Source organism: Pseudomonas sp. PS02303, from assembly GCF_029959925.1.
Classification (GTDB): Bacteria; Pseudomonadota; Gammaproteobacteria; order Pseudomonadales; family Pseudomonadaceae; genus Aquipseudomonas; species Aquipseudomonas mandelii.
The window spans coordinates 1-53,003 of record NZ_JASCOM010000026.1; the positions used below are offsets into that span (position 1 = coordinate 1).

54 protein-coding genes and 1 pseudogene are annotated in these 53,003 nt (G+C 56.4%); 27 read left to right on the forward strand and 28 right to left on the reverse strand.

The window, feature by feature from the left end; genetic code table 11:
* Window positions 1-173: BrnT family toxin (locus QMX98_RS09490; RefSeq protein WP_282410655.1), on the forward strand; the 173-nt coding region annotated here is incomplete at its 5' end.
* A 3-nt stretch (window positions 174-176) separates the two neighbouring features.
* Window positions 177-509, forward strand: a complete 333-nt coding sequence (locus tag QMX98_RS09495; protein ID WP_010456079.1) for a BrnA antitoxin family protein — start codon at window positions 177-179, stop codon at window positions 507-509.
* A 92-nt stretch (window positions 510-601) separates the two neighbouring features.
* Here QMX98_RS09495 and QMX98_RS09500 read toward each other — a convergent pair whose 3' ends face one another.
* The 3 genes from QMX98_RS09500 to QMX98_RS09510 form a co-directional block, all read right to left on the reverse strand.
* A complete protein-coding gene (locus QMX98_RS09500) occupies window positions 602-1,429 on the reverse strand; it encodes an arylamine N-acetyltransferase (protein WP_282410636.1) in 828 nt (275 codons plus the stop codon).
* Between the two features lie 111 nt (window positions 1,430-1,540).
* A complete protein-coding gene (locus QMX98_RS09505; protein WP_010456084.1) occupies window positions 1,541-2,335 on the reverse strand; it encodes an exodeoxyribonuclease III in 795 nt (264 codons plus the stop codon).
* Between the two features lie 97 nt (window positions 2,336-2,432).
* Window positions 2,433-5,003: an EAL domain-containing protein gene (locus tag QMX98_RS09510; protein ID WP_282410637.1), complete on the reverse strand. Its 2,571-nt coding sequence runs from the start codon at window positions 5,001-5,003 to the stop codon at window positions 2,433-2,435.
* A gap of 126 nt (window positions 5,004-5,129) precedes the next feature.
* Here QMX98_RS09510 and QMX98_RS09515 point away from each other — a divergent pair.
* Together QMX98_RS09515 and QMX98_RS09520 are read left to right on the forward strand one after the other, a co-directional pair.
* Window positions 5,130-5,224: pseudogene (locus QMX98_RS09515) on the forward strand (GNAT family N-acetyltransferase); the annotation flags it as partial.
* 196 nt (window positions 5,225-5,420) lie between these two features.
* Window positions 5,421-5,726: a hypothetical protein gene (locus QMX98_RS09520; protein WP_042933049.1), complete on the forward strand. Its 306-nt coding sequence runs from the start codon at window positions 5,421-5,423 to the stop codon at window positions 5,724-5,726.
* Between the two features lie 53 nt (window positions 5,727-5,779).
* Here the strand turns inward: QMX98_RS09520 and QMX98_RS09525 are convergent, their stop codons facing one another.
* From QMX98_RS09525 to QMX98_RS09540, 4 genes are all read right to left on the reverse strand, one after another.
* Window positions 5,780-7,186, reverse strand: a complete 1,407-nt coding sequence (locus QMX98_RS09525; RefSeq protein ID WP_145306016.1) for a DUF1254 domain-containing protein — start codon at window positions 7,184-7,186, stop codon at window positions 5,780-5,782.
* A gap of 141 nt (window positions 7,187-7,327) precedes the next feature.
* Window positions 7,328-8,899, reverse strand: a complete 1,572-nt coding sequence (locus QMX98_RS09530; RefSeq protein ID WP_010456092.1) for a GGDEF domain-containing protein — start codon at window positions 8,897-8,899, stop codon at window positions 7,328-7,330.
* Between the two features lie 65 nt (window positions 8,900-8,964).
* Window positions 8,965-9,756: an aldolase gene (locus QMX98_RS09535; RefSeq protein WP_282410638.1), complete on the reverse strand. Its 792-nt coding sequence runs from the start codon at window positions 9,754-9,756 to the stop codon at window positions 8,965-8,967.
* Between the two features lie 20 nt (window positions 9,757-9,776).
* Window positions 9,777-10,481 (reverse strand): haloacid dehalogenase type II, encoded by a 705-nt coding sequence (locus QMX98_RS09540; protein ID WP_282410639.1) that lies wholly within the window; start codon window positions 10,479-10,481, stop codon window positions 9,777-9,779.
* A gap of 108 nt (window positions 10,482-10,589) precedes the next feature.
* Here QMX98_RS09540 and QMX98_RS09545 point away from each other — a divergent pair, with 108 nt between their 5' ends.
* Together QMX98_RS09545 and QMX98_RS09550 are read left to right on the forward strand one after the other, a co-directional pair.
* Window positions 10,590-11,438 carry a LysR substrate-binding domain-containing protein gene (locus QMX98_RS09545; RefSeq protein WP_282410640.1) on the forward strand — a complete coding sequence of 283 codons (849 nt, stop codon included), beginning with the start codon at window positions 10,590-10,592 and terminating at the stop codon, window positions 11,436-11,438.
* Between the two features lie 110 nt (window positions 11,439-11,548).
* On the forward strand, window positions 11,549-12,016 hold the full coding sequence (locus QMX98_RS09550; protein WP_077750256.1) for a hypothetical protein: 468 nt from the start codon (window positions 11,549-11,551) through the stop codon (window positions 12,014-12,016).
* Window positions 12,017-12,087: 71 nt separating this feature from the next.
* Here QMX98_RS09550 and QMX98_RS09555 read toward each other — a convergent pair whose 3' ends face one another.
* A complete protein-coding gene (locus tag QMX98_RS09555; RefSeq protein ID WP_282410641.1) occupies window positions 12,088-13,839 on the reverse strand; it encodes a L,D-transpeptidase family protein in 1,752 nt (583 codons plus the stop codon).
* Window positions 13,840-13,920: 81 nt separating this feature from the next.
* Between QMX98_RS09555 and QMX98_RS09560 the strand changes: the two genes are divergently transcribed.
* From QMX98_RS09560 to QMX98_RS09600, 9 genes are all read left to right on the forward strand, one after another.
* Window positions 13,921-14,625: a murein L,D-transpeptidase catalytic domain family protein gene (locus tag QMX98_RS09560; protein ID WP_282410642.1), complete on the forward strand. Its 705-nt coding sequence runs from the start codon at window positions 13,921-13,923 to the stop codon at window positions 14,623-14,625.
* A 159-nt stretch (window positions 14,626-14,784) separates the two neighbouring features.
* The gene (locus QMX98_RS09565; protein WP_282410643.1) at window positions 14,785-16,482 is read left to right on the forward strand and encodes a copper resistance system multicopper oxidase; all 1,698 of its coding nucleotides are present in this window, start codon (window positions 14,785-14,787) and stop codon (window positions 16,480-16,482) included.
* Window positions 16,483-16,492: 10 nt separating this feature from the next.
* Window positions 16,493-17,380: a copper resistance protein B gene (locus tag QMX98_RS09570; RefSeq protein ID WP_042932716.1), complete on the forward strand. Its 888-nt coding sequence runs from the start codon at window positions 16,493-16,495 to the stop codon at window positions 17,378-17,380.
* 56 nt (window positions 17,381-17,436) lie between these two features.
* Complete coding sequence (gene copC / locus QMX98_RS09575; protein WP_010456110.1) at window positions 17,437-17,808, forward strand: copper homeostasis periplasmic binding protein CopC; 372 nt, start codon at window positions 17,437-17,439, stop codon at window positions 17,806-17,808.
* Window positions 17,809-17,811: 3 nt separating this feature from the next.
* Window positions 17,812-18,747 (forward strand): copper homeostasis membrane protein CopD, encoded by a 936-nt coding sequence (copD, locus tag QMX98_RS09580; RefSeq protein ID WP_102594042.1) that lies wholly within the window; start codon window positions 17,812-17,814, stop codon window positions 18,745-18,747.
* An 85-nt stretch (window positions 18,748-18,832) separates the two neighbouring features.
* Window positions 18,833-19,225 (forward strand): hypothetical protein, encoded by a 393-nt coding sequence (locus tag QMX98_RS09585; RefSeq protein WP_102594041.1) that lies wholly within the window; start codon window positions 18,833-18,835, stop codon window positions 19,223-19,225.
* 104 nt (window positions 19,226-19,329) lie between these two features.
* Window positions 19,330-19,752 carry a hypothetical protein gene (locus tag QMX98_RS09590; protein WP_282410644.1) on the forward strand — a complete coding sequence of 141 codons (423 nt, stop codon included), beginning with the start codon at window positions 19,330-19,332 and terminating at the stop codon, window positions 19,750-19,752.
* Between the two features lie 98 nt (window positions 19,753-19,850).
* A complete protein-coding gene (locus tag QMX98_RS09595) occupies window positions 19,851-20,120 on the forward strand; it encodes a heavy metal-associated domain-containing protein (protein ID WP_010456118.1) in 270 nt (89 codons plus the stop codon).
* 160 nt (window positions 20,121-20,280) lie between these two features.
* Window positions 20,281-21,072 (forward strand): transporter substrate-binding domain-containing protein, encoded by a 792-nt coding sequence (locus QMX98_RS09600; protein WP_042932713.1) that lies wholly within the window; start codon window positions 20,281-20,283, stop codon window positions 21,070-21,072.
* 133 nt (window positions 21,073-21,205) lie between these two features.
* On the opposite strand, the gene QMX98_RS09605 is transcribed toward QMX98_RS09600, so the two are convergent.
* Entirely contained in the window at window positions 21,206-21,406 is a 201-nt protein-coding gene (locus tag QMX98_RS09605) for a hypothetical protein (protein ID WP_282410645.1), read from the reverse strand.
* A gap of 243 nt (window positions 21,407-21,649) precedes the next feature.
* Here QMX98_RS09605 and dusA point away from each other — a divergent pair, with 243 nt between their 5' ends.
* Window positions 21,650-22,645, forward strand: a complete 996-nt coding sequence (gene dusA, locus QMX98_RS09610; RefSeq protein ID WP_282410646.1) for a tRNA dihydrouridine(20/20a) synthase DusA — start codon at window positions 21,650-21,652, stop codon at window positions 22,643-22,645.
* A 53-nt stretch (window positions 22,646-22,698) separates the two neighbouring features.
* On the opposite strand, the gene QMX98_RS09615 is transcribed toward dusA, so the two are convergent.
* Window positions 22,699-23,532, reverse strand: a complete 834-nt coding sequence (locus tag QMX98_RS09615; protein ID WP_077748253.1) for an undecaprenyl-diphosphate phosphatase — start codon at window positions 23,530-23,532, stop codon at window positions 22,699-22,701.
* Window positions 23,533-24,031: 499 nt separating this feature from the next.
* On the opposite strand from QMX98_RS09615, the gene QMX98_RS09620 reads away from it, so the two are divergent.
* The 4 genes from QMX98_RS09620 to QMX98_RS09635 all read left to right on the forward strand — a co-directional run bounded on the left by QMX98_RS09620 (window position 24,032) and on the right by QMX98_RS09635 (window position 28,036).
* The gene (locus tag QMX98_RS09620; protein WP_221106816.1) at window positions 24,032-24,772 is read left to right on the forward strand and encodes a winged helix-turn-helix domain-containing protein; all 741 of its coding nucleotides are present in this window, start codon (window positions 24,032-24,034) and stop codon (window positions 24,770-24,772) included.
* A 28-nt stretch (window positions 24,773-24,800) separates the two neighbouring features.
* On the forward strand, window positions 24,801-25,562 hold the full coding sequence (locus tag QMX98_RS09625) for an EAL domain-containing protein (RefSeq protein WP_010456245.1): 762 nt from the start codon (window positions 24,801-24,803) through the stop codon (window positions 25,560-25,562).
* A 29-nt stretch (window positions 25,563-25,591) separates the two neighbouring features.
* Window positions 25,592-26,281: a helix-turn-helix domain-containing protein gene (locus QMX98_RS09630; RefSeq protein WP_077748251.1), complete on the forward strand. Its 690-nt coding sequence runs from the start codon at window positions 25,592-25,594 to the stop codon at window positions 26,279-26,281.
* A 360-nt stretch (window positions 26,282-26,641) separates the two neighbouring features.
* Window positions 26,642-28,036, forward strand: coding sequence for an undecaprenyl-phosphate glucose phosphotransferase (locus tag QMX98_RS09635; RefSeq protein WP_042932702.1), 1,395 nt, complete (start codon window positions 26,642-26,644; stop codon window positions 28,034-28,036).
* Between the two features lie 298 nt (window positions 28,037-28,334).
* Here the strand turns inward: QMX98_RS09635 and QMX98_RS09640 are convergent, their stop codons facing one another.
* The 6 genes from QMX98_RS09640 to galE form a co-directional block, all read right to left on the reverse strand.
* Complete coding sequence (locus tag QMX98_RS09640; RefSeq protein ID WP_102594399.1) at window positions 28,335-30,413, reverse strand: YjbH domain-containing protein; 2,079 nt, start codon at window positions 30,411-30,413, stop codon at window positions 28,335-28,337.
* Complete coding sequence (locus tag QMX98_RS09645) at window positions 30,410-31,171, reverse strand: capsule biosynthesis GfcC family protein (protein WP_010456254.1); 762 nt, start codon at window positions 31,169-31,171, stop codon at window positions 30,410-30,412. Before QMX98_RS09645 ends, QMX98_RS09640 begins: the two co-directional genes overlap by 4 nt.
* The gene (locus tag QMX98_RS09650) at window positions 31,168-31,833 is read right to left on the reverse strand and encodes a YjbF family lipoprotein (protein ID WP_282410647.1); all 666 of its coding nucleotides are present in this window, start codon (window positions 31,831-31,833) and stop codon (window positions 31,168-31,170) included. The genes QMX98_RS09645 and QMX98_RS09650 overlap by 4 nt, the downstream gene beginning before the upstream one ends.
* Window positions 31,834-31,847: 14 nt before the next feature.
* Window positions 31,848-32,903, reverse strand: a complete 1,056-nt coding sequence (locus tag QMX98_RS09655; protein ID WP_081853998.1) for a polysaccharide biosynthesis/export family protein — start codon at window positions 32,901-32,903, stop codon at window positions 31,848-31,850.
* A gap of 140 nt (window positions 32,904-33,043) precedes the next feature.
* A complete protein-coding gene (locus QMX98_RS09660; protein ID WP_083376201.1) occupies window positions 33,044-33,286 on the reverse strand; it encodes a hypothetical protein in 243 nt (80 codons plus the stop codon).
* Window positions 33,287-33,427: 141 nt separating this feature from the next.
* The gene (gene galE, locus QMX98_RS09665) at window positions 33,428-34,444 is read right to left on the reverse strand and encodes a UDP-glucose 4-epimerase GalE (RefSeq protein WP_282410648.1); all 1,017 of its coding nucleotides are present in this window, start codon (window positions 34,442-34,444) and stop codon (window positions 33,428-33,430) included.
* 310 nt (window positions 34,445-34,754) lie between these two features.
* Between galE and galU the strand changes: the two genes are divergently transcribed.
* The gene (gene galU / locus QMX98_RS09670) at window positions 34,755-35,588 is read left to right on the forward strand and encodes a UTP--glucose-1-phosphate uridylyltransferase GalU (RefSeq protein ID WP_010456264.1); all 834 of its coding nucleotides are present in this window, start codon (window positions 34,755-34,757) and stop codon (window positions 35,586-35,588) included.
* A 27-nt stretch (window positions 35,589-35,615) separates the two neighbouring features.
* On the forward strand, window positions 35,616-36,023 hold the full coding sequence (locus QMX98_RS09675) for a mannose-1-phosphate guanylyltransferase (RefSeq protein ID WP_010456266.1): 408 nt from the start codon (window positions 35,616-35,618) through the stop codon (window positions 36,021-36,023).
* Window positions 36,024-36,027: 4 nt separating this feature from the next.
* Here the strand turns inward: QMX98_RS09675 and QMX98_RS09680 are convergent, their stop codons facing one another.
* The 8 genes from QMX98_RS09680 to QMX98_RS09715 form a co-directional block, all read right to left on the reverse strand.
* Entirely contained in the window at window positions 36,028-37,179 is a 1,152-nt protein-coding gene (locus QMX98_RS09680) for an SGNH/GDSL hydrolase family protein (protein ID WP_282410649.1), read from the reverse strand.
* Between the two features lie 39 nt (window positions 37,180-37,218).
* Window positions 37,219-38,256: an acyltransferase gene (locus tag QMX98_RS09685; protein ID WP_282410650.1), complete on the reverse strand. Its 1,038-nt coding sequence runs from the start codon at window positions 38,254-38,256 to the stop codon at window positions 37,219-37,221.
* 12 nt (window positions 38,257-38,268) lie between these two features.
* Window positions 38,269-39,372 (reverse strand): hypothetical protein, encoded by a 1,104-nt coding sequence (locus QMX98_RS09690; protein WP_010456273.1) that lies wholly within the window; start codon window positions 39,370-39,372, stop codon window positions 38,269-38,271.
* Window positions 39,372-40,592, reverse strand: a complete 1,221-nt coding sequence (locus tag QMX98_RS09695; RefSeq protein ID WP_282410651.1) for a polysaccharide biosynthesis C-terminal domain-containing protein — start codon at window positions 40,590-40,592, stop codon at window positions 39,372-39,374. Before QMX98_RS09695 ends, QMX98_RS09690 begins: the two co-directional genes overlap by 1 nt.
* Entirely contained in the window at window positions 40,589-41,701 is a 1,113-nt protein-coding gene (locus QMX98_RS09700) for a polysaccharide pyruvyl transferase family protein (RefSeq protein WP_042932696.1), read from the reverse strand. Before QMX98_RS09700 ends, QMX98_RS09695 begins: the two co-directional genes overlap by 4 nt.
* A gap of 14 nt (window positions 41,702-41,715) precedes the next feature.
* Window positions 41,716-42,798 carry a glycosyltransferase gene (locus QMX98_RS09705; protein WP_010456278.1) on the reverse strand — a complete coding sequence of 361 codons (1,083 nt, stop codon included), beginning with the start codon at window positions 42,796-42,798 and terminating at the stop codon, window positions 41,716-41,718.
* A 96-nt stretch (window positions 42,799-42,894) separates the two neighbouring features.
* Window positions 42,895-45,123 (reverse strand): polysaccharide biosynthesis tyrosine autokinase, encoded by a 2,229-nt coding sequence (locus QMX98_RS09710; RefSeq protein ID WP_282410652.1) that lies wholly within the window; start codon window positions 45,121-45,123, stop codon window positions 42,895-42,897.
* Between the two features lie 44 nt (window positions 45,124-45,167).
* Window positions 45,168-45,608: a low molecular weight protein-tyrosine-phosphatase gene (locus QMX98_RS09715; protein ID WP_282410653.1), complete on the reverse strand. Its 441-nt coding sequence runs from the start codon at window positions 45,606-45,608 to the stop codon at window positions 45,168-45,170.
* 306 nt (window positions 45,609-45,914) lie between these two features.
* Here QMX98_RS09715 and QMX98_RS09720 point away from each other — a divergent pair, with 306 nt between their 5' ends.
* Window positions 45,915-46,880 carry a glycosyl hydrolase family 5 gene (locus QMX98_RS09720; protein ID WP_282410654.1) on the forward strand — a complete coding sequence of 322 codons (966 nt, stop codon included), beginning with the start codon at window positions 45,915-45,917 and terminating at the stop codon, window positions 46,878-46,880.
* 25 nt (window positions 46,881-46,905) lie between these two features.
* Here QMX98_RS09720 and QMX98_RS09725 read toward each other — a convergent pair whose 3' ends face one another.
* Window positions 46,906-47,289, reverse strand: a complete 384-nt coding sequence (locus QMX98_RS09725) for a hypothetical protein (RefSeq protein ID WP_077748237.1) — start codon at window positions 47,287-47,289, stop codon at window positions 46,906-46,908.
* A 340-nt stretch (window positions 47,290-47,629) separates the two neighbouring features.
* Here QMX98_RS09725 and tal point away from each other — a divergent pair, with 340 nt between their 5' ends.
* Window positions 47,630-48,556 carry a transaldolase gene (gene tal / locus QMX98_RS09730; protein ID WP_010456288.1) on the forward strand — a complete coding sequence of 309 codons (927 nt, stop codon included), beginning with the start codon at window positions 47,630-47,632 and terminating at the stop codon, window positions 48,554-48,556.
* Between the two features lie 112 nt (window positions 48,557-48,668).
* On the opposite strand, the gene rssC is transcribed toward tal, so the two are convergent.
* Window positions 48,669-49,151 carry an anti-sigma factor antagonist RssC gene (gene rssC / locus QMX98_RS09735; protein WP_007935262.1) on the reverse strand — a complete coding sequence of 161 codons (483 nt, stop codon included), beginning with the start codon at window positions 49,149-49,151 and terminating at the stop codon, window positions 48,669-48,671.
* A complete protein-coding gene (gene rssB, locus QMX98_RS09740) occupies window positions 49,151-50,332 on the reverse strand; it encodes a two-component system response regulator RssB (protein ID WP_010456296.1) in 1,182 nt (393 codons plus the stop codon). The genes rssC and rssB overlap by 1 nt, the downstream gene beginning before the upstream one ends.
* A 277-nt stretch (window positions 50,333-50,609) precedes the next feature.
* Here rssB and QMX98_RS09745 point away from each other — a divergent pair, with 277 nt between their 5' ends.
* Window positions 50,610-50,909: a PilZ domain-containing protein gene (locus tag QMX98_RS09745; RefSeq protein ID WP_077748235.1), complete on the forward strand. Its 300-nt coding sequence runs from the start codon at window positions 50,610-50,612 to the stop codon at window positions 50,907-50,909.
* A 61-nt stretch (window positions 50,910-50,970) separates the two neighbouring features.
* On the opposite strand, the gene QMX98_RS09750 is transcribed toward QMX98_RS09745, so the two are convergent.
* Complete coding sequence (locus tag QMX98_RS09750; RefSeq protein WP_010456300.1) at window positions 50,971-51,660, reverse strand: VacJ family lipoprotein; 690 nt, start codon at window positions 51,658-51,660, stop codon at window positions 50,971-50,973.
* Between the two features lie 200 nt (window positions 51,661-51,860).
* On the opposite strand from QMX98_RS09750, the gene QMX98_RS09755 reads away from it, so the two are divergent.
* Together QMX98_RS09755 and QMX98_RS09760 are read left to right on the forward strand one after the other, a co-directional pair.
* On the forward strand, window positions 51,861-52,481 hold the full coding sequence (locus tag QMX98_RS09755) for a phosphatase (protein ID WP_077748234.1): 621 nt from the start codon (window positions 51,861-51,863) through the stop codon (window positions 52,479-52,481).
* Window positions 52,482-52,590: 109 nt separating this feature from the next.
* The gene (locus QMX98_RS09760; RefSeq protein ID WP_145305969.1) at window positions 52,591-52,854 is read left to right on the forward strand and encodes a DUF4404 family protein; all 264 of its coding nucleotides are present in this window, start codon (window positions 52,591-52,593) and stop codon (window positions 52,852-52,854) included.
* Window positions 52,855-53,003: the final 149 nt, after the last annotated feature.

Sequence of the window (53,003 nt, forward strand, 5' to 3'; positions counted from 1 at the left end):
CACTGACGATTCGGGACAACCATCACGATGAACAACGGTGGATCGTCATGGGCATGGATGCCAAAGCTCGCTTGCTGGTCGTTGCGTACACCTATCGCGATCCGAATTTCGTACGAATCATTTCCGCGCGCCTCGCCAGCAAAAACGAGCGCCGTCGTTATTTGGAGAATTGAACGATGAAAGACGAATACGACTTCAGCAACGCCAAGCGTGGAGCAGTTGCCTCCAGCAAAGGCAAAACCCGAATTACCATCATGCTCGATGATGTCGTCATCGAAGCAGCACGCGCCATGGCGGAGAGCGAGGGGTATGGCTACCAAACAGTGATCAACAACACGCTGCGCCAGGCGCTGCTCAACACCAAGGAAAAAACCACCGCGCACGATCAGTACGCCACGGTGGCGAATGGCGGGCATTTCAGAGAAGGCGTTACTGCATCTGAACTGAAGAGCCTGGAGAAAAAACTCTCAGAGGTCTTGAGCGAGATCCATCGTGTGATTGAGCCTTGAGGGTGTGCCGTTTCAATACCCAAGGGGGGTACGGAGCCTGCCCCACGCAAAGAAAAAGGGCAGATGTTTTGAATCTGCCCTCGGGACGATGGCTATGTCACCTGAATCAACCGCCCAAGCACCTGCCGCAGCCCCGCATGCTCCGGCACGCGAATCCCGAACTCCCCCTCCAGTAACCCGATCAACTCCTCCACATCTGCAACCTGCCGCCGTTCGCTCTCGGCGCCCACCCGATGAATCGCAAAACTGCCGTTGTTCAACGTGCGCCTCCAGCCATCCCCGGTGCGCGCGACCAACAGTTGCTTGGTAAACGACGATTCCGGATGGGTCGAGACGTACCAGTTGCCGAGGACGTAGTCGATGTCTTCCTGGCGTTGCAGATCGAAAATGTACATCGGCCGCCACTCGCCGCCGACGTTGGCGCGAAGGGTGTAGCCGTCTGCATGGCGCTCGATGCGATATGGATCGTGGGGCGTGAGTTGTGCCTCATCGTTGTCGAGCAGGAGCGGTGCGGTCGGCACCATGCCGCCGAAGCCGACGTCGGTGATGTAGCGCACGCCGTCCAGCGTGACCAGGCTCAAGCGGTGCGTGCGGGCAGTCCAGGCGCCTTCGGGCTGACCCATGACGACTCGGCCGGTAATGCCGCATGCGTCAAAACCCAACTCCTGAAGCAAGGCTAGAAACGCGTAGTTGAGCTCGTAGCAGTAACCGCCGCGCCCCTCATGCAGGATTTTCCGCTCGATGGATGGCAGGTCGATGCGTACCGGCTCGCCGGACAGCGTGGTGAGGTTTTCAAACGGGAAGGCCCCGGTGTGACGCAACTGGAGTTGGCGCAAGGTGTCCAGGGTCGGCGCCGGGGGCGCGTCGAAACCCAGGCGCTGCAGGTATGCCGCACGGTTCGTCAGGCGTGGTTCGCTCATTGCTCGGTCCTTATGCAGGGGCCGCGGATCTCTCCGCCGATGGGCGCCATGTATAAGGGAAAAAGCGGTTCGACTGACAATTGATTTAGCCAATCGCCCACCCTCTGAACATCAACGCTGTTTGCGCGAACTCAAGCGAATCCACGTCGGCGCATGGTCGCTGGCGTGCGGTTCGTTGCGCACCCAGGCATCGACCCCGGCCTCGTGCAGATAGGGGCTCAGCGCCGGGTTAAGTAGCAAGTGATCGATGCGCAACCCCGAGTTCTTCTGCCAGTGCTGGCGGAAATAATCCCAGAAGGTGTAGAGCCGATCCTCCGGGTACAGATGACGCAGGGAATCGGTCCAGCCCTGATCCAGCAAACGCTGGTAACACTCGCGACTTTCCGGTTGCAGCAACGCGTCCTTGAGCCACGAGCGCGGGTTGTAGATGTCCAGGTCGGTGGGCACCACGTTGTAGTCGCCGGCCAGCACCACCGGATGCTCGCTGCTTTGCAGGTCCTTGGCATAGGCGATCAGCCGTTCGAACCACGCCAGTTTGTAGTCGAACTTCGGCCCGGGTTGCGGATTGCCGTTGGGCAAATACAGGCAGCCCACCAGAATCCCGTGCACCGCAGCTTCCAGGTAGCGACTGTGCGTGTCGGTGTCATCTCCCGGCAGACCGCGCCGACTCTCCAAAGGCTGCGCATCACGGGCCAGAATCGCCACCCCGTTCCACGACGACTGTCCTTGCCAGATAGCGCCGTAGCCAATGGCCTCAAGCTCGGCGGCCGGGAATGCGCTGTCGACCGACTTGAGCTCCTGCAAACAGGCAATGTCCGGTTTTTCTCGCTCTAGCCAGGCCAGCAAATTCGGCAGCCGGGCACGCATGCCGTTGACGTTGAAAGTGGCGATTTTCAGGTTTTTCATAGGCCGGGGCTCGCAACGGATGGACGATATCCAGTTGTGACCGGAGTGCGCCATGGCAGTTGCGACGACAACTGAAGCAGGCGACTAAAGGTCCCCCTCACAAAGGATGCTCATCACGCGATGCCTTGAGCAATGGCAGCAGCGCCTGGTTTTCCATCGGCCGGCTGAGGTAGAAACCCTGCACCTCATGGCACTCGTCCGAGATAAGGAAGTCCAGTTGTTCCAGGGTCTCGACGCCCTCTGCGGTCACCGTCAGCCCCATGGCCTTGCCCAGGTTGATGATCGCCTGCACCACCGCACGGTCGTTACCGGTGCCGCTCATGGACGAGATGAAGCGCTTGTCGATCTTGATCCCGTCGAACGGATATGTGCGCAGATAACCCAGCGACGAATAACCGGTGCCGAAGTCGTCCATGTTCAGCCGCACGCCCAGTTCCTTCAGCGAGTTCATGGTCGCGAGCGCGCCATCGACATCGTTGAGCATCACGTTTTCGGTGATCTCCAGCTCCAGTCGACTGGCCGGCAAACGACTCTGGATCAACGCCTCCCTGACATCCTCCACCACGTCACTGCGAACAAACTGCACGGGCGACAGGTTGACCGATACCATCAGCTCACCCGGCCAGGTCAGTGCCGTCTCGCACGCCTCACGTAAAACCCAGCGCCCCAAGGGCACGATCAGATCGGTCTGTTCGGCCAATGGAATAAACGAGTCGGGCCCCAGCAACCCCTGCACAGGATGCTGCCAGCGCAGCAACGCTTCGACCGAGACGATCTGCTTGCCATCGACGTGATAACGAGGCTGATAGTGCATCACGAACTCATTGTTCTTGATCGCCTGACGCAGGTCGTTTTCGAGTTTGCGGCGATGCTGGATCTGGTCGTTCATGTGCGGCGCAAAGTAGCACCAGGTTTTCTTGCCGTCGGATTTGGCCTGATACAGCGCAATGTCGGCACATCGAATCAACTCCTCCGGCATGTGCCCCTGGCGCCGGCTCAAGGCGATACCGATGCTCGCACCGATGTGCAGCGCGTGATGGTCATAGTGGATCGGCTGGTGCAGGCTTTGGAGGATACGTTCGCATATGCGGTCGATTTCTGTGTGGATGTCCATTCCATTGAGTACCAGCACAAACTCGTCGCCGCCCAGTCGGGCGACCAGGTCAATGTCCCGCGTGCACTCACGCAAACGGGTAGCCACCTCCAGCAACACCGCATCGCCGGCCGGGTGGCCGAGGGAATCATTGATCGGCTTGAAGTTGTCCAGGTCGATCATCAACAACGTCAGCGGCGCCGAATGCTCCTTCAGCACCAAAGCGTCTTCGAGGTAGCGCGCCAGCTTGTTGCGATTGGGCAGGCCAGTCAGCGCGTCGTGCAACGACAGATGCTGGATCTGCGCATGGGCGGCGACTTCATCGGTGATGTCACTGGCCGTGCCGCGGTAACCCACCACCGCGCCTTTACTGAGGATCGGTCGCGCCGATACCCGACTGATCCGTTGCTGCCCCGACTGTTCGCGATAGGAGCAACGCAGGTGGCTGACGCTGTGCTCTTCGTCGAGCTTGTTCAGCCACAGCGACAAGGGCGTAGTGTCGCAATACAACAACTGCTCGATGCCCTGCCCCAGCCATTGCTGATCGGAAAACCCGGTGACGGCGCCAAAACGCCCCGACAGATACGTGATGCGATGCTGGTCATCGATTTCCCATATCCAGTCAGACGCGGCCTCGGCCACTGCACGAAAACGTTCTTCACTGGCCTCCAGCGCCTGGTTCGACAAATCGAGTTTGATGTAACTGGCATCCACGTGCCCGGACGTGCGCAACACGTAACGAAAGAAGTAAGCCGTCAACAACGCGAGAATCAACAGCGCGCCGCCCAGTGGCGGCAGCAGTGACCAAAGCAGCTGATGGCCTGGCTGCTCGAGCTGCGAGACCAAACTATAACCAGTGCCCGTGAGTCCGACCGCAGGCTGACCGGGAGCAAGGGTGTTGTCAGGTGCGAGACTCAAGTCATGCAAACCATAGTCGGCACTCAAGGCGCTGAGCTTCTGCGAACTCAATTGATCGACGAACACCAGCACCGACGTGCTTTGGGGATCGACCGCCGGCCTTTCGTCATTGGGCACGATCGCCGCCGCCGTCAATAGCGCGGGCTGCCCCTCGAAGAGCGTGAACCGGCTGATGGGGGCAAGCAGGCTTTCCTGGCCCTGCACCTCCTCGATCAGTGCTGCCATCGCTATCGACAGCCAGGCCGCCGCGTCGCCCTGGACCTGAAGGCCGCGCACCACGGCGTATTTGGTTCGCTGAGGGTCGACCACAAAAACGCCGTCGTAATGATCCAGGGTGAACAGGGTTTTGCCCATGTTCTGCTCAACGTAAGCCCACTGCGCGTCAACTTCGCCATTCAAATGATCGTAGGCCGTGGTCCAGTTTGCATAACTGGCAACGTAGTTTTTCGAGGCTGAGATGCGGTTTTCCAGCGCGCGCTGGGTGTAGAACGTGGTCTTGGCCAAGTCCTGGGCATCGAGCCGGCCGGCAATGTTGAACAACGCAACCAGAGCAATCAGCACCCCCAATACAAATACCAGCCCGACAGACCAGACCAGGTTCCGTGTGATCGGTGTATGGCGCGCTGGTGCGGCGGCGGTCGTGGCGGTCAATTCCATGCATGGGATCCTGTCAATCGATTGCCTGCGTCCATTGACCATAGCAGCCAGGGTCCAACATCGCGCCACGACTATTGCCAATCGGCAGCCGCTAACCTGTGATGGCGCGCGTCACACGTCAACCTGCAACAGGAGGGCACCGTGCGCCACGAACGGATCATGCCGGATGGCCGAACACGCACTCGCTACGGTCCAGCATCATTGATGAGAAATGGCCGTAGGTGCGGGAGAGTCTTGAGAAGAAGCTGAACGGATACAGCCCTCTCTGATACCTGCAAAACGACTGCGGGTACGAGCCAGTTCGCGAAGACGGTGATCACGCTCGTCGATCGGCCCCACCACTCGTCATCCAACCGGCACCAACCGCCCCACCCTTCACACCAACATCAGGTAACGACTCATCTTTGGAGACGTACCCTGATGAACCTCAAAATGACTTCGATTTTTCTGGCCGGATTGCTGAGCGCCGCTTCGGCGGCCACCTTTGCGGCCTCCGGCGATGGTGCTGATGCGACCGGTACGAAATCCGGCGCTACCAGCGGTTCGACCATGCCGCCCGATAACACCCCCGGTTCGCCCTCCTCCGGAAACAGTACGGATTCGGGTGGTGGCTCCGGTACCGGCACCAGCGGTGGGGCCAGCGGTTCAGGTTCCGGCGCGGGCGGCGGCACCGGTGCTGCCGGCGGTGGTACCGGTGGGGCTGGAGGTGGAACAGGCAGCTGAACGCATAAAAGCAGGCCGTGATGAACATCGCGGCCTGCTTTCATACGACACCTTCATAGCCGCTTGACGGGGGGTGGCTCCCACTTACCGTTAAGCGCCTCGGGCTTGGGTCCGTACAAGCGCATCGTCAAGTTGAACGGACCTTTTGGCGCGGGCAGCCAATTGGCTTCAAGTTCCTTTCCGGGACTTTCGTTCTGGAAGTAAATATCCAACGATTGATCCGCATTGGTCTTGAACGGCATCCAACTGCTGACCGCAAAACGGTTGAGTTCGTTGCCGACCTGGAACCCTTCAGAGTCGTACAGGGTGATCGACCAGAAAGCACTCACGGGCGGCACCTCTCCCTTGTCGAAATGCAGCACGTACTTGTTAGAACCGTCGAGCGGCCTGCCTTTGTCATCGCCGATGTTTAACGGATAAATCGCATCCTCGGGCAGGTTGGCGCCGAGCCCGACTTGCGCAACGATGGCGCGTTTAAGGTAGTAGTTACCATAGACGCCCATGGTGTCGGTATTCATCGACCAACCGTTGACCACGCGCGCGAGGGTTGCAACCTTCCACTTCATCAGCGCCTGAGCTTCCTGGGGCACGGTTTGAAGTGCCGCCTGGACATCGGGATCGATTGCATCGAAATCAAACGGCTTGCCGGCCTCGATACCAATGCGCTGCATTTGCGCCAGTATCGGCTGGTCGGTGATGTGGGGCGGATGCACTTTGAGCAGCGCGGCGGCGTAGACGAAGTAATCGGCCGCTGACATCGTATCGATCTGAATTTTTGGCGGCGTCTTCATGTCCACCGCCGGGTCGATGTGCACCTTGATCGGTTCAACCTTTTCGCCTAGCCGCGACAACGGCGTCACGGTATAGCCCGCCTGAATCTTATGCACCGCAGCGTAGTCCGCAACTCCGTCGGTCTTGGTGCGACCAATGACCCAGACAAAAGGTGTGGGGGCGGGTAAATGATTCAATCCGGGCGGCACCGTTCCGGTCCATCCCGGCGGCGTCACCAGAAACTGACTGGCCTCTGTACCTGTCGTGCGCCAACCTGGCGAGGCAAAGACATCGCTCCACATATCAAGCATCGGCAACAAGTAAAATCGCCCGGCGGTGTCCGGTGCACTAATCACCAGCGGCTCCTGGGTCAAGTCGAGCCAGGCGATGGAGTACAGGGTGTCGAAGTTCGACCGCACCACTCCCTTGAAATCTGCGGGCGGGTACTGCGGCACACTCACAAACATGTTCATCGGGCCCTTGCCAAACTCTTTGCCGGGTTCGATGTTGGTGAACTGCTTGCGGGTAAGATCCATGGTCAACAGCGGGTAAAAATACAGGTAGGCATCCACGCCGATGGCGTGAGCTTCTTGCTGCGTGATTTTCGATTGAGCCTGGCTGGCCAGCGGAAAGACAGCACAGGCTGCCAGGGTTAGAGCAACGGCTGTCAATGCTTGAGGTATCAACATTTCGGCGATCGTCCGTGCAATGGGGAGGTCTGCCGGGCTCGGCAGAGCTACGGACACTCTAGACGATCAAAACAATTGGATCTGACAGGGAGACCGACGGACGAGCGACTGTTGCACAGCTGAAACAACTGCAACCAATGCTTAACGATCGGAGCGCATCAACGCCTCCACACCGCCCTCAAGCGACAACACGGATGCACGGTTTCGACCCGAATGCTTGGCCTGATAAAGCGCCGCATCCGCTCGTTCGATGAACAGTTCGATGCTGTCACGCCCGGTCGGCACGAACGCGTAACAGCCAAGACTGACCGTCACATATCCCGTGGGTGAACCGTTGTGGGTGATGTTCTTGTCCATGACGCTGCGGCGGATCTGTTCGGCAATCACCAACGCACCGTGAATGTCGGTGTCAGGCAGCAGCACCGCAAACTCCTCGCCGCCATAACGCACCGCCAGGTCTGCTTTGCGGTGGCAGCAACCCTTGACCGCACGCGCCACTTCCGCCAGGCAGTGGTCCCCTGCGACGTGGCCGTAAGCATCGTTGTAGCGTTTGAAGTAATCGATATCGAGCATGATCAGGCTCAGCGAACTCGACTGCCGGGCGCCTCGGCCAAACTCGATGTCCAGCGCCTGCTCGAACAGTCGGCGATTGGCCAGGCCCGTCAGGCTGTCATGAGTCGCGATCAGCTTCAGTGCTTCCTTGGCCTTGCGCAAATCGGCCTCGACCCGCACGCCGACGCGCACCTGGCGAACGAACACCCAACCGAATAGACCGACACCCAGCACCACCAGGGCAACGATGACGCAGGATTGAAATGCGGTGTCGTACCAATCCTTGAGAATCGAATCCCTGGACGATGCCGCCGAGACCACCAGCGGATAGGCGTCGAGTTGACGGTAGCCATACAAACGTACAACGCCATCGATCACCGAGCTGATCATCGCGTTGCCGGCGGGCGCGTTGGGCAAGAGTTTATGAAAGATTTCGCCCTTGGCCAGGGATGTGCCGATCTGTGATTCCACAAATGGCCTTCGTGCCAGCAACGTGCCGTCGGTCAGCGCCAAAAACATCGAGCCGTTGTCATCGATGCTGAAGCTTTTGAAGAACTGATCGAAATAGGCCATTTTGATTCCGGCCAACACCACGCCCTGGAAGTTGCCGTTCTTGTCGTTCACCCGTTTGGAGAGCGGAATGATCCACTCTCCATTTTCCCGACTGCGAACCGCCGGCCCGATGTGCGCGAGGGTGGATGCGTTCTGCTGGTGGAACGTGAAGTACTCTCGATCCGACACGCCCGGACCGCGGGTCAAATCATCGAACGACGTCACGACCCACTGCCCTTGCTTGTCGAACAGAAATATCCCGTGCAATTGGTCGAGCGCCTGCGCCCGCCGGGCAAAGGTTTTCTGCAACCGTGGCTTTTGTGCCGCGCCGTAGCCATCGACCTGAATCCAGTCCACCAGACTGGTCAACACCAGGTCGGCTTTCATAAAGGTGTCTTCGGCCTGCTGTGCCATGGCGCGAGCCAGGTTCGAAGACGCGACTTGCGCCACGTCCAGCGCGTGGCGCCGCGATTGCTCCAGTTGCAGATAAAGCAGACCACAGAGACACAGGCACACCGTCGCGATAAACAGCACCGCTGCCTTGAGCAGAGATAACCGTTTCAAAGCGCCGCCAGGAGTTTGCTGCGGGTCTTGAGTGAGGATAGGCAAAAGCTCGTCCTGTAAGGGCAAGGCATGGGCAAAGGCCCAAAGCCCTTAATTTTTGTGAGCTTAGTCTACCCGCTAGTGTGGGGCAATTGTCCTTTGGCCAGCCGCCGCATCGCACTGTGCAAATGCGCCCGAGCACTTTCGGCATCGCCCAGGCGCATTTGCTCGTAGGCCCGCCGGGCAATGTCGTGGGGTACCGGTTTGAGTTCGCGCTGGGTCGCCATGGCTATCAGTTGCACTTGCGCGGCACGCTCCAGGTAGTACAAATCATCCCAGGCTTCGGCGATGGTCGGCCCCGCGACAATCACCCCGTGGTTCTTGAGGAACAAGATGTCGGCGTTGCCCATGACACCGGCGATCCGGTCGCCTTCGGATTCATCGAGGGCCAGGCCGTTGTAGTTTTCGTCCACCGCCGTGCGGCCGTAAAATTTCAGCGCCGTCTGGCCCAACCACAGCAGCGGCGGACCTTGCAGCAAGCACAACGCCGTGGCGTGAGGCATGTGAGTGTGGAACGCCACTTTCACCCTCGGCAGCTGTTTGTGCAGTCGGGCATGGATGTAAAACGCGGTCGCCTCGGGCTGTCCTTCGCCGTCCACGACATTGCCGTGGAAGTCGCACACCAGCAGATTCTGCGCCGTCACCTCGGCGAATGCGTACCCGTAGGGATTCACAAAAAACAGATCATCCCGGCCCGGCACCATCGCCGAAAAATGGTTACAGATGCCCTCCTCCAGGCCATGCAGCGCGGCCAGTTGAAAACACGCAGCCAACTCGGTGCGGGCGGTGATGACGGCATGTGAATCGAGGTTGAGATCGGCATAACGCGCGGAACGCGAACCGCCTGCAAGGGTGTGTGCCATGACGAGGTCTCCGTGTTTTGTTACCAGCCGAGGGATGTGAATAAAGGCACGACCTGATCCAGCGTGCTCAATATCTCATCGGGTCGGTAATCCGGCAGCAATTGCCGACCGGTGCCACGGTCAATCCATACACAACGAAAGTGCATGTCTCGGGCGGCGGTGTGATCCAGTGTCGGGCTGGCGCAGATGTGCACTACTTGATCTCGACTGACACCGAGCTGCTCATGAGCGTAGTCAAACAGGCGCGGATTCGGCTTGTACGCCCCGGCCTGTTGCGCAGTGATGACTCTATCGATATGCCCCCCGAGTTGCGCGACGTTGCCGGCGATGATGTCGTCGTCGGTGTTGGAGACGATGCACAGTTTGAAACCCATTGCCTTGAGTTTCGCGAGGGTCTCGATCACCTCAGGGAACGGCGGCATCCGCGGAATCGCGCCAGCCAACCGCTGACTGTCTTCGGGCCGACTCGTCAGCCCCAACTCCTCCAGGGCGAGCTGCAACCCGAGTGTGCTCAGTTGGCGAAACGAGCGATGCGTTGGAGTCTGCTCCAGCCGATGTTCATGCCGGTCGTAGACCTCGATGAGGCGATCGGCTTCAACGCTGTGGTCGCCCTTGTCGTGCAGGATGTCGGCGACCACGGCCTTGAGGCCTTCATCCCACTGGATCAACGTGCCGTAACAATCGAAGGTTAGCCATTCGGGACGCGGGGTATTTTCGAGTGTCATGTTTGTATCCTCTGAAGGGTGATCTTCAGATTACGAGCCGCTAGTGATAGTGTGAAATTAAATTAATGTCGATTAGTCAGTAGAAAATCAAATATCAAGGAGATCGCCATGCTTGATCTTGAATTGCTCAAGACCTTCGTCTGCGTGGTCGATGAAGGCAGCTTCACCCGCGCTGCCGAACGCGTGCACCGAACCCAATCCACGGTGAGCCAACAGGTTCGCAAGCTGGAAATATTGGTCGGTCACCCCCTGCTCCTGCGTGACCGAACTGGTCAGAACGTCACCGTCACCGAGCATGGCGAACTGTTGATTCACTATGCCCGACGCTTGTTGGCCCTGTCCTCTGAAGCCGTTGAAGCCTTGGCCAGCGACCTGGATCTGGAGATCCTGCGCATCGGCGTACCGGAGGACTTTGATGCGCGGCGTATGGCGCTGATCCTTGCCGGTTTCAATCGCGCCCGCCCGCACGCCCGGCTGGAAACCGTGAGCGGCATGAGCACGGATCTGAAGCAGAAACTCGCATCGGGTGAGATCGACATCGCCTTGGTCAAACGCGAACCGGACAGCGGACCGTGCTGGGCGGCGTGGCCGGAAGTGCTGGTGTGGGTCAAAGGCGCGGGGGTGGACTCGGCCAACGGCGTGTTGCCATTGGCGTTGTTTCCGCAAGGGTGCATTTATCGGCAGCGGGCAATCCGCTTGCTGGACGTGGCACAGCGCCCCTGGCGCGTGGCGTTTGGCAGCCATAGCTTGACCGGTATCCAGGCGGCAGTCGCTTCGGGGCTGGGGGTGTCCGTGCTGCCGGCTTCGGCGGTGTTGCCGGAGCACAGCGTGTGCACCGATCTGCCGGAGTTGCCACCGACGGAGCTGGCGTTGATCAGCCGCGGGGGCGCGTTGACCGGGTTACAGCGGGATTTGGTGGAGTTTTTGCGGGAGGAGTTGGCGGTCTTGGGCAATTGAGTGTGAATAGAAATGATTTGTCACGCTTGTGTCGCTGACATGACGCAGGGCAAAGCGCGGATAGCAGTGAAGGAGCTACGATTACTCTTACACCACGACAGGGAATCGAAATGAGTAAGGCAGACGAACTCGCGGCGAAGTTGAAACAGACCCGGTCTACCAGCGCAGATCAGATGATCGACAGTTGGCCCGGCCAAGTCTACGAGTTGTATGAGCAGATCGAGGCGTGGCTGAAGCCGCTGACTGAGGTAGGCCTGATTCTGCGACGCAATCCGACACATGTCTTCGAGTGCGATTCAGAGGGTGCGACTTTCGATTACGCGATCGACCAGCTTCTGATCGAAGGCAATGAGCACGGCATCACCTTCGACCCTGTTGCGCGCTTCACTGAAGATGGCGCTGGGCGTGTCGAGATTCACTCGACGGGCAAAGAACTCGCGCTGTTGCGCACAGTGGACGCGGATGGCGAGACACATTGGTGGTTGCAGGTGATTGAGCAGGCCGGACAGCAACTGGATGCGGTTGCGTTGACGGAGAACAATTTACTTTCGGTGGTGCAGGAAGGTCTGCAGCTTTAACACCCAGACGAACAACGAAGACAGATCACCCACACCGGAAAGGGGACGGACTTACTATCAAGTCCAATCCCCTACTGCCGCGCCGGTCCCGCCGCCACCACCGACCCCACCGCCGAATGCAAATCCAGCACTGGCATCGGCGACGGCCGATTCAGCGCCCGCAACACCGGCGCATCGTAGCCATACACATCAGGCTTGAACGCCACTCGCCCGTCGCTGCCCAAATCCACGGTCCAGTACGCCAGCAACACCGGCACTTTCACCGGAAGCCGAATGTTCTCGGTCTTGCCGCTGGCCAACTGCTTTTGAATACCTTCGCTGTTCCACCGGACCGGGTCGTTGAACAACAATTCCACAAGCTGCAGCGGATTCTCTACCCGAATGCAGCCCGAGCTGGTCGCGCGGATGGTTTTGGCAAACAACTCGCGGTGCGGTGTGTCGTGGAGGTAAATCGCATAGTCGTTGGGAAAGCGGATCACCACCCGGCCCAGCGAACTTTCAGGCCCGGCGTCCTGGCGCAACGTGAGGCCGCGTGGATTGGTCCAGTCCACACTCGATGGATCGAGCACATTGCCTTCGCGATCAAGCACTCGAATGCGATTGGCGGCGAGGTAGCCCGGGTTGCTCTGGATCTTCGGCAACACGTCCTCCTTGAGGATCGTCGGCGGCACTGTCCAGGTCGGGTTAAACGTGATGTAGGTAATCTGCGCCTGGAAGACTGGCGTATTGCGCGCCGCTTTACCGACCTGCACCCGGGATCGCCAGATCGGCACGCCATCGCGGTACATCGCCACCTTGTAGCCGGCGATATCGACGATGACGAATGTGCCCTGGAGTTTGTAGAGCAGCCAACGTGCACGCTCCATGTTCACACGGACCTGGTCGATGCGTGCATCAACGGGCACGTTCAGCGCTGCCAGTGTTGTCGCCCCTGCCATGCCGTCCGCACTCAGGTATTGCTCGTTCTGATACTTTTTCACCGCGGCGGTGACGGCGCCGTCGTACTGGGTGCCGTGGATCAATCGCGGATCGAGAAAACCGGCCGCGACCATCCTCGCGCGCAATTGCGCGACCGCCGGTTCGTCCATGCCGGGTTTGAGCGAATGGTCGACAATCACTTTCGGCCAGCCGCCCCGGTCCCGAATGCCGCGCAATTGCGCCAGGGCCTGACGCAAACCGACGTACACCGCTTCTTGCGGCGGTGCCTGGGCAAAAGCCTTGGCCACGTCGTGATTGTCGAGTGCGGCGAAGAAAGCATTGAAGTCGTCACGTGGATCGACGCCATTCGAATCAAAATTCCAGTGAATGTCGAGCCGCGAAGGGTCGACCTTGCCCCGCCGCAACTGCAGCAGCGCGGTGATAAACGTATGCGTGGTCGCCAAATCGAAAGCCGCCCGCTGCTCTGGCGTCACCGGTGTCGTATGCATCGTGGTTTGCGACCGGACCAATTCATCGATATGAAAGTCCGCCGGGGTCAAGCCGTCGGCCTCAGTCGCGTTCAGGCTGGAGATCAATTGCGCGACATCGCTGTCATTGGTCCACGCCGCGCGATAGGCACGATGGGTATAAAAATCCATGACCAGCCGGCTGACATCCACTCGACGATTGCGTGGTGCGGTCAGCAGCGGCGGAAAAGCGGTTTTCAGCGGTTCAAGCGCGGCCTGAATCGCTTGACCGACGTTATCATCCGCTCCAGCCTCGATAATGGAGGTAGGCGCATTTAGCGGCTCAATCGACGACGTTTGCCCAAGTGCTGTGCCGCTTATCAGAAAGCCCATAAAAAATACGCGGCTTATGACGAATAACCTTGTTAAAAGCACCATGAATAATCCTTAATCCCCCGCATTCAACGCCCGGCTGGCAACGCACTGCTAGACTCGAACTTAACATGATGAGACATCTGTATGGCGCCACTACGTTTTGGCTATCTATTCTCGGCCCTGCTACTGACTGCAATGTCCGTACCGTCAGCCTACGCCGATTCGCTCGCGGCCGCCCTCATCAAAGCGGCCCCGAAAGCTAACGCCAACGTCATCAACCTCGCCGTTCGCGCCTCGCAATGCAGCATCGCTCAAGGCAAAGCGCCTGTCCAAAGACTTGCGGTTATTGATTATTCGCTGCCTTCGACCGAGCAACGTCTATGGGTGTTCGATTTAAAGAAGCGCAAGTTGCTGTTTCATGAACTGGTCGCCCATGGACGCAATAGCGGCGAAAACATGGCCGTCAACTTCTCCAACCAGAATGAAAGCTTCGCCACCAGCCTCGGGTTGTATCGCACCCAGCAGAGCTATGTCGGACAGAACGGTTACTCGCTACGCATGGAAGGCCTGGAGCCGGGTTTCAATGACAACGCGTTTGACCGGGCCATCGTGATTCATGGCGCGCCTTATGTGAGTCCGGTCCTGGCCCGTGCGAATGGACGTATTGGCAGAAGCCTCGGCTGCCCGGCGGTCAGACCCGCGGTTGCTCGTCGGCTGATTGATTCGATGAAGGGAGGCCAACTGTTGTTTTCCTACTATCCGGATCAGCGTTGGTTGAAGTCTTCTTCGTATATCAATTGTGGCAACGGCACGGTGGCTGATACATCCACGCCAAAAAAACACCTTTAAGAACAGGCGCCCGTCCAGTGGCGCCTCCCTCCTGCTTCACCGCGCCTACATCGGTGAAACTGTCAAAACTGTAATCTCAGCCTCAGCCTTCTGAAAGGCACCGCTCGTTAGCCTCATCGTCAAGCTAGCTCCAAGCTGACGGACAGGGAACACAACGGCATGCATTCCAACACTACAAGACGCACCTTCGTGAAAGGGCTGGCCGCAGGCGGACTGCTGGGTGGCCTCGGCTTATGGCGCACGCCGGTCTGGGCAATCACCAGCCCTGGCGAACCTCAGGTGTTGACGGGCACCGACTTCGATCTGTCGATCGGCGAAACCCCGGTCAACATCACCGGCAACCCGCGCACCGCCATCGCCATCAACGGCGGCATTCCCGGCCCGCTGCTGCGCTGGCGCGAAGGCGACACGGTGACGTTGCGGGTGAGGAACAAGCTCAAAGTCGACACGTCCATTCACTGGCACGGCATCTTGCTGCCGGCCAACATGGACGGCGTACCGGGCCTGAGTTTTCACGGCATCGAACCGGGCGGCCTGTACGTCTACCAATTCACAGTCCGGCAGAACGGCACCTACTGGTATCACAGCCATTCGGGCTTTCAGGAACAGTCCGGCGTTTACGGCCCGCTGGTCATCGATGCCAAGGAGCCAGAGCCATTCCAGTACGACCGTGATTACGTGGTGATGCTGACCGACTGGACCGACGAAACCGCCGTCGGCCTGATGAAGACGCTGAAAAAGCAGTCGGATTACTACAACTACAAGCGCACCGTGGGTGATTTCATCCATGACGTCAGCGAAAAAGGTTGGGGAGCCACCGTCGCGGATCGAACGATGTGGGCCGAGATGAAGATGAACCCCACGGACATCGCCGACGTCAGCGGCGCCACTTACACCTACCTGATGAACGGCCAGGCGCCGGACATGAACTGGACCGGTGTATTCCGCCCCGGCGAGAAGCTGCGGCTGCGGTTTATCAATGGCTCCGCCATGAGCTACTTCGACGTGCGCATCCCCGGGTTGAAAATGACGGTAGTCGCAGCCGACGGTTTGCACATCAAACCGGTGAGCGTCGACGAGTTTCGCATCGCAGTGGCAGAGACGTTTGACGTGATTGTCGAGCCGACCGAAGCGGCTTACACGCTGTTCGCGCAATCGATGGATCGCACGGGTTTTGCACGGGGTACGCTGGCAACGAAGCCTGGTTTGTCGGCGCCGATCCCGGCCCTGGACCCTCGACCGTTAGTGACCATGGATGACATGGGCATGGGCGGCATGGACCACAGCAGCATGGGCGATATGGCAGGCATGGATCACAGCAGCATGGCCGGCATGCAGTCTCATCCAGAGACGGAAAAGGACAACCCGCTGGTGGACATGCAAGCCATGTCCACCTCGCCCAAGCTCGACGATCCCGGACTGGGCCTGCGCAACAACGGACGCCGAGTCCTGACCTACTCCGACCTGCGCAGCACCTTCGAAGACCCGGACGGCCGCGAACCCGGCCGCACCATTGAGCTGCACCTCACCGGCCACATGGAGAAATTCGCCTGGTCGTTCAACGGCGTGAAATTCGCGGACGCCGAGCCGCTGCGCCTCAAGTACGGCGAGCGCGTCCGGATTGTGCTGGTCAACGACACGATGATGACCCACCCCATTCACCTGCACGGCATGTGGAGCGACCTCGAAGACGAGAATGGCGAGTTCATGGTGCGCAAACACACCATCGACATGCCGCCCGGCTCCCGGCGCAGCTATCGGGTCACCGCCGATGCGCTCGGCCGCTGGGCCTATCACTGCCATCTCCTGTACCACATGGAAATGGGCATGTTCCGTGAAGTTCGCGTGGAAGAATGAGGCGCATCCCATGACCCGATTGACTCCAATATCTTTAGCACTCGTGACCGCGGGCCTGACGCTCTCTTCGGCAATGGCCGCCACTGACGACATGCAGGGTATGGACCATAGCCAGATGACCGGCATGGACCACAGCCAGATGCAAAGCATGGATGACGGCCAGATGCAGCCCGCCGCGCCGACTGAAAGCCGCACGCCGATCCCGACGCTGACCGACGCCGACCGCGCCGCCGTGTATGCCAGCCCGACCGGCCACGGCGTGCATGACACCGCACTCAACTATTATTTCCTTGCCGACAAACTCGAATGGCAGGACGCGGACAACGGCAGCGTCCTGGCCTGGGATCTGTCAGGCTGGATCGGCGGTGACATCGACCGTCTGTGGCTGCGCTCCGAAGGCGAACGCACCAACGGCAAGACCGAAGACGCCGAAATCCAGGCCCTGTGGGGCCATGCGATCTCCCCATGGTGGGACGTGGTGAGTGGCGTGCGCCAGGATTTCAAACCCGGTGCCCCACAAACCTGGGCCGCCTTCGGTGTGCAAGGCATGGCGCTTTACAACTTTGAAACCGAAGCCACGGCCTTCATCGGTGAGGGCGGCCAAACCGCTGCACGACTGGAAGGCGACTACGACATCCTGTTGACCAATCGGCTGATTCTGCAGCCGACCGCCGAACTCAACTTCTACGGCAAAAACGATCCACAGCGGGGTATCGGCTCCGGCTTATCCAACACCGAGGCCGGCCTGCGGCTGCGCTACGAAATCCGCCGGGAGTTCGCGCCCTATATTGGCGTGACCTGGAACCGCACTTACGGCAAAACCGCCGATTACGCCAACGATGAAGGTGAGGATCGCAGCGAAGCGCGCCTGGTCCTCGGCGTTCGGCTGTGGTTTTAAACGCTTCAACTCATAAAAACCAAAAACCAACCGTTGAAAACGGTAAGAGGCCTCGCATGCGCATGATCAAAACCACCGTTGTTGCCCTGGGACTGCTGCTGAGCACATTCGCTCAAGCCCACCCGAAATTACTGTCCTCCACCCCCGCTGAAGGTGCAGTCGGCGCAGCACCCGCCAAAATCGAACTGCACTTTTCCGAAAATCTCATGACCCAGTTTTCCGGCGCGAAACTGGTCATGACCGAAATGCCCGGCATGGCCCACGCCCCCATGCCGATGAAAGCCAAAGTCTCCGGCGGCGGCGACCCGAAAACCATGGTCATCACCCCGCTTTCGCCACTGCCCATCGGCACCTACAAAGTCGAATGGCGCGCGGTGTCTTCGGACACTCACCCGATTACCGGCAATGTTACGTTCAAAGTGAAGTGATGAATGAGCGACTCGATCGGCATTGCCCTGCGGTTTGGCTTGTATGTGGATTTGATGCTGCTGTTGGGCTTGCCGCTGTTTGGGTTGTACAGCCTTAAAGGGCGGGAACGCGTGTCAGGCGCGGTGTTACCGTTTCGGTTGATGCTGGCGGGGACGGCGGCGCTTGGGTTGCTGTTGTCTATTGCGAGCATGGTAGTGATGGCGAGCGCCATGAGCGGTGAAACGGCCTTTGCCGAGTTACGTCCACACGTCGAGATGATGGTGTTGGAAACGGACATGGGCCTGGCCTGGGTCGTGCGTATCGTCGCACTGGTTGTTGGTGGATTGGCGGTGATGCTCAATCATCGTGCCCCTGGCGTTGGCTTGCTGGTTGCGACGATTGCTGGCGGTATCGCCCTCGCCTCTCTCGCCTGGAACGGACATGGCGCGATGGATGAAGGCATCCGCCGTGTCTGGCATTTCACCACCGACATCCTGCACTTGCTGGCCGCAGGAGTGTGGCTGGGAGCGCTAGTGGCGCTTGCGTTGATGGCGAAAGCCAATGTTCTGCAAACCGAAGAGCGCATCCGGCTGCTGGCCCGCGCAGTGACAAGGTTTGAACTGGTGGGCGCGTTGATTGTGGTCGTCATCACCGTCACGGGTGTTGTGAACTACCTCTTCATCGTTGGGCTGGAGCTTGATGACTTATTTCTAAGCACCTACGGGATTTTGCTGTTTATCAAAGTCACCTTGTTTGCAGGGATGCTGGTGCTCGCCGCGTTGAACCGGTTTCACCTTGGACCGTTTTTGCAGAGGTCGTTGCGCAACGGGCAGTATTGGGTAGCGGCGAATGCACTGCGGCGCAGCGTGGTGATGGAGTTGGCTGCGGCCGTTCTGATTGTTGGGCTGGTGGCCTGGCTGGGGACGTTGAGTCCAGAGATGGAAATGGCCGCGGAGTAATGTAAAGGGCGCCACTTGATATAGATCAACGACAGCCCCCTACACAGGGCTACGCTCAAAATAACCCTCAGATCGGATACCAGACATGCACGGGCTTCGCACCCATCTACCGCTGCTGATCCGCCAAGTGCTCGCACTGTGGCTGTTAGCCTTTGCGGTAGCGGCGAGCCAGGGTTGTCTTAGCCTGCCGCCCCATGATCTGAACGCCGCCCATGAAATCACCAGCAGCGCTGGCCATGACAATAGTCATGAGCAGCATGCCAGCGGCTGCCTGCAATACTGCGAACACAGCGCCACAGCACTGCCCCCCGCACAGACCTTGCCCACCTTCGAACACGCCCTTTGGGCCGTCCTGTTTCTGCTGCCTGCGCTGATTCTGAGTGTCCGCTCCCAGACTCCGTTCGCGTTTCTCACCTTACACCGACCGGCGCCACCCCGGCCGCCAGCGCGCCTGCGCTTCGTTCGCTTCAACGATTAAAACCACTCTCCGAGCGTCCGGAGTTCCGGCCGCCCCTCCTTTGGCTTCGCCTCTTTAGCGCGGCTCAATAGTTCCTGTACGTCCCTGACTCACTGGAGATTGCCATGCATACGCACTTCAAAGCACTCGTCGCCGCACTGCTCATCAGTAGCCCATTGGTTGCTATGGCCGTCGAGGAGCATCACCCCGACACACCGCCAACCACACCGGCCACCGCCACCGCCGCCACCACCACGCAAAACAAGGCCATGAGCGAACAGATGGAAAAAATGCAGGCGGCCCACGAAAAAATGATCGCCGCCAAAACCCCCGCCGAACGCCAGGCCGCCATGCAAGAAGGCATGGCCACGATGAAGGACAGCATGGGCATGATGCACAACCATTGCCAAGGCATGGGCATGGGCATGGGCATGGGTATGGGCAAAGGCATGTCCGGCGACAAGAACCACGCAGAACAGATGATGGACATGATGATGAAAATGATGGAACAGCAGTCGAGCATGATGAAGATGCCGATGGCGCAGTAACCGCCTGAAAGAAGCACTTGACCTTGCCATCGTGGCAAGGTCAACCATCGAACCCTGTCATCACACCACCGCCACTCATGGCGAAAGAGGTTTACGCAATGAACGGTACAGAATTGCAAGTCGAAGGCATGAGCTGCGGCAGTTGCGTCAAACACGTCAACGCTGCGTTGCTGCCACTGGCCGGGGTTGGTGAAGTGACTGTCGACCTGGCGTCTGGCCGGGTCAAAGTGACCGGGGACATCGACAGCGATGTCCTGTTATCGGCACTGAATGAGGCAGGGTATCCAGCAAGCGTGTTGAAGGGTGAACGCCCCCAAAGCGTCGAGAAAAAGTCGGGGTGCGGCGGCTCCAGTTGCTGTTGTCACTGAGTCCGAACGGCCAGGATGACATCGAGGCCAGACCGCATTGTGCAAACACAACAAGGGGCGCTCCCACAATGAGCGCCCTTTTTCGTCGTGGATAGCAGCCGGGAAACTGTTTCACTACACTCCACTTTTTCTAACCCACCCGGATAAAAGCCCGCCAAAAATGAAAACCATAAAATGCACAATGATGCTCGGTGGCCTGCTCGCTCTATCCTTCGGCGCTCAGGCACAGGACGGCCCTTCGCATCTGGACAGCATCATCCAGCAAAACCAACTGCGCGTGTGTACGACGGGGGACTACAAACCCTATACCTCCAAAGCCGAGAACGGCGAGTACTCGGGGATCGACATCGCCATGGCCCGCACATTGGCCGACAGCCTCGGCGTCAAGGTTGAGTGGGTGCAGACCACGTGGAAAACGCTGATGCCCGACATGCTGGCCGGCAAGTGCGACATCGGCGTCGGCGGCATCTCGGTCACCCTGGAACGCCAGAAAAAAGCCTTCTTCAGCACCACACTGGATGTCGACGGCAAAATCCCGTTAGTGCGCTGCGAAGATCAGGCCCTGTACCAGACCGTCGAACAAATCAACCAGCCTTCGGTTCGCTTGGTTGAACCGGCCGGTGGCACCAACGAAGCGTTTGTCCACGCGTTTCTGCCCAAGGCGCAATTGAGCCTTCACGACAACGTGACGATCTTCCAGGAGCTGCTGGATAAGAGGGCTGACGTGATGATTACCGATGCATCGGAAGCGTTGTATCAGCAGAAACTTAAACCCGGGTTGTGCGCGGTTAACCCGAGCCAGTTCATGCAGTACGGCGAGAAGGCTTACTTGTTGCCCCGCGATGACATGACCTGGAAGTTATACGTCGACCAATGGCTGCACCTGGCCAAGGTGACCGGTAACTATCAGAAAGTCCTGAGCGAGTGGATAGCAACGCCCGCCCCTAAATAACCACCACCCATCGTCCCACGCAAGCGCTGGCGAAGCCGCGTCCAGCTGAGAAGCAGTCCCTCATTCAGCACTCGCGGTACATCAGGTAACAACGCGCCTCGACGGAAACATCTTCCGTCGGGGGCATTACGCCTTAGTCGTCATGGAGCAACCCTGAGCTGTACTCGCTGAAATTGCTACCGATAGCGCTTCCGCCAAGGTTCAACTTGTTGGCGCCATGGCCATCGAACGATCGGCAGCCATCTGAAAAACAGGTGCTGGTGCTGACGCCTGAGCAGGCGCTTAACAGCAAGGCACTGGTGATCATCATGACTTTGAAGAGATTTGAGATCATTTTTCAGGTTCCTGGGGGGCTGGAAGCGTGGCAGTTCGACTACGCCTCATCCTAGGACGCCAATTCGTCAGACATTATGAAACTTGGCTGGGCGACAGGATTGGTTCAGCCAAGGCGGTTTCCTGAGGCAAAAAAGGCGCTCTGTTCTGCTGCAACGCCACCCCAGTAAGACTCGTCTCCACCTCAAAAGCCCATTCCTGATAAACTCTCCCACCTCCCAGCCCCATCGATTCCAGACCCCCAATGCCCCCAATCACCGCCACACCCGCCCCGCTCTCCCGCCGATTCTCCGTGGCGCCGATGATGGATTGGACTGACCGCCACTGCCGCTTTTTCCTACGTCTATTATCGAAAAACGCCCTCCTCTACACCGAAATGGTCACCACCGGCGCGCTCCTCAATGGCGATCACGAACGCTTCCTCCGTCACAACGAAGCCGAACACCCGTTGGCCCTGCAACTCGGCGGCAGCGTTCCTCTAGACTTGGCCGCCTGCGCCCGTATGGCTGAGGACCACGGTTACGACGAGGTGAATCTGAATGTCGGCTGCCCGAGTGATCGGGTGCAGAACAATATGATCGGCGCGTGCCTGATGGGGCATCCGCAGCTGGTGGCGGATTGTGTGAAGGCGATGCGCGATGCGGTGTCGATTCCGGTGACGGTGAAGCACCGGATCGGGATTAATGGGCGGGACAGTTACGAGGAATTGGTTGATTTTGTTGGCACGGTTCGGGATGCAGGGTGCACGAGTTTTACGGTACATGCGCGGATTGCGATTCTGGAGGGCTTATCGCCGAAAGAGAACCGTGACATTCCGCCTCTGCGTTATGACGTGGCGGCGCGGTTGAAGGCGGACTTTCCGGAGTTGGAGATTGTTCTTAACGGCGGGATCAAGACGCTGGAAGCCTGTCACGCGCATTTGCAAACGTTTGACGGTGTGATGTTGGGCCGCGAGGCGTATCACAACCCTTATGTGATGGCTGAGGTGGATCAGCAATTGTTCGGCAGTACGGCGCCGGTGATTAGCCGGGCGGAGGCGCTGGCGAAGTTGCGGCCTTATATAGCGGCGCATATTGATGCGGGCGGTTCGATGCACCATATCACCCGGCACGTGCTGGGGCTGGGCACCGGGTTCCCGGGGGCACGCAAGTTTCGGCAGTTGTTGTCGGTGGATATCCACAAGGCTAAAGAGCCTTTGGCGTTGCTGGATCAGGCAGCTGAGTTGCTTGAAGGGCGTTAATCCGTTTTATCTTTTAAATACCAGGCTGGTGGGTCCGCAGCCTGGTTCACGTGTCAGAGCGCTGCTGCTTCAGTCCAGTTAACCCAACCGAATGCCCATGTGGCCAGGATCACCAGACCGAATGCAATTCGGTAACAGGCGAACGCGGCGTAGCTGTGGCTGGCGATAAACTTGAGCAAGCCGCGCACGGCGATCATGGCGAAAAAGAACGCGGTGACGAAGCCCAAGGTGAAGACTGGCAGGTCGCCAGCCTGGAACAGATCCCGATATTTGTAGCCTGAGTAGACGGCGGCACCGACCATGGTTGGCATGGCCAGGAAGAACGAGAACTCGGTGGCTGCCTTGCGCGACAGTCCAAATAGCAACCCACCGATAATGGTCGATCCTGAGCGTGAGGTGCCCGGTATCATCGCCAGGCATTGAGCGAACCCGACCTTTAACGCGTCGGTCCAGCGCATGTCGTCAACATGGTCGACATACACCCTATGTTCCCGCCGCTCAGCCCACAACATAACGATACCGCCCACTACCAATGCCACCGCCACGGTGATTGGATTGAACAGATATTCGTGAATCTTATCGGCGAACAATACACCTAATACAACGGCAGGCATAAAGCTGATCAATAAGTTCAAGGTAAACCGTTGCGCATTACGTTGGGTTGGCAAGCCTGTGACGATCTCGAGGATCTTTCGCCGAAACTCCCAGACCACGGCCAGGATGGCCCCAAGTTGAATGATGATATTGAAAGCCATGGCACGCTCACCGCCGAAGCCGAGCAGGTCCGCGACAATGATTTGGTGCCCTGTACTTGATATGGGTAAAAACTCTGTCAGCCCTTCCACCACGCCTAAAATCAATACCGTTACGGTAGTCCAAAAATCCATTACCCCCCCTCATCCACAAAAGCAAAACTGCTGACGAACTGACGATTTTATCGCCAACGAGTCAGTAAAACGCATTCAGACCTGCATTAAAACTCAACGTTAATAATTGTCCATGAATGTCACCACCCACCAGAACGTTACATAACAAGAAATATCAGCCAGTTCCAAACAAAACACATACTAAAACCGGCACTTAAAGCAGCCTAGTTCTGGCAACTCATAAGGCCTCCATAAAAATCCAACTAAGGCAGCTTCAACCGCCCACCCAGGCTTATTGAACTGGAAAAGCGGGACATTGCGCGAAAAGATGGCACAATGATGCCTATTTGCCACTGTGCATGCCAAGCATCAGGGGCACAAAGGATCTCGCCAGATTGCTCAACAATGTTAAAAAAATTGTGACACCTGCTTGAAAACCCGGGAAATGTTACCAATTGTCAGTCACAAATGAGAATTGGTGCTTTAACATCCAAATGTCAGCACCCAGCCGAGTCAAAGCATGATGCTTACAGGGAAATTAACGAATACCAGCCACAGCCACACAAAGGAGGTGACGGGTATTCTCACCATTGGGCGGACCCATAGTTTAGCTGAGGGTTTCAGGACATTAGTTGCAAGCTATGTAGCGCATGATATACCCGTTGACACTATGTGTTTCAACAACTTGTTTAGAAAAAATAAGGGTTTCCATTCATACCGTGCAGTATTCATTGTCATTGACAGCCCTCAGGCGTTTGATGAAAGCATCGCCTTGGTGGAAAATATGCGTGCCGATAACCAGGCCCTTATTATCTTTGTAGCCATCACCGGCAAAGGCACCTACAACAAGATGAGATACTATCTTGCCGGCGCCGACCACTGCATTAAATTCAGTACGCTTCCTGAAGATAACCCGGACGTACTTTCCGAGTTTTTTAATAGCGCAGAATGGCATAAGCAACACAGTTTGCTCTTGGACCCCACGCGTATGTGCCTGATTGGAGACTATAAAAAACTGGATGTTTCGTTTCCGGAAATGAAAATCCTGGAAGCCTTTGCCGAAACAAAAAATCAAATACTGAGCCATGATGAAATCGCCAGAATCATGGGTCTGAATATAACGTTTTATGACCCAAGGGCCTTGGAAAAATCTATCAGCCGCCTGCGCGGCAAGATAAAAGGCATGTATGGCACCAACGCCATTCAAAGTATTCGTGGGCATGGATATCGTCTCGTCAGGGGTCTCATCTCGACCGCCTGATGATTAATATGCAGGGAGTTATTGCATTATGAACGCAACGATGAGCGCGTCACACATCTATCGTGCGAGTCATTATCTGTCTCGACAATTGATCCTCACTCGTGATGACTGCCCATTTGGCAGCGAGATCAGAATACAGTTTGACGACAGTCCGGCTCAGCCAGCCCATGCATCTTTTGCGGCATCCATGCAGCAGATGAGCGGCATCTACAGTGAAGTGCTCATGCAGACCCGGTTGATTGCCTTTTCGCTGAAAGACCATAATATATCCAGCAAAAACAAATACTTAAGTCGTAGATTTGTCTGCGTCGGACAATCAGACCTCGCCGATTCAGCACTCGCGGAAGAGTTGATACAGTCCAGCGACGCCCTGCACAACTTTGGTCAGACGCTGGTTATCGCTTTCAATGAACTGCCTCTTTCGGCGGTCAGTTTCAGTGAAAAAAAGAAGATTCTCAACAATGTGTATCTGTTGAAAGACCACGGCATAGAAATCGCGTTCGATGGTTACAACATCGACAATGAAAGTATCGAGATCTTTACAACCCTGAATCTTTTCGACTATATCAAGATCCCTCTTTCAACCCTAGACTTAAGCCTTAAACTCACGGGCAACCCCGAATTATTCAATCGTCTCCACGAACGCATGACCATGCTGACCCACACCACTAAAGTCGCCTTCATAGCTGACAGAGTGGAGCATGCCGCGAGCCATATACTGGCGCGCGCGCTGCCGTTTGAATACTTTCAAGGGAGCCATTACTCCCCTGCCGACAACCTTTTGAATTAAAAACTGAGTATGCCCTTCAGGAGAGAGACATGGAAAGCAGTACACCCCTCCCCAGAAAATATTTTGTCGTCGTTACTCACAGCCCGGCATTACAACTAGAGCTTGAGGCATTATTATCGAGCGAGCGATATAACTCATTTGGTACGTCGCAGGCAAAGATGTTTGTCGAGGGTGTTGCCCTACCCTCATCCGCCCCTAAACTAATGGAATTTATTTCCCCTCACCTGGACAGAATTGTCCCTCCCGTTATCAGACATGATACACAGCGCATTCTCTCTTCATTCGAATCCGAGTGGCGAGCGGCCCAGTCCGATACGCAGTTCAGCAACATATCCTCACGGGCAGATGAAGACCGGGAAAACACTCAGGATTCACTCCTCAACGAGGCGGTAAAACCGCATTATCCCTATACAGAAGCCTGGCGATTGAGTCATGGCAATGGTGCGTTGATCAAAGATGACGTAGAGGTTGTCTTGACCGGGCTAGAAGCCACACTGGTCAAGAAAATGCTGCACCATGATGAGCGAGTCGTAAGTAAAGATGATCTTATTCGGAGCATCGGCAGAGAACCCGAGCATTATCGAGGCCTGGAAATGTGCTTGAGCAGGCTACAGGAAAAGTTCAAGAGTGCCAGCAATGGTGAACGTTTGTTCCGGGCCGTGAGGAATCGTGGCTATTGCCTGATTCAAAAAATAGTACGGGGGAAAAGTCTCACCTGAATCAATAAGATTGATCGCAATGGTAGTGCATACAAAAACAAAAAAGCACCCCACCATTTCACCCTCCGGCCCCTCCCCTCTCCGCAGACCATCTCGCTTGCCCCTTCCTGAAATCAACTTTCATTATCGACTATTTCTAACACTTCGCCGCCTCAATATAACCAGCACACCAACTTACCACTCGTTAAAAGTCGTCAGACAGCTTTCTGCCCAATAAATTAATCTATTCACTGACGAGCACGCCGCACAGTGGCATTTCGACCGTCAATGTTTTGCCCTCTTATAAAAATAATAATGCTTACCACATCAACTTGGCTCTTGTCTGTCGACACGCGAATGGACGTATTTTGGGGATATCGCATGGTTAACAATCTTCGTATCAATCGAAATACCCACCTCAAAGGATTGACCTTCTGGGGACAATGGGCACTGGGTCAGGGCTTTGTTGTAGCCCTGTTGTTTCTATTGGTTTATTACCACACCGGGACGGTGGAGTTCTATTACCGAGTGTGCGCAATTCTAACGGTACTTGCCTCGGTGCCCGCCTATACCTGGTGTGGCGTCTATGCAAAGAAAGATAACTACCTGGAGGGATTGGGACGTTTGTTGGTGGGCTGGACAATGACCCTGGCGGCATTGGCCTGTGTGGCATTCATCTGCAAGGCCGATGGACTGTTTTCCCGTCAACTGATCTTGATATGGGCAGCCTGCGGTTATCTCGGGCAGGCACTGTTGTACGTGCCGCTGCACGGATTCTCGCAATACTATCAACGGTCACTTCAAAGCGAGCATAAAACCCTGATCGTCGGTACGGGCGAGTTGGCGCTGGGTCTTGCCCGGAAGCTGCGTAGCCTTGAACACTTCCCGCTGGTGGGGTTGGTCAGCACCGACACAACGCTCCCGCTGGCGATGGGCTCACCGCCGATCGTAGGCCCGCAAGAGCATCTGCTGGCGCTGATCAAAACCCATGACATCCGCCGTTTGTACATCACGCTACCCCTGAGTGAAGCGGCAAACATTGAAGCCATGTATATCGATTTGCTGGGGGCCAACGTCGATGTGGTCTGGGTGCCGGACTTGAACAGCCTGATGCTGCTCAATCACTCGGTAAGGGTCGTGGACGGCTTGCCGGCGATCTACTTGAATGAAAGCCCGTTGACCAGCCAGCCAACCGCCGCACTGAGTAAAAGCCTGTTGGAAAAGAGCGTGGCGCTGTTGGCCCTGGTTCTTCTAAGTCCGTTGCTGTTACTGATTGCCCTGGCCGTTAAACTCAACTCTCCCGGCCCGGTGTTCTTCAAGCAGGACCGCCACGGCTGGAATGGCAAGGTGATCCAGGTCTGGAAGTTTCGCTCGATGCGCGTGCACGATGACCTTGAGGTCAAGCAGGCCAGCCGTAACGATTCTCGGATCACTCCGGTGGGACGCTTTATCCGCCGTACTTCGCTCGACGAACTGCCGCAGTTGATCAATGTGCTGCAAGGCCATATGGCCCTGGTCGGACCACGTCCCCACGCCGTTGCGCACAACGATTACTACTCCGGGAAGATTCTCGCCTACATGGCTCGCCACCGAATCAAACCGGGGATTACCGGGTTGGCTCAAATCAACGGTTGCCGTGGCGAGACCGACACCATCGACAAGATGCAAAAGCGTGTGGAGATCGATCTCAAATACATCAATAACTGGTCGTTGTGGCTGGATTTGAAGATCCTGGTGAAGACGCCTTTTACCTTGCTGTCAAAAGACATCTATTGATCACTTGAATACCAGGCACCGCAAAATGACAAGGGGACGCAAGTCCCCTTTTTCATGGGCGTGTATCAGGCGCTGAGTCGCACTTACGCCCCTGCCACACCAGTCTCCCTGACACACGGCAACACTTGTTCAAGCCGGGAGCTGAGTCAGCCCCCGACTTATCATTGCAAGTGTGTCGTTTTAACGCAGAGAACCCTGCGCAAGATGGCGCTGCTTACTACAAGACCTTCCAGGTTGTCCCCTTTCGGTCGACCGCGATGCGATCTACAGCGCTAATCGCCCTGCAGATCGCCCGCGTTCACTCAGTGATCTTGTCGAAGTTACGGTAGAACAAGTCGCTGTCACGGCTATCGGTCATCGAATGCAGCCAGTAGCTGCGATTGAGCCGTGCACCGCCGTCCCGGGTCAGCGGCGACCAGACGATATTGGCCCGACGCATGGTCGACATGCTCATCAGTTCATCGAACGGAATGGAGATGTAGATGCCCTTGTCGAAACTGCCTTCACCGTATTCCGCTGTCGTCGCAGTGGTCAGCGTGGCCCAGGCACCGAATCGCACACCATTGCGGAACTCCCGTGACAGATCGACTGTGGCGCCCCAATCCCGCGCCAGGTAGCGGCCGACACTGACGGCGGCCTGGGTATCGAAAGGCAAGTCGGTATAACCGGTGATATGGCCGGTCACGGTCGAGTAATCGCGCAAGCCAAAACCCTGGTTGAACTCGCGCTGACGCACGTAGTTCAGGTCTGCACCCACCGACCAACGCTGGCCTGCCGGACGGAACAGTACCTCACCGCCCACACCGGCAAACATCGACTCCAGATAGCCGCCGTAGACCATGCCATACAGGTCTTTATCCAGTTGCTCGGCGTGGCTGAACTGGAACGTGGGCATGGTGACGTCAGAGGTCGTCAGGTACTTGCGCAGGTCGGTCCGCACCCGGGGCAAACCACTTGGTGCGTCGTAGGTAAAGTTGTCGTAGTTGTTCACCAGGTTGGCGCTGAGCAGGCCGCTCCACCAGGTATTGCGCGTGAAACGATACTCGGCGTCCGCATCGGCACTCAGCTGATAGAGCAAACCATCAGGGCCACCGACGTTCTGTTTGTAGCCCAGCCCGACACCATAGCTGAAGGGATCGCGCGCGGCAGTATAGAGCGTGGTCTCGGTATGCGGCATCGCCCCGTTGACCTCAGTGGTTCGGTGCAAGGTTTGCAGCGGCTCCTCATTGTTGACCACTTCGCGGAAGGTCTCGCGCGGCACGCTGGTTTCTTCCAGCGGCATGTCGTAGCGCTTGTTCACCAGGGTGAACCAGTCGATATCGTCGTTGACGCTGTTGTCCAGAATCCGGCTGGCGCGGCCGACGGCTTTGGCCGAATGGAAATAGTTCGTCTGCTCGCCGTACACAAACAACTCGGGGCCGCGCTGAGTGATGCGCTCGACTTTGTAGCCGGCATTTTTCTGCAAACGTTGGGACACGTTGGCCCAGTTAACCTGATCCGGTGGTGTGGCAGGAGCCTGTGTCGGCAGACGCTCCGCGGGCGGATCGTAAGTCTTGGCCGGCGCCTTGCGGCTGACGAAGTTGGTGTGCAGGGTGATGCCGAACATCGCGGTATTGCCGCGCTCCCAACCCGCGCTGAGATCGACCGAATCGGTCAGCTTGAACACGGCGCCGATGTTGATGGGCGAATCTTGCTTGATGACGTTGTCTTTCGGCTCGTTTTTGTAGTCGTTGCCTTCGTACTCAAGCTTCAGGCTGAGCGGCTCCCAGGGGGTCTGGTAGGTCACGCCGCCAAACAATGAAGGTCGCCCACGGAAATAGGCATTGGTGTTGACGTCACCGGTGCCCTCGCCGTCCGGCCGGGTATTGAAGCGATCAGCCGCCCAACCCAACGGGTTGTCGAAATCGCCTCGATTGCCGATGTATCCCCAGGCAATACCCGCGCTGAAATCAAAGTCGTCATAGCGTTTGTTGGCGACCAGGAATTCGCTGGAGAACAGGCCGGTACCGCCGATGTCGCGAAAGCCCAGGGCCAGTTCAGGTGCCCAGTGGCTTTCTTGCCAAAGGCGTACCTTGAGGTCCACAGCCTTGTCTTTGTAACTCTGGTCGCCGCTCAACGATTCGGGGCCATACCGGCGGTTGGTGATCGCGGTATAGCGAAACGAGCCTTCCAGCCATTCAAATGGCTGCAATGAAACGCTGTAACGGGTATAGGGCTCGGTTCGACTGGCATTCACACTCAACTCGCCGGCCGGTGCCATTCGAGCCGTCGGCGTTTGCATCAAGCCCACGCCGCCGAAATCGTTTTGAGTCAATCGCGGCTCTGCATGAGCCAAACCACACGGCAACAACAGCACTGCAGCAAAACGTAAATTCAAGGAACCACCTCAGCCAGTTGCGTGGCAAGAAATTCGGCCAACTGCTGATTCAGTTCAGGTATAGGCGGATTAAGATCATCGGTTTTGACAGGGACCAGGATTTTGCTGCCGGCGGCAGGCACCTGCCCGCTTTCACGATTCCACGGCGCAATGCCGACACGGCGGGTGACCCCGTCGGGCTGAACGATCCAGAGGTAATCGGCTTCGGCATCGGTCAGCGATGAACACCCTTGCAGGTAATCCCGCGCCTCTTGCAGCGGGCGAAAGGCGAGCCGGCACGGTTCGGCGACAGCGCCCAGCACTTCAACCACATCGGAACGCTTGGGGTAGATCAGGCTGTCGCCGTCATCGAGGCGGAAGTTGCGAGCGAAGCCGACCTCCACCGCGATCGGATCAAGGACCGCCACCTGGCGCCCGGTAACCGGCATGCGGCTGACTTGCTCGTACAACTGCAACGCCAATGCCGCCCGGCTGGGCCGATTGAAGAGCAATGCGGTGCGTTGCAGCACCTTCAAGTCAAACAGGACCCCGGTCTTGAGTCGGGTCTGCTCCTCAAGCAATGGTTGTCGCAGCCAGGCGGCCGCCAGCCAGTAGCTTTCAGGATTGGGTTGCGCCAAACGCATCACGTCCAGCACGCGCCCCCCGGGTTGCAGCTCGACCGGCCCCGGATTGCGCACATCACCGCTGACGTTGACTGCCGCATTCACGCCACCGCAGATCAACAACAGGCACGTCCATAACACCTTGGGAAACTTCAACGGACAGCCCCGCGCTCAGAGGTCAACTGCACGATCTTCACCCTGAGTTGCCCTGTCAGTTGCTGTTCACTCTGGAGGATGAAACCGTTATCCGGATCGACCCAATAATGATTGGTCGCGCGCAGGCCAATAGCCGGTGCCTCTATCTGCTCATCGACACGCAGCACGGCGTATTCCTTGTCCAGGATCCTGAGGGTTTCCATGGGTTTTCGGGTAAAGCGGCTGCTCACGGCAACACCCACTTCGTAACCTCGATAAAGATCGATCCAGCGCTGGCTGGTGTATCCATCGGGCAATCGGTGAAGGCCTTGCTTGAACGGCGATTGCGCTTCGATACGGGTCCCGTCCAGGTCACCTTCAAAGCCCAGGCCGACAGTGCGAACCGCCAGGCCGTCGCGCAGCAACAACACCTGCTTGCCGGACGCGACCCAGTACTGCAAGTCACCTCGCTCACGCACCATCGCCAACACCCCTTCGCCGGAAGGGGTGGTCAGCTTGAGTTGCGGATACTGAACCTCGGCCACTTGCGCCGGAGTCAACTCCAGGTCGTCAGGCCCGGTGGCCACGGCTTTGAAGTTCGCCAGCGTGGCCTTCATCAGCGGATTACATCCACACAACAGCAAGGCCGCTATCAAGCAGACGCTAACGTTCAACGTTCTCACAGTGGGACCAGACCTTATCTGCTGTTGGCTTCACTTAAGTTGTTTTGTGCCGCCGCGCCCATACCGAGAATCGAGGCCGATGGCACCAATTGACTGATGAAGCGGTTCCAGCGGGTAACGTTGGCAGGGCCTACATAAACAATGTCCTGAGGGCGGACATCGAAGTGAGTGGCGAGCGCCATGGCGGACGGCGACTCGGCTTGTAATTGATAGATTTTGGCGGGTTCGACATCGAGGTTTTCTACACCGCGAATGACGTACACGGCGTTGCCGTTCGAGGTGGTCTGGTTCAACCCTCCTACCGAACCAATGACGTCGGAAAGATTCATGGTGCGGGTCTTGAACGTCAATGCACGCGGCTGATTGACCTCGCCCATCACGTAGATCTTCTTGCTGTCGTTGTAGGGCAAATACAACTGATCGCCGCCTCTGAGGTAGACCTTCTGCAACTCTGCATTCTGCTGATTGAGCGCATCGAGATTCAGCGGATAAACCCGCCCGTTTCGCGTCAACAGCAACCCGGACAAGTCCGCATTCAGCGGATCGACACCGGCCGAACCCAGGGCTTCAACCACATTGAGCGGATTGGTGGAAATCGCTTGAGGGCCTGCTTTCAATACAGCGCCCGACACCACCACTTTCTGACTGGCAAAGCGCAACACGGCGACATCCACTTGCGGGTCCGAGATGAAGGTGGACAACTTCTCGGCAATATCGGATCGCAGTTGCTGGATGGTCTTTCCGGCGGCCTGGACCTCTTTGATGTAGGGGTAATACAGCGTGCCATCGGACCGAACAAGACGGCCGTTTGCATCGATCTGCTGTTGCGCGCCAGAAGGTGCGGTCAGCTCGGGGTGATCCCATACCGTGATGTACAAGACATCGTTGTTACCGATGCGGTATTCGTCGGGCGTGGTCAACAATTCCGGGGGTAATGACTCATGTACCTGAGTGGCCCTGTCCATGGCGATAAGCTTGGGGGTAATCGGAATAAGCTCGACCCGACTGTTTTCGCTTGAGCCTTCGCGAGTGATATCGCTGGTGCTCATATGTTGGCCCGGCGAAAACATACAACCTTGCAAAGCAATACTTGCCAGCATTAAAAAAGGAACGCTACGAATCATAATGGCACTACGCTATTCAAGGGCAAACCCAAAACAAGATCACCCAGTGTTAGCCGGGCAATCTTGGATGACACCTGCAGTATTTATCAGTGTGTGCCGGTGGTACCGGTAGTGCCTGTTGTGCCGGTACTTCCGGTTGTTCCGCCGTTGGAACTTCCGCCGCTGCTGGAGGCAGCCACTGCGCCTGAAACAATCGCAGTGCTGGCCAATGCAGCTTGTGCCGCCGTTACATCACCCAGCACTTTTGTATCCAGCGAAAGAGGTACTTCTACTGCGAAAGCCCCGCTGCTCATCATGGACAATACGGCAATCACCATCATCTTTTTCATATCAAACTCCTTCTTGCGTGTTCTTTATATCTACGGACTTGCGGGACGTGTTTCCAGTCAATTTTCCCGACCATAATTAACATTGCGTCCTGATATAACAGTTCAGCAGAAAAACCAGGCGCTGACGGCCTGTTTCAAGCCCTACTCGGCGTAACCCCTGGGATGATTCGATTGCCAACGCCAGGTGTCTGTCATCATCTCCTGTAGATTTCGCGTGGCCTTCCAGCCGAGCTCCTTCGCCGCTTTGGAAGGATCGGCCCAACACTCGGCGATGTCGCCCGAGCGTCGTGGCATCACGCGATAAGGCACTGGACGCCCCGACGCCTGCTCGAACGCCCGCACTACCTCCAGAACGCTGTAACCATCGCCCGTGCCCAGGTTCCAGATATTGATTCCGGTACGCGTCGAGATCGTCTGTAATGCCTTGAGGTGCCCGTCCGCCAGATCCACCACGTGGATGTAGTCGCGCACGCCGGTGCCATCGACGGTGGGGTAATCGTCACCAAATATCGACAACTCCTTGAGACTGCCGACGGCCACCTGGCTGATGTAAGGCACCAGGTTATTGGGAATCCCGCTGGGGTCTTCCCCCATGTGGCCACTGGCATGAGCGCCGATCGGGTTGAAGTAACGCAACAGCGCAATGCTCCAGCGCGGCTCTGCCGCACACAGATCCTGCAGCACGTTTTCGATGAACAGCTTGGATTGCCCGTAAGGATTGGTTGGCGTGCCGGTGGGGAAATCTTCCCGGATCGGCATCTGCTCAGGCGCGCCGTACACCGTGGCCGATGAACTGAACACCAACCGGAACACGCCCGCCGCCGACATCGCCTGGCACAGCGTAATGCTCCCGCAAACATTGGCCTCGTAATACTCAAGCGGCTTGCGCACGCTCTCGCCTACGGCCTTGAGCCCGGCAAAATGCAGGACAGCATCAATGGAATGCTCCTGAAAAATCCGGTCCAGCAATGCCCGATCGCACACATCCCCGCGAATCATCGGTGCGGACTTGCCGCAGATGGCTTCAATGGCGTGCAGGGACGCGTCAGAGCTGTTGCAAAGGTTGTCCAGCACAACCACATCAAAGCCCGCCTCAAGCAGCGCAAGTGTAGTGTGAGAACCGATATAACCGGTTCCACCCGTTACCAGAATCTTCATAGAGCGGTCCATAGTGGGGTATTGAAGTGCTCAATTAGAGGCAATGTTAAATGTGAACATCACCCATTGACGCCAAACACTTATTAGCACTTCAGAACAACCAACACTATTAACAGACCCCGACTAAAATTAACTAAAAGGCATCAGCCCCGACAACTAATAACATTTGCCCCACTCTACGCCTGCTAATAATTGCCAATAAAGCCTCACTCAGGTATTAAAGTACAACCTCAGTAATACTTCAAAACTCACAGCCACACTCGATATTGTTTCTGCGTGGATGTGAATAATGACTTTCCAGGATATATCTATGATTCGTAAATGCTTGTTCCCCGCCGCCGGTTATGGCACGCGCTTCTTGCCTGCTACTAAAGCCATGCCGAAAGAAATGCTGCCGATCGTCAACAAGCCTTTAATCCAGTACGCCGTTGAAGAGGCACGGGACGCCGGTCTGCAGCACATGGCAATTGTGACCGGCCGGGGCAAGCGTGCGCTGGAAGACCATTTCGATATCAGCTATGAACTGGAACACCAGATTCGCGGCACCGAAAAGGAAAAGTTTCTGGCCGGCACTCGGGAGCTGATTGAAACCTGCACGTTCGCCTACACCCGTCAGGTCGAAATGAAAGGCCTGGGGCACGCGATTCTCAGCGGTCGCCCCTTGATCGGTGACGAACCGTTCGCCGTGGTGCTGGCGGATGACCTGTGCCTGAACCTGCAAGGTGACGGCGTACTGGCGCAGATGATCCAGCTCTACAAAAAATTCCGCTGCTCGATCGTGGCCATTCAAGAAGTGCCTCGAGATCAGACTCATAAATATGGCGTGATCGCTGGGGAGTTGATTTCCGAAGGGATCTACCGGGTCAACAGCATGGTCGAGAAGCCGGCACCCGAGGACGCACCGTCCAACCTGGCGATCATTGGCCGCTACATTCTGACCCCCGATATTTTTGATTTGATCGCCGACACCCAGCCGGGCAAGGGTGGCGAAATCCAGATCACCGACGCACTGATGAAGCAGGCCCAAAATGGCTGCGTGCTGGCCTACAAGTTCGAAGGCCTGCGCTTTGATTGTGGTGGTGCAGAAGGCTATATCGACGCCACCAACTTTTGCTATGAGCATCTGTATCTCAACGGTCTTTGACCCACTCACTCATCCAGGCAAGCCACTATGACCACTGCAAAACGCTCGGTAGACATCGAACAGAAAGCGGGCAACGTCGGGGTGATGGCCTGGCTGTCGAAAACCCCGTCGTTATCCTCCACTTCGGCGGCCTGGTTTGGCACAGCCTTGTTGGTTGAGCGCATCGGGGTGTTCCCCTCTTCGGGCGATATCCATCGCCCGGTCAGGGACCCTTTTGCACTCTTGAACCATCTGAAAAATCTGTACGCCCACCAGTCCCTGGATATCGATGAAAGCGACGGGCTTAAAGTGATTTTCAATGATTGGCGATTCCGGGTTCGCGTGCGCTATAGCGACCCGGCAATTGTTATCAATATTGAAACGCGATGTGATCCTGACTTGATGCCTGTGAAAACCGCAGAGCTGCTGAGCCATCTGGAACGCTTTGAACGGTGAATGATTATTTCAAAGCGGAACCACACTGGCCCGGCGACTCACCGCCCCCTCCGACAATCAGGCGATACACGTAATCGGCAATAAGCCGACCGCCCGAACCCGGGATAGGGTGGATTTTGTCCGGACCGATCATGGGCGTCGGCCCGTCATTGGCGTAGCGCTTGAAGTCGGGACCGAACGTGCACTGCAAACTCGAATACACGATGTGCTCCGAACGCGCCCAAGGCTCAAGCACCTGGGCGTACTCCGACATCGGATACGCACTGGAGCGCGTTGTGTCCTGACGCAAGATCACGTTGATGCTCGCCGCCGGATGAACTTCGCGAATCATCCGCACCAACCCTTTCATGTTCTCCAGATAGTCGTTGGGCTTGACGCCAAACCCCTGGTCATTGCCGCCTAACATGATCAGGTAAACGTCCGCCGGTATCTTGGAAACGATGGCCTTCCATTGGGTTTGCCATAGACGGTCGTTTTTATAAAAGTCACCTGAGGCGCCACCGGAAGCAGCGAGTTTGGAGACCCTGACGCCGCCCTGATTATTGGCCAGCCACAGACCAAACAACGTCGGCGCACCTTTCACAACTTCGAGCTTTAACGACCATTCAGCATTGGCGGGGATACTGAGTTGCACTTCCTGAACCCCGGAACCGGCCAACGTCAAAGGCTGCCAGGTGTCTGAAGGTGTCCACCGATAGCGCATCTCACTGGTTTTTCCATTGCCCAGGTAGAGCAACTTGGCGTCGGTAATGGCTGTATTGATGGATGCCGTTTCTTTGGAATCCACTTCAAGAAAAGCGCCCGCCTGCCCGGTTACGGTGCGGCTGTCCGGACTCGCCTGGCCAAGACTGGAAACGTCCCAATCTCCACCGAAGTACTTCTTGCTGCTGCGGGTGTATTTGAAATTCGTACCGCCGAGCGCGGCACCGTGATTGAACCCGACATAACCAGGCCCGGCGAAACCAAAATCTTTCGCCAAGTGCTGAGTGAGGGCATTGAGATAAAAATCCTGCCCCGCGCTGTAACTGTCGCCAATTACCGAGATGGCCAGCACCGCCCCCGCTTTACCCTTGGTCATTGCAGCAAGCCGATCGCGTGAACTTCTCACTTCGACAACCTGAGCAGGAACGGGGCGCACATCATCGACATCTACCACTGGCTCATTCCTCTATCAGTAAGCCGGCTGAATGGGCACTCAGGATTGAGGCACCTTCAACCCGACCGCTGGAGTCTTTTTGCGGGTAACTCGCTCGCCCAGGAACAGAACGGAAGTCAGGGTGAAGCGGCTGAAAATGTTCGACAACAGCACGGGCCCCAACAATCCGCACAGCACGCCGCCTGCGACCAGAACGCTGTCGTCCGTGACGCCCAAACGACCCAAGGCAAACCGCGAACTGGCAGCAAACAGCACGTGAAAAAGGAAAATGGCGTAAGAATATCCACCCAGCCAGATCAGAGCTTTAGAGCGCATGTCAGTCGACAGTAGCGCGACACAGGACATACAGCCAACGAGCAAACCGACAACGCTTCTACGATCGACAATGAGTTCGCGATCCACGGCGGCGACATACAGCAGCACAGCCGATATCAAGACGAACACGACCGGCCCGATCACTTTCAGCGATTGCTTCAAGGCACTGACGTTTTCGTGGCAAATCATCCCTGTCACGAAAAACGGCAGCAAATAGATCGCGCCATTGATGCCAAACGCGTCAACCGGAAAAGGCGGCAACAAGAACACCAGCGCCGAAAACAAGAACAGCAGATACAGCCGCGTCGCCGTCTGCAACAGACCGCGCCACTGCAGAAAACCGACAAACACAAAGATGATGAAGACGGCCTGCAAAAACCAGAAATGGTTAACCGGTATGTAGAACGACAACAAGGCGTCGATTAACCCGACCTCCTTGTTAACGCCAGGCCCTACAACCTGCAGCACCGAAAATGGAATACCGACAAAAAACAACGGCACGATCAACCGTCTCACCTTGCCAACGCAGTAAGCGGAGAAGTCATTGCCTCTGATCTTGTATATCGAATAGATGTAGCCCGATATGAAGGTGAACAGCGGCATCCTGACGTACACCATCGAATCCGCCAACACCCGAAAAGGTGACCCCAGGTCGATTTTCAGTCCGCCGCCCAGCGGACCTATCACGTGATAGAGCACCAGCAGCAGGCATGCCAGGCCTCTGAGCGTTTCTATTTCCAACGATTTTTTCTTGCTTTGCATAGACCACAAACCTCAGCGCTGGACGCTTGATTCAACCGACTCGGGTTTCTTTGAGCGCAGCTGCAATCCCAGCCCCAGAAACAGCACCGGAACCACCATGGAGAAATGTCGGGCAAACGAGCCGAAGTCAGGCTCGAACAACCCCTGCACCAATAAAAAGGACAGAGGGATCGCAATCAGCTCTTTGACTTTCGGCTCGATGGTCGAGCCCTTGTAGTGACTCGACGTCATCATTTTGAACATCAACAACGAGGTCATCATCATCAGGACGACGAATATGATCTGCCCCAGGCCGGAGAGCAGGATCAACTCCACCGGGAAAGACAGTCTGAAAAAGATGCTCATCGAGTCCACTGCCTGGGACACGAAATCTCCGCCGTTAATCCATGAAACGATCAATGACTTCGAGCCTTCTTCACCCAAAGTCCGCTGTTCATTGTTACTGGCGCGAATGGATGAAACCGAATAGCCGACCAGCAACTGAATGGCCGTCGCGATCACCAGGTAGAACATGAACAACATCACGAAAAAGCTGAAACGCGATACATGCTTCTTCATCACGCACACACCGACCCAGACCAGCGAAAACAATATCCAGTAGGGCCGGATCAGCACACCGTAAAACAGCGCAGAGAGGAAAAAGCCCGCGCGGTAGCGTTTCGAAAAGGAGAAAAACAGAATGGCGATCACCGCCACCGAGACAATGATTTCCTTGGTCAGGTTATCGAGAAAAAACGACCTGACTACTCCCCACAGGCACAAGGTCAGGAAGATCGTTATCGGTATTCTTTTGAAGATGAAGATCGGGATAGAGGTCAGAAACAGGTTGCACAACATCCCGTAGGCCCACGCATTGGTCAGGTTGATACCGGTGGGACGCAGCAGGTAAGCGGAGCACTCATAAGAGGACCGGTCTGGTGAAAACGGATTCCAGAAATTGCAGTTGTCTGAACGAACGTATGACGTCCACAAGGTCATGGCATCCGGGCCAGGATCGCGGTGCATCAGCAGCGGCATCGCAATAGACAGAAAAAGACCACACAGCAGAATCAGGAATGAAATGGGTGAATCGAGTTTTCTTCCGCGAAACTCTATGGACGGTAGCGAGATGGCCATTACAAGGCCCCCTTTGACCGGGCAAACCTGGTCAACAAAGCAATGACGGCCAACTGCACCGTGATCGAAAAGACATTGCCCCACGCCGCGCCATAAATTGAATAGTGCTTGATGAGCACATAGCTGACGGGCAGTGAAACCGCCAAACAGATCGCTGCACTGGCTAACGAAACCCGACTGTTCTTCGAGGCAATAAGACCGCCCCAGACGATATCGCCGACGGCGCGCAGGGCAAAAGAGAAAATCAGAATCGCTAAAATCCGGTTATCCGGACGCGGGACTGCTGCGTCCACATAATCGAGCAAGATATTGAAGAACGCATAAATCAGCACAGCCACCGCGCAGGAAACCATCAGGGAGCGCAGCACCCATTGATTAACGAACAATTGCCGGACCGTCAGCGCCTGCTGGCTATTTTTATAACGCTTGGCGAGCACGGGAATGCCCACCACCGCAACAACAGCGTAGGACAGTGCTTGCAACGTGTTGGCGGCAGACCAGGAGTAAACGTATTTGCCGAGGCTGGCATACGGTTCAATGTCCAGAATCAGAAAACGTTCAGCGTACTGACTTAATGCGATCAGCCCGCCTCCCAGATAAAAGGGCAACCCTGCTCTCCAGACCGAAACCGTGGTGACGGCACTGACGCCCCGGCCCTTATGTACGTCAGCCACAATGAAGTAACCGGCCACGATGACCAACAGGTTGGTGGCCACCCATAACCAAAGCACACTGGCGATGGTGGACACTACGCCGGTCATCAGTCCGCCCACGGCAAGGAGCGCCCAGAGGCCGGTCTTGATGAAAAACAACAACGCGCCCCAGTTGGCCTTTTGTGCGGAAAAGACAAACGAGTTTATTTCGAAGGACAGATGCTCGGTGAGCAGCAACAGCGTGACGCACGCGATCAACGCGGCACTCGCCTCAACATCACTGAACAGTGAGTAGAGCGCGACCGTGACCACCGATAACAACAAACCAACGGCCAGGTACAGAATCAGTACCTTATCAACGACAAGCTTCGAACTGCCCCCCACGCTGATCAGCCGGTTGATTTCAGAACTGAACCCGACGCTGTAAAACTTGGAAGCGATCAATGAAGCGGCCACCACCACCCCGTAGAAACCCAAAGCCTCATAACCCAGGTAATGCGTGATGGCCAACACCAGCAAGAACTTTGCGCCTAAAGCACCTCCGCGTAGCAACAGCCGAAATATCATCGAACAATCCCTTTGATGATCGTGTCCATCAGCTCCGTTTTGGCTTCGATTTCTTTGCAGGTGTCCGTCAGTTTTTTACCGAATCTGGACAACGCATTCGGCGCGTAAACAGTGTCGATGATGGTGTCGACATTGATGTCCCCGCCGTTGATCACCCAATCTTCCACGCCCATATCCTGATAGGCGCCAAAACCTTTGCGTTCATAGCTGATATGGAACGCAGGCACGCCGGCGAGCAGAGACTCGATGGCTCCGTGCAGCCTTACGGAAATGACCAGGTCGGGCTGATACTTGGACAGGGTCGCCTTCAAGGGCAAGAGATCCTCGGTAATGCCAAGTTCCCGATAGAACGCCCCGTCATCGTTGCCACGAACGGCGCTTTGAACAGCGCAGACCACTTTGCTTTTCGCCCTTAGTCTCTTCAAAAGAAGCTTCAAGTTGGCAACGTAGGCGATCTTTTTCTCTTTGCTCCATTCCGGCGGCTTGCGTAAAACCACGCAGACTACGGCCGGCGATGACGCACAGCGGGTGAACTTGGGTTGCACCAGAATCTTTTTCGCCAACGCCTGGACCGCCAGGTCCGGCGCTCGATAGACATTTTCATTGGATTGGAAAATGGCCGACGACCTGTTGTCACGGACAAACACCGCATCGGCACTGGCGTAGTGTTTTACGATCGCGCTGCTCTCGCCGTGGAACGGGCCGATACTTTGCGGCAGGTAAACCGACGGCACCTTACTCAAGATCGCCGTTTCGAGCTGTTTGGCATGGCCCAGTTTCAGCTTGATGTGTTCAAAGGCGCTCTTTGACCGCATGTACCCACCGCCCACCCCTACGATCAGATCGCTGGTGCTCAAGAGGTCGGCGAGTGGCGCGTAAGACTGTTTAAGGAAAACCGCTTCCTTCACGCGTCCCAGTCCTTTAGCCGCCATGACCGGCGCGTCATACCGCTTATAGGGAAGGTAACTAAATGATTGGGGGTCTGACGCAACGACATTGATTAACGTGTCAGCACCAAAGTTTCGCAGCACCAAGGCGATTGCCAAATCCACCAGGAGGCCATCACCGGAATTGGATGCACTGTAGCCATGCAAAATAGTTACGTTCATATCTTGATATCTACTTAATAAGTTTGAGCGGAATACACGTCATAGGTTTTCTGGATCATCAGCGTTGCGCTGAACCGTTCGCGCACCCGCTTGCGGCTTTCGGTGCCGAGTTCCAGCAACTTCTGTTTCTTGATGTTCACTAAGATGTTACTGAGCGCCTGGTGATCGCCCGTCGAAAATATGTAGCCCGTGACGTTGTGCGTGACCAGTTCAGGGAGCGAAGTGCAGTCACTGGCAATAACGGGCACGCCCATGGCCATGCCCTCAAGGGGAACCATGGCAAAACCTTCCCAGCGGCTGGGGACAATCAGGGCATCGGCGGTTTTATAGAGGGCATTGACTTCGGCCGGGGTCACCCAAGGCAGGTATTCAACAGCGTCAATGACGGGGCACTCTACCGGTTCCTCATTCACCGCACTGCCAACCACAGTCAGTTTCAAGTCGGTGCGCTCAACTTCCGTGAATGCCTTGAGCAAGACATCAAAGCCCTTCTGATAGTCCAGTCGACCCACAAATAAAAGTTGAATATCCGTGCACTGACTGGACAGGCTCTCATCGTTTTTATAATGAATGCCGTTGTAGATCAGTTTCATACGGCGGCGGTCGATACCAAACGAGGCCGCTTTATCCAGTTCATACTGGCTGACACAGATAATGACATCCGTGACTTTTTGCAAAAGCCGCTCAATCAGAGAATACACTTTCTGTTTGGCAGGAGAACTTTCCATCAAGAACGAAAACGCATGCGGGCAGTAGATGATTTTCGGAGACCGCCAAGGCCGCAAGATTAAACACACACATCGGCCAATGACCCCGGAAAACGTGCTGTGCAAGTGCACGACATCCGGTTTTTCCTTGAAGATCACTCGAATGAGTTGCCAGGCAAAGCGCAGCAGGGAGACGACATCTCTCTTGTTTCGGGAGAAGGTCCTGATGTCTTTTTCATCAATGCCATGCAGTTCTTTCTTCTGGTCGAAGGGAATCAAATACACCAGTTCATACTGCTGGGCGTCGCCCTTGGGAGGGGTTGATATCGTCCGGATGACCGTCGCAACACCACCTTTAATCGTTTCCGCCACATGTAGTATTTTTTTCACAGTTCACCCAACTCCATTATCGTAGTCGCAAGGCGACAGGGACCGGAGAATGGTGAGTCCACTCTCAGTCCATGACCTGGCAAATAGAACCCGCATTTACGACTTGTCAGAGGCGTACTCGTAGTTGTAATAGCCATAACTGCCATTACCGTAATAGCTGGACGCTCGCTTCTCGACACCGTTGAAAATCGCGCCTTTCAATTCGATGCCGTTTTGAGCAAACCGACGAATCGTCAATTCGATCTCTTTGGCCGGATTGACGCCGAAGCGCGTCACGATCAGATTAATGGCGGCTTCACGTCCAACGATGGCCGCATCGGTCACGGCCAGAAGAGGTGGCGTGTCGATGATTACCACGTCGTAGAGTTCACTCAGTTCAGCGAGGAGTTCTCTGAAGTTGGCATGCATCAACAGTTCGGACGGGTTGGGCGGTACTTGTCCCCGACTGATGAAATGCAGGTTATCGACTTCGAGTTTATTGATCGCTTGCTCGATGCTGCAGCGCTTGGTCAACAGATCGGACAAGCCATTGCTGATCGGAGTCGCCAAGGTCTTGTGCAGATGACCTTTGCGCATATCGGCATCGATCAGTACGACCGTCTGCCCACTTTGAGCGATGACCGCGGCCAGGTTGGAAGAGACAAATGTTTTGCCTACCTGGGGACTCGGACCGGAGATCATGATCCGGTTGTTGGTCGCATCCAGCCCTGCAAAATGCAAGCAGGTCCGCAAGCTGCGGATCGATTCGATGGACAGGTCCGTGGGGTTACGCAGGGCCAATAGGAAAGACTGGCTGTGGGCTCCGTCGCCCTGTCTGACTTTTTTAGTATCTTCTTCTTGTTGCAGGGTGCTGTAAGGAATGGAGGCATAAACCGGCAGCCCCAGTTGCTCGATGGCTTCCGGCCCTTCAAGTCCTCTGCTCAGCGATTTACGCACTAACACCAGCGCTACACCGACAAAGCCACCCAGCAACGTCGCAATCAATACGATCAGGGCTTTGCGCGGTTTGACCGGGGTGGTGATGTCGACGTCCGCCGTATCAATCAGCCGCGCATTGCCGACCGCCCCGGCCCTGACAATGTCCAGCTCCTGGGATTTGTTCAGCAACTGGGTATAAATCTGTGTCGCCACTTCCACATCACGGGTCAGGTTTAACAGCTCCTGCTGTGTCGCCGGAAGTCCTTGGACTTTCTTTTCCAACCCTTGTCGCTGTTTGTTCAAATCCCCCATCTGCGCCATCAATGCGCGGTAGGCCGGATGCTCCCGGGTGAACTTTCGGTCCATGTCGGCTTGCTGGAGTTTGAGATCCGAGATGCGCGTATCCAGCACCACCATCTGTTCCAGCACAGACTTGGTTTCGAGGGAGATGTTGACTGTATTTCCGTGGGTCTGATAGCTGTTCAGCGCGTTGCTGGCCTTGACCAGATCGTCTTTGACTTGCGGGAGTTGCGCCTGCAGGAACTCAAGGCTCTGGGCCGCCTCGGCAGAGGTGCGTTGCACATTCTGCTGCACATAAAGCCTTGAGATCTTGTTGAGAATCTTCACCGCCAAGGTGTAGTCGGTGCTGGCCAGGGCCAGACTTATAATGCCCGACTCTTTACCTTGCTCGGATACATCGAGGGCGTCCTGGTAATTCTGAATGGTGACAATACGTGGATTGCGCACGACTTCGAATTTAGTGCCCGGATTCGCGGCCATGCTCGCGATAAGGACTTCGACACCCTCCTGTGCGATGGCTTCGCCTGTGGCACCTTCGGCCAACAAACCGCCGTTGTCATCGTAGAGCTTGAATCGATTGCGCTCTTCGGCGACCAACATCAATTTCTTGCCCAACAGTTCAGCCGGCAGATCGAGCTGTTCGATATAAAGGCGCTCGCCGCCCCAGGCATAACTGTTCATGCCAAAGCGTGGTAGCGAGACACTTTCCGCAGGGCTGCTTTTATAGCGCCGAGCAAGAAAGCCACCGATAACGGGAAAGGTGTTGGGCGTAATCACAATATCAAGATGCAGATCATCGACCGTTTTACCGATAACCGCACGAGACTTGATAATGCCGATCTCGGTAGCCGCCGGTGATTGTCCACCGAGCATGCTGCTGATATCCGAGAACCCCAGCATGTCGTTCTTTTTCGGCTCGACCTGGACCAGGGCGTTCGCCAGATACACGGGCGGCGATAAAATCGAATACGCGGCACCGGTCACCATGAACGCCCCGGTGATGGCACCTATTAACCATTTATGGTCAATCAATGTGCCTAATAAACCGAGCAGATCAATCTCGTCTCTGTCTTTATCCCGGGTGCTGACTACTGACGGTAACTGCATAAGGTCTATTCTTTTACCATTATTACTAATCTGAAAATCATCCATCAACGTCCGAGGCGCTGCGCCCATGAGCAAACGGCATCTTCAATCAATGCATGGGCATGGACAAACGCAGCTTTTCCTTGACGATACGGGTCCTTTATTTCGCGTTCACTCTGCCACTTCCCCAGAAGAAACACTTTGCCCCTGGCGTGTGATGCAATCTTTAGTACGCCCTGTACATGCTCTTTTTCCATGACCAGAATGAGGTCTGATTCATTGACAATGGCAGGCGTAATCTGCCGCGCTTTAAACCCTTGGTCTTCGTGACCCTGTTCTTCAATAACCCGAAGTGCATCGGGCTCCATAGACTCACCCACCCGCGCGTTCAATCCCGCGGAGGTCACTGAGATACCTGAAGGTTGCAGCGCATGGCGAAGCAACAGTTCAGCGGTCGGGCTTCGGCATATATTGCCGACGCAGACCACAAGAATCTTTCTGAACAAGGCTACTCTTCCCGTGTAGTGTCGATTCGGCCCACGTATAGCGAGGCTATAAGTGAGCCAACAAGACCGTCCCGCATTCAGAGTGGGATCCATCATGAAAATACTTTCGTATTAAATACCACGACACACAAAAAATGCCCAACCAGAAAACCGGACCATAAATAACACTCGCGATAGGAAAGTTATTTATCCGACCAATATTAACAATGGACGTCTGGGCGGAAAGATTAATGGTATCGCTGTATTAACTGACTAATGCTATGTTCCCCTGCCCTCTACTCTGGACGACTACAGGAACTGCCCGTTATGCCCTCCATGTGTTTTCGACTGATTGCCACTTCAACGCTATTTATACTTGGCGCCTTCAGCCCTGTTTACGCCAGTCAGGCTTTTTCAGCGCTGGCCCAGGACAACAAGACAATAGGCGTTCAGGTGAAGATCCAGAATTTCTCGACCGCCGACGCCCATGAGATCAAGGCGTCAGGGTTTGGATTCGTGCGCTTTGGCGTATGGACGAACAGCCTGGGTAACCCGGCGTATCAACAACACATCAGTGAAGCCTTCGCAGCGGCCAAATCCGCCGACCTGCCAGTATTGATGACCGTTCGCTCCACCAAAGCGTTAACCCACAAAACGCAAAGCAGTGGGATAGATCTCGCCGCTGCGGGAGATTCATTCGCCAACTCGGTGATCGGTCTGGAAAACGCCTTCAGTACGCAGCTTGTCGCCATTGAAATCTGGAATGAACCGGACTTGCCAAAATACTGGCCTACCCAGGATTTTGAAGTAACGTTTGTGCCGTTCATGAGCGCAGTGTGCAACGCGTTACAAAAGCGGGATCACTCAACACCCCTGATCGGCTTTGGATTCGCGAAGGCGCCCACCAAAGACTCCAAGGCGACCGTCGCACTGACTGAGATCCTGAGGGAACACCCACGGTGCCTCAGCGCTGTTTCTTATCACCCGTATGGCATGTCGGGCACCGAAATCAGCCGTACTCAAGCGTTTATCCTTGATAACTTCCATGTGCCGGGGGTCATTACCGAATGGGGAGTGCCATCGCTCAGTTCCATCGGAGGCACCGCCGGACAAGCATCACGCATTACAAGATTTATCTCGGACGTCAAAAAACTGAATATACCGCTGACGTCCCTTTACGAATGGAAAAACAGCGACTCTGGCAGCAATGATCGCGAGCGAAGTTTTGGATTAAAGTCGTCCGATGGAACATCAAAACCTGCGGAAGCTGCCGTCAAAATGTTATTGAAGTGACCCTGATGAATGACCGCGCCCACCATCAACCGGCGCTTTTATTAATCCACTCTGCATAACTTGCGGCGTCCATGGCCAGCGACTCTTCCACCAGCACCTCGAACAATACGGCTTGCGCTTCAAAACGCAGGTCATGTTTGGACTTCTGTGAGTCGCTCATTTGTTCCAGCAACACGCGAGTGACTTGGCTGGGCATGCTGTGTTTCACGCGATTGAGCCAAGCGGGAATTTTCTTTGCGGCTTTCACCCTTCCCATTTCAACCAGACCCGTCATATTGTCCGGATGGTTCTTCTTTGATGCGGCCATCAGCGCTTCAAATACTTCGGTCAATTTTTTCAAGACATAACCGAGAATAATGTCATCAAAGGCCTCCACAATTGCAGACACCCGCTCACCTTGTGAAGTCATTTCCCCATCCAATACCTACATTTATCCGCGCCACATTACACGCCATCCGAGTGGCACTAATTGACATCTTATAACGGCTGAACCCGACCCTTTTTAACACCCGTTGGCGTGCGAATGCAGGCATGCCAGCTCAGGCGCCAGAGTTGCCATAGAGCCGTCAACGGTCAGTTGCTTTGAACCTGCGCGCGGTTTTGGCATCGTATTTACCGAGACCCGCGCCCCACCTTTCAAACATCCGTTCTCCGGTTGTTGCCAACGGGGCCACCGATACGTACATGCGCCCTTGAGTGGCTGTCAGCGCTCGGGTAATGTCATTAGACCCATAGGACAGAGCACGCCCATGACTTCCAAGCTGGAACAACTCAAACAAATGACCACCGTAGTTGCCGACACCGGCGACTTCGAAGCTATCGCTCGCGTAAAACCCGTCGACGCTACCACCAACCCTTCCCTGCTGCTGAAAGCGGCGGCCATTCCCGGTTATGCCGAGTTGCTGAACGCCTGCGTCCACGACTGCAAGGGCGATGTGGGCCTGGCCAGCGACCGCTTCGGCGTGGCGGTAGGCCAGGAAATCCTGAAGGTTGTACCGGGCCGCATTTCCACTGAAGTGGATGCACGCCTTTCGTTCGACACTGACGCAGTATTGAAGCGTGCGCACCGTCTGATCGAGCTGTACGACAAGGCCGGCATCGGCCGTGACCGCGTGCTGATCAAAATCGCCTCCACCTGGGAAGGCATTCGCGCCGCCGAGAAGCTTGAAAAGGAAGGCATTCAGACCAACCTGACGCTGCTGTTCTCGTTTGCTCAGGCGGCGGCATGTGCTGACGCCGGGGTGTTCCTGATTTCGCCATTCGTAGGCCGCATCTACGACTGGTACAAGAAAGCCAACGGCAACGACTACACCGGCGCGGATGATCCGGGTGTGCAGTCGGTGACGCGTATCTACAACTACTACAAGGCCAATGACTACAAGACCGTGGTCATGGGTGCGAGCTTCCGCAATCTGAATCAGATTGAGCAGTTGGCCGGGTGTGATCGCCTGACCATCAGCCCGGACCTGTTGGAAAAGCTGGCGGCGGACACTGGCAAGCTGGAGCGCAAGTTGGCCCCGGGGCATGCGGGTGAAGGGCGCTTGAGCCTGAATGAAGCGCAGTTCCGCTGGTTGTCCAACGAGGACGCGATGGCGACCGAGAAACTGGCTGAGGGGATTCGTCAGTTCGCTCGCGACCAGGAAAAACTCGAAGCACTGCTGCAAGCCAAGCTGTGATCTAGTCCAGCGCAATGCAAAAAGGGCGACCCCTTACAGGGTCGCCCTTTTTCATGCTTTGGATTCGGGGATTCGCGATGGAGCCCGCCTTCCCTACATCCCTCTCAGGGGATCAATGGCGCTCTAAAGCATTCACCAGGTCATGGAAGGCTTCACGATTGGAGTCGTTCAGGCCCATGAGGATTTTGTGTGCCTCGAGCACTTTGATCCGCACGACTTCCTCGGACTGATCCTGGTCTGGCAGGTCGGTCAGGCATTCAGGGCACGGGATCGGGCGGTCAACGATGTTGAACACTTGCTCGAAGCCCATGGACTGCAGCAGACGGGTGATGTCTTCGTGGGTGGTGACGACGGTCGGCAGCAGGCCGACCTTTTGCCGCGAGAGGATCGACAGTTTGGCCAGCAGGCCCAGGGTGGTGCTGTCGATGCTGCGGGTTTCGGTCAGGTCGATCACGATCGCGTTGAAGTTCAACGCGGTGAAGATCCGCTCAATAGTCGCATCCAACGCCGAACACAGGGTCAGGCGAACTTCACCGACGAACTTCAGGACGAAGGTGCCATCCTGCTCGGCGAACTGGATTCTACCGGTACTCATTAAAGATTCCTGCTCAACACCAACAGGGCGATATCATCCGGCATCTCCCCTAGCGTGGCCAATCCAAAAACCTGCCGCAGACCATCCAGGCTGCCGCCCGCTGCCTTGACCCGTTGGGGCAAAGCCGCTTCTTTTTCTTTGAGTGTAGGTTCTGGCAAAAGGTCCAGAATGCCATCGGACATCAGCGTCAGGCTGAACGTCGGCGGCAGCTCCAGCACGTGGTCTTCATAGGTGGCTTCATTGAAGAGGCCCACCGGCAGACCACGACCTTCCAGATAACGAACACTGTCTGGCGTGTACAACACAGGCAACGGCAAATGACCACCGATGCTATAGGTCAACAAACCTGTCTCCTCGTCGATGACACCACCGACCATTGTGACGTGTTTACCCAGCTTACAACTGATCAGGCCTCGGTTGATATGACCAAGGACCTCTGAAGGCTTGAATTCTGGCAATGTGCCGCTGCGCTTGGATTCGAACAGCAAGCGCGTGGTCATGAACTTCAGCAGCACGGTGACGAAGGCTGAAGAGGCGCCATGGCCGGAAACGTCGGCCAGGTAGAAGGCTACGCGACGCTCGTCGACCCGAAAGTAGTCAACGAAATCACCCGACAGGTACAGCGACGGGATGATCTGGTGGGCGAACTGGAACTCGTCGATGGTCCAGGGGCTGACCGGCAGCATGTTCATCTGCACCTGGCGACCGGCGTTCTGGTCTTCCTGGAGCAGGTTCAAGCTGGCGGCGAGCTCGCGGTTGGCCTTTTCCAGCTTCTCGCGGTAGCGCTGGTTCTCCAGCAGCAGGCGCGCACGATCCAGGGCACGGCGCACAGAGTGCTCGAGCACAGCCAGATCTTCGAGAGGCTTGATGAGGTAATCCGCCGCACCCAGGCGCAAGGCCTCGACCGCGTCGTTCATCACGCCGGCACCCGAAACCACGATCACCGGGGTTTGCGGCGACAGCTCGGTGACCTGGCGAATGAGTTCGAGTCCGCCCATCTGCGGCATGCGCAGATCGCAGATGACCAAGTCAGGCTTGTCTTGCTCGAATACCTGAAGACCCTGCTGGCCATTGCTGGCTTGCAGGACACTGAAACCACTGTCTTCCAAGTAGGCCGCGAGGCTCGCGCGCACTACTTCGTCATCATCGATTATCAGCAGCGTGGCACTGGTTTTTGGCATGTGGGCAAACGGCGCCAGAATTAGGTTGGCGTAGCAGGCACGGGGGTTTAGCCCGGCTCACACTACTGGATTCGCTTTCTAGCCTCTCTGTCGCACCGTTATCGGGCATTTGCCCTACACACAGGTACACCAGAGGTGCCCTTCTAAGGCGCAGACGGTACTCCCATCCGCGGGGCGTTTCAAGCTCACGCCGATGGTCGCTTGACGTCTTTACTTGTCAAATCACCGGGAGTTATAAGAACAGGCAAAACCGTAACCCAATGGAAGGATGAAGCCCATGAGTCAAACCGATCGGGACTACAGCGAAAAGCGCGATTTCATCCGCATGCGGGTCGATGCCGATGTGTCGCTGATTCACGAAGGCGATGAGGTGCCAGCCGTCTGCATCGACCTTTCCAGCAGTGGCATGCAGGTCGAGGCACCCCGCCTTTTCAAGGTCGGAGACCGGCTCAGCGTGCGCATTGATTCCGATCACGTAGCGCTCAAAGGCCTTGAAGCCGACACCGAAGTGGTCTGGGTGAAGGAACAGGACGGTGGCAGTCAGAAACTCGGGCTTACAATCTTGAAGATGAAATAAGCCCTGATCCAAACGAAAGAAGGCGGCCAATCGGCCGCCTTCTTCATTTCACGGGTAGAGATCAAAAATCGTCTTCGACCTGGCCGTCTTTGACCTTGAACTCGCGGTTCTGCAAATACGCATTGCGAATGAACGTGTATTTGTCGCCAGTGATCAACTTCTCGCTCGACAGCAAGCTGGCGCGGGTGTCGACGATGTTCAGGCCGAAGATCGAGTTACGCACGGGAACGTCGTTGATATAGCGATACGGGCCGGTGTAGCCGTCGACGTACTTGGATGGCGCATCACGCAACGTGCTTGGGCCCAACAACGGCAACATCACATACGGGCCGCTGCCCAAGCCCCAGTAACCGAGCGTCTGGCCGAAGTCTTCGTCGCTACGATTCAGGCCCATTTTGGTGCCGACGTCGAAGAAGCCCAGCAGGCCGAAGGTAGTGTTGAAGATCAGACGCGCAGTATCGACGCCAGCCGCGGCCGGTTTAGCCTGCAAGACGTTGTTGGCAAGGTTGGTGACATCACCGACGTTGCGGAACATGTTGTGAATGCCGTCTTCCAGAAACTGCGGCGTCACGAACTGGTAGCCTTGAGCGATTGGCTTGAGTGCATAGGTGTCGACGAAGTCGTTGAACTGGAAGATTGGACGGTTGACGCTTTCCCAAGGGTCTTCTTCCGTGGCAGCCTGGGCTGCGAACGGAACCAGCAAGACGCTGGCACACACACAAAGCTGAGCTAGACGATTGCTCCAGCGCATAGAAAACTCCTTGGATTGTACTGGCATGGGCACTTGGCCCAGGCGATAAGCTGGCTAGTATAAGACGGAAAAGCCGGTTTAGGGCAGCCTCGCGCGTGAGGACTTACAGATGATTCGTCCTGACTGAGCGCGCTTCACATCAGTGTCATGCAACTGTCACCGGCAACACATAGCCTTGTCGTTATTTCAGGGACGTTGATATGCCGCACGCCGAAGCCTTGCCCGTTGCCGCACCCAGCCTGACCGCCGTACTGTTCGGGCTCAGCGGTTGCCTGGTGGATTTCGGCGCCCGGATGCGCCAGCACGATACTCACACACCAGCGCATGCCGAGGTCACCCCCGGCGCGCTGGACAGTCTGAACAGCTTGCAGCGCCAGCAGATTCCTTGCGCCTGGCTCGACGAGTTGCCCCCCGCCCTCACCCATTCGCTGGCCGGCGCCCTGCCTGCGTGGATCAAACCTTCGCAACACCCCGCAACACTCAATCCATGGCCGGCGCCGAACGCTTGCTGGCAAGCCTTGATGGCATTGAATGTCGAACGACTCGATGGTTGCGTGCTGGTCAGTGGCGAACCGCGACTGCTGCAATCGGGACTGAATGCCGGGTTATGGACGATCGGCCTGGCGTCCTGCGGTTCGCTCTGCGGGTTGGCGCCCAACGAATGGCAGGCCTTGAGCCAAAAGGAACGCGAACACCTGCGTGGTAAAGCGACCGTGCAGTTGTTCAGCCTGGGTGTGCATTCGGTGATCGATCACCTCGGCGAGCTCGACACCTGCCTGGCGGACATCAGCCTGCGTCGGCTCAAGGGCGAAAAGCCCTGATCGAGATCATGCAGGTTGCGCGGGAGTGGATTAATCTAAAGGCAAGCCATAGACCTTTGGCACGCTGCTGCGGTCTATGCCAGTGCCTATCGATAAAAGGAAGAACGCCATGCCTGCCCGCGAACTGCAACAACAGCTCAATACTCTGCGCGAGCAATTGGAACAGAATCCGCCGCTGACGGAAGCCGAGCGCGAAGACCTGCACGCGCTGATGCAACAGATCGAACTGGAGCTTGAGCTCGAAACCAAAACCCAGGACTCCAGCCTCGCCGACAACGTAAACCTTGCCGTCGAGCGCTTCGAAATGGAACATCCTACCCTTGCCGGCACCTTGCGCAACATCGTGCAAGCCTTGGCCAACATGGGGATCTGAATACGCCAGATGCAAAAAAGCCCCGCCAGTGATGGCGGGGCTTTTTCATACCCGGGAAGTGCACTGCAATCCCTTGTAGGAGCGAGCCTGCTCGCGATGACGGCAGCACATTCAACATCGATGGTGCCAGACACTCCGCCATCGCGAGC

Coding starts and splice junctions, on each gene's coding strand:
- QMX98_RS09695 (WP_282410651.1), bottom strand. CDS start 40,592: ATGATATTTCGGCTGTTGCTACGCGGAGGTGCTTTAGGCGCAAAGTTC.
- QMX98_RS09725 (WP_077748237.1), bottom strand. CDS start 47,289: ATGACTTCACAAGGTGAGCGGGTGTCTGCAATTGTGGAGGCCTTTGAT.
- copC (WP_010456110.1), top strand. CDS start 17,437: ATGCGCATGATCAAAACCACCGTTGTTGCCCTGGGACTGCTGCTGAGC.
- QMX98_RS09700 (WP_042932696.1), bottom strand. CDS start 41,701: ATGAACGTAACTATTTTGCATGGCTACAGTGCATCCAATTCCGGTGAT.
- galU (WP_010456264.1), top strand. CDS start 34,755: ATGATTCGTAAATGCTTGTTCCCCGCCGCCGGTTATGGCACGCGCTTC.
- dusA (WP_282410646.1), top strand. CDS start 21,650: ATGCCCCCAATCACCGCCACACCCGCCCCGCTCTCCCGCCGATTCTCC.
- QMX98_RS09625 (WP_010456245.1), top strand. CDS start 24,801: ATGAACGCAACGATGAGCGCGTCACACATCTATCGTGCGAGTCATTAT.
- QMX98_RS09685 (WP_282410650.1), bottom strand. CDS start 38,256: ATGCAAAGCAAGAAAAAATCGTTGGAAATAGAAACGCTCAGAGGCCTG.
- QMX98_RS09615 (WP_077748253.1), bottom strand. CDS start 23,532: ATGGATTTTTGGACTACCGTAACGGTATTGATTTTAGGCGTGGTGGAA.
- QMX98_RS09655 (WP_081853998.1), bottom strand. CDS start 32,903: ATGTTTTCGCCGGGCCAACATATGAGCACCAGCGATATCACTCGCGAA.
- QMX98_RS09660 (WP_083376201.1), bottom strand. CDS start 33,286: ATGAAAAAGATGATGGTGATTGCCGTATTGTCCATGATGAGCAGCGGG.
- QMX98_RS09600 (WP_042932713.1), top strand. CDS start 20,281: ATGAAAACCATAAAATGCACAATGATGCTCGGTGGCCTGCTCGCTCTA.
- QMX98_RS09745 (WP_077748235.1), top strand. CDS start 50,610: ATGAGTCAAACCGATCGGGACTACAGCGAAAAGCGCGATTTCATCCGC.
- QMX98_RS09590 (WP_282410644.1), top strand. CDS start 19,330: ATGCATACGCACTTCAAAGCACTCGTCGCCGCACTGCTCATCAGTAGC.
- tal (WP_010456288.1), top strand. CDS start 47,630: ATGACTTCCAAGCTGGAACAACTCAAACAAATGACCACCGTAGTTGCC.
- QMX98_RS09505 (WP_010456084.1), bottom strand. CDS start 2,335: ATGAAAAACCTGAAAATCGCCACTTTCAACGTCAACGGCATGCGTGCC.
- QMX98_RS09675 (WP_010456266.1), top strand. CDS start 35,616: ATGACCACTGCAAAACGCTCGGTAGACATCGAACAGAAAGCGGGCAAC.
- QMX98_RS09755 (WP_077748234.1), top strand. CDS start 51,861: ATGCCGCACGCCGAAGCCTTGCCCGTTGCCGCACCCAGCCTGACCGCC.
- QMX98_RS09585 (WP_102594041.1), top strand. CDS start 18,833: ATGCACGGGCTTCGCACCCATCTACCGCTGCTGATCCGCCAAGTGCTC.
- QMX98_RS09690 (WP_010456273.1), bottom strand. CDS start 39,372: ATGGCCATCTCGCTACCGTCCATAGAGTTTCGCGGAAGAAAACTCGAT.
- QMX98_RS09720 (WP_282410654.1), top strand. CDS start 45,915: ATGCCCTCCATGTGTTTTCGACTGATTGCCACTTCAACGCTATTTATA.
- QMX98_RS09555 (WP_282410641.1), bottom strand. CDS start 13,839: ATGGTGCTTTTAACAAGGTTATTCGTCATAAGCCGCGTATTTTTTATG.
- QMX98_RS09635 (WP_042932702.1), top strand. CDS start 26,642: ATGGTTAACAATCTTCGTATCAATCGAAATACCCACCTCAAAGGATTG.
- galE (WP_282410648.1), bottom strand. CDS start 34,444: ATGAAGATTCTGGTAACGGGTGGAACCGGTTATATCGGTTCTCACACT.
- rssC (WP_007935262.1), bottom strand. CDS start 49,151: ATGAGTACCGGTAGAATCCAGTTCGCCGAGCAGGATGGCACCTTCGTC.
- QMX98_RS09605 (WP_282410645.1), bottom strand. CDS start 21,406: ATGATCTCAAATCTCTTCAAAGTCATGATGATCACCAGTGCCTTGCTG.
- QMX98_RS09500 (WP_282410636.1), bottom strand. CDS start 1,429: ATGAGCGAACCACGCCTGACGAACCGTGCGGCATACCTGCAGCGCCTG.
- QMX98_RS09545 (WP_282410640.1), top strand. CDS start 10,590: ATGCTTGATCTTGAATTGCTCAAGACCTTCGTCTGCGTGGTCGATGAA.
- QMX98_RS09495 (WP_010456079.1), top strand. CDS start 177: ATGAAAGACGAATACGACTTCAGCAACGCCAAGCGTGGAGCAGTTGCC.
- QMX98_RS09595 (WP_010456118.1), top strand. CDS start 19,851: ATGAACGGTACAGAATTGCAAGTCGAAGGCATGAGCTGCGGCAGTTGC.
- QMX98_RS09570 (WP_042932716.1), top strand. CDS start 16,493: ATGACCCGATTGACTCCAATATCTTTAGCACTCGTGACCGCGGGCCTG.
- QMX98_RS09540 (WP_282410639.1), bottom strand. CDS start 10,481: ATGACACTCGAAAATACCCCGCGTCCCGAATGGCTAACCTTCGATTGT.
- QMX98_RS09630 (WP_077748251.1), top strand. CDS start 25,592: ATGGAAAGCAGTACACCCCTCCCCAGAAAATATTTTGTCGTCGTTACT.
- QMX98_RS09565 (WP_282410643.1), top strand. CDS start 14,785: ATGCATTCCAACACTACAAGACGCACCTTCGTGAAAGGGCTGGCCGCA.
- QMX98_RS09525 (WP_145306016.1), bottom strand. CDS start 7,186: ATGTTGATACCTCAAGCATTGACAGCCGTTGCTCTAACCCTGGCAGCC.
- copD (WP_102594042.1), top strand. CDS start 17,812: ATGAGCGACTCGATCGGCATTGCCCTGCGGTTTGGCTTGTATGTGGAT.
- QMX98_RS09710 (WP_282410652.1), bottom strand. CDS start 45,123: ATGCAGTTACCGTCAGTAGTCAGCACCCGGGATAAAGACAGAGACGAG.
- QMX98_RS09750 (WP_010456300.1), bottom strand. CDS start 51,660: ATGCGCTGGAGCAATCGTCTAGCTCAGCTTTGTGTGTGTGCCAGCGTC.
- QMX98_RS09620 (WP_221106816.1), top strand. CDS start 24,032: ATGATGCTTACAGGGAAATTAACGAATACCAGCCACAGCCACACAAAG.
- QMX98_RS09535 (WP_282410638.1), bottom strand. CDS start 9,756: ATGGCACACACCCTTGCAGGCGGTTCGCGTTCCGCGCGTTATGCCGAT.
- QMX98_RS09560 (WP_282410642.1), top strand. CDS start 13,921: ATGGCGCCACTACGTTTTGGCTATCTATTCTCGGCCCTGCTACTGACT.
- QMX98_RS09510 (WP_282410637.1), bottom strand. CDS start 5,003: ATGGAATTGACCGCCACGACCGCCGCCGCACCAGCGCGCCATACACCG.
- QMX98_RS09550 (WP_077750256.1), top strand. CDS start 11,549: ATGAGTAAGGCAGACGAACTCGCGGCGAAGTTGAAACAGACCCGGTCT.
- QMX98_RS09760 (WP_145305969.1), top strand. CDS start 52,591: ATGCCTGCCCGCGAACTGCAACAACAGCTCAATACTCTGCGCGAGCAA.
- rssB (WP_010456296.1), bottom strand. CDS start 50,332: ATGCCAAAAACCAGTGCCACGCTGCTGATAATCGATGATGACGAAGTA.